Genomic DNA, 57,671 nt, shown 5'->3' with positions numbered 1-57,671 from the left:
CGGTGAGGTCGTCGTCGCGGGCGGAGGTGGCGGCGGCGTCGCGGAGGTGGGCGGCGGCGGTGGCGGCGGCTCGGACGTCTCGGGCTCCGGCGCGGGCTCCTCGACGATGCTCGGCGGCGGGGCCACGAAAACCGGTGGCGGCGGCGGGGCGACGGTCGTCGGCGCGGGTTCCGAGCGCGCGTTCGGTAGTGGCGCAACGGGTGTGTCGGTGTCGCCGCGTAGTAGCAACCCCGCCGCGACACCGCCTAGGACCAGGCCGAATACCGCGGCGGCCGCGATCAGGACGAGGGTGCGGCGGCTGCGTCGCGAGCGGGGTTGCGGTGTCTCGGGTTTCGCCGTCTCGGCTTCGGCCACGGTCTCGGCGGGCGGCTCGGCGCCGGGGTAGACCGCCGGTGCGGCCGCGGAGTACGCCGCGGGCATGGCGGCCGAATAGGCCTGCATGGTCGGGTCGTCGGTCGGCAGTGCGGGCAGCACGTCGGTGACGATCAGCGAGTTCTCGGAGTGCGTCGGGTCCGGCGGCGTGCTGCCCGCCGGGGTGGCCAGCACGGCGGCCAGGGCCGCGCGGGCGGCGTCGCGGGCGTAGCCGCGGCCGTCGACCGTTCCGTCCTCGGATTTCCCGGGATCGGGAAGGTCGCCCTCGCTCACCAGGACCACCGACCGCAGGCCGAGATAGTCCAGGGCGTCGCGCAGCGCGGTCACCTGCTGGGCGGGCCAGTCCGCGGGATGGGTGGCGTAGAACTCGGCGGGGCCGTTCAGATGATCGGCGGCCAGATTGATCAGGCAGAACAGCGCGGTCGCGACCAGATCGTCGGCGCGGTACGCCTCGCCGTCGTCGACCGAGATGCCCGCCGGGTCGCCCACGGCCGCGAAAAACCCGGTGATGGAATGGGAATGGCCCGACGGCGGGTCGCCGCCCAGGGCGGCGTCGCCGTCGTCGGACATGTGCAGCACCGAGTCGCGGACGATGTAGTGGGGCTCGAGCGAGTCGTCGCCCGCCTCGCCGACACCGGCGACGATAGCGGCAACGCATTCGTCCTCGGCGATGCGCAGGCCCACCCCTGTGGCCATTCTCGTTACCTCGCTTCGGTGTCCCGGTCGGTGCCGCACCGATGTCACACGAGCAGCGAACCGTGGCCCATGGCGCGGAGCATCGACAATAACTCCGATCGGGACCCGGCTCCGATCCGACGCCGGATCCGCGCGACATGATGCTCCACCGTCTTCGCCGAGATGTACAGCCGAGCGCCGATTTCCCGGTACGTCAAGCCCAGTAGCACCAGTTCGGCGACCTCGCGTTCGCGCTCGCTGAGCATGGCGTCGCTGCGCGGGGCCGGTTCGGGGCGCGGCTCGGCGGCGGGCTCGGGCGGGCGGATCGGCAATTGCGGCGGGCGGGACTCGGTGCGCACGGTGCGGGCGAGTTTCAGCAGGGCCGTCGCGATCGTCGAATCGTCGGCCGCCAGCGCGGCCTCGCTGGCCAGCCGGGCGGCATCCCAGACCATGCCGATGGCCGCCAGCCGGCGCACCGCGGCCGCCACTTCGTCCGGCGCCACCGACCCGCGCAGCGTCAGCACCCAGGTGCGGCCCGCGTCGGCCAGCGCCGCCGCGTGCGGATCGCCGGCCAGAGCCGTCGCCTTCAATTGCTGTGCGTGCGGCAGCAATTCGTCGGGGCGTTCGCGGGCGATGGCGGCCTGGATCGCGTACCAGTGGAAGGCGTTGGCCCAGGCGGGCGGATTGCCCAAGCGGTGCAACAGCTTTACCGCGCCGTCGACCAGCGCCGCCACCCGGCTCTCGTCCTGCAACCGGATCCCGGCCAGCCACAGCTCGCCGATCGGCAGCAGCGCCAGCAGGTCGACGCCGATGTCGTCGAACAGCGGGTGGGCCGCCTGCCAGGCCAGCGTCAGTGCGGTGTGGTCGCCGCCGCGCCGGGCCAACCCGACCAGAACGCCGTGTGCGAGCAGCCGATCACGCTCGCACAGCCGGTCGAGTTCCAGGGCTCCGGCGAGTTGCGCGGCCGATTGCTCGTCGCCGCCCAGCATCGACGTCCACGCGGACAGCACGAGCAGATGCTGATCACGGGCAGCCACCTCGGGACCCGGGCCGGCATCGGAGGTGATCACCGGCAACGGCGTAGTCGTGGCCGCGGCACCGTGCAGAGCATCGGCGGCCCGCCGCGGCTCCCCCATGCTCAAGCACAGCAGCGTGGCGATCGACACCGCCGTACACGGCAGCAACTCGGTGTCCGCAGCGGCCGAAAGTTCCGCACGCGCTGCCTGAATCAACGAGGACGCCGCCGCGAGCGAGGCGGTGCGCCCGGGGGCATATGCGCCACTGATCGCGGGTGCCGGTGCCCCTTCCCACGGTCGGCCGGGGGCCGGTGAGTTGTTGGTGGCGGGTGCCGGTGTCCGTTCCCGCGGACCGCCGGGTGCGGGTGCGTTGTTGGTGGCGGGTGCCGGTGTCCGTTCCCGCGGACCGCCGGGAGTGGGCGCGCCGTTGGTGGCAGGCGCTGGTGTCCGTTCGGGCGGTCGACCGGGTGCGGTTGTGCCGCTCGCCGAGGCTGCCGACACTCCATCGGACGGTTGGCGGGTGGTAGGCGCGCCGTTGGCGGCCGGGGCCGATATGTCTTCCGGCGCTTGGTTGCTGCCGAAGGCGGTTTGGTTGTTGGTGGCGGCTGCGGGCAGTCCTTCCCGCGGTCGGCCGGTGCCGGGAAGGGAAACGGCGTTGGTGGTGCGTGCCGGTGTTCCTCCCTGCGGTCGGTCGAGGGCGGGCGTGGTTGTCAGACGGGTGGCTCGGGCCGATGCCTGTTGTGGCGGAAGGCCTTTCGCATTGAACGTGCCGTCGGCGGTGGGGTCCTCCAGGCCGAGGGTGCGGGCGAGGGCGGTGGCGATCAGGCTTGCGCGGGCGGTGGTGCGGGTCGGGGGCCACAGGGCGGCGGAGGCGGACATGGCCTCGGCCGAGTCGATGTCGCCCGCCAGGTACAGCACGGTGGCCCCGACCGCCCAGTCGGTGCCGATCCGCTCCGGGCCGAGCCACGAGTACAGGTCTGCGGCGCGGTCGGCCAGGCCGCGCCGGGTCCATACCCCGGCGCAGACGCGGACGGCCGCGGCGAGTTCGGCGGCCGGGCCGTCGGAACGGTCCAGCATCGGCTCGGCCAGCCGCAGCGCGACATCGGTATTGCCGAGGCGGGCGGCGGCTTCGGCCCAGCGCAACTTCACCGCCGGTGCGGGTCGCCAACCGGTCCCGGTACCGCTGGCCGCTGCCGCCGTGTAATAGCGGACCGTCTCCGTTCCCGCGGCTTCCGCTGCGGTACAAAGGAATTCGGCCAATCTGGCATCGCGCACGCCGGACTCCGCGAGCAGCAGCGCGGTGTGGTCGCGCAGCAACCCGGCTTCCAGTCGGGCCTGTAGCAGTCGGCGCTGCACCATGAGGAAGCGCCGATCGCCCACCAGCGTGCGCAGCGGGGCGATGGCGAGGGCGAGCAGCAGATCGGCGTCGGTCACCAGTGCGCTGGCACGGGCTCGATCGATGAGGTCCAGGGCGACGGCGTCGCTGATGTCCAGCACCTCGGTGAGTTCGGCCGGATCGAGACCGGTCCCGGTGGCCGCGATGACGAACGCATCAAGCAGGTGCGGGTCCGTGTCGTCGAGAAGCGCTCTGGCCCAAGCCGTCACGGCCGCGTCGACCGCGCCGATGCCGCTGTCCAGCCGCGTGGCGCAGGCCGCCGACAGCGCCGCCACCACGCCGCCGTGGATACCGGCGGTCCGGCCGTGGATGTGCTGGGCCACCGGCCGGGGCACCATCATGCCCAATTCCCTTGCGAACGGGGCGATGTCGGAAACACCGAGCGGACGTAGGTCCACCACGCGGCCCCGGCGCGACACCGCATCGGTGAACGCGCGGAGCGCCGGGTCGTGCGGCCGCGGACGGGTGGCGATAACCATTGTGCAGCAACCGGATTCGACGGCGGCGCACAACTTCACCAACTCGCTGGGTTCGAGGGTGTGGGCGTCGTCGACCACCAGGGCCGGACGGGGGCCGGTGCCGCCGGTGGCCTCGGAGACGGTGTCGCAGGCGACGATGCCGCGCCCGCGCAGGCGGTTGCGGATCGCCGCCAGCAGCGTCGACTTGCCGGTGCCGGAGCGGCCGCGGACCAGGAAGACCAGCGGCTCCGGTCCGGCGGAGTCCAACTCGCGGAACATCTCTCGCACGCCGGGGAGTGACTCGTGCGCGATAGCTGTATTGCTTGTCACCGGAGCTCAACCACCTGTGCGTTCGATTATCCGGCCCGGCGCGTCCAACACCGTGCCGAGGGTGTCGCCGGTTTGATCGAGGGTGTCGCCCAGCGTGTTGCCGAGCCCGCCGGGCCGGGGCAGGTTCGGACCGGGCACAGGCGTCGGCGAGCCCGGGGCCGGTTGTGGCGCAGGGGAAGCCGGGGGTGGGGCGGGTGCCGCGGGACTTCCGGCCGGGTCGGCGGGTGCCGCCGGCGCGGGGGAGCCGGGTGCGGCTGGAGACCCGGGTGCGGCTGGAGACCCTGCCGGGGAGCCGGGCGCGGTCGGGGAGCCCGGTGTGGCAGGGGACCCGGGTGTGGCTGGGGTGCCAGGGGATGCAGCTACCGGCACGGCCGATCGGTCTGCTCCGGTCTCAGCGGCGGGAGCCACTCCGGAGTCGTGCGCAGCCGTCTGCGATTTCGCGCTCGAGGCCGGATTGGATGTCGTGGCGGGCGACGAGTCGACCGCGGCGGTGCCCAGCGTCAATGTGCCGGTGGCCAGCACGGCGACGGCTACCGCCGCGCCACCGATCAGGGCCATGCGCTGCCAGGTGCTGAAGCGTCCGTCGCGCGCGGGATCCACCGGCAGCTCCGGTAGTGGTGAGACGGCGCGGGGCTCGGGAGGCGAGTACTTCTCCTGCGCCGGAACGGGTTCGGTGCGCTCGGCCGGAAGCACCGGCGCGACATCTGTTTGCACGGACTCCGCGAGCAGGTCCGCCGCCAGCAGCGCCGCCCCCTGCGCGGCGGTGTGCGCGGGCTCGGCGACCGCGCTGACGGGGAGGCCGAATTCGGTGGAGAGCAACTCGGTGAGCAGCGGAATCGCTGCTCCGCCCCCGGTCAGGAGGATTCGGCTCGCGGTGCCGCCCGCTCGGGTCATCGCCTCGCGCACCAAGGCCAGGGAGTCTCGCAGCGGTTCGCGGAACAACTCTTCGACGTCGGCGCGGACCAGTCGGATATCGCGGCCGGGCAACCCCGGGAACTGAACAGCGACCGCCGTCGCGGTAATTTTTGACAGTTCTTCTTTCGCATTCCGGCAGCGACGGCGCAGGGCCGACAATTCCGTTTCGACCACCGGATCGAACGGGTCGAGGTCGTAATCTCCCAGGGCGTTTGCCAGGACGTAACGCAACACCAGTAGATCGAATTCGCTGCCCGCTGCCTCGTCGGAGCGAACCGGCTCGCCGAGCAGGCCCGCGGTGCCGACCACCGACACGGTGAGGCCGGTACTGCCCAAGTCGTAGACGACGACCGGGCTCGCGGCGGCGTGATCGCCCTCGTCGACCAGCCGCCGGACCGCGGCCACCGCCTCCGGGACGAGGGTCACCTCGTGTCGGCCGGCCGCGTCCAGCGCGGTCCGCTGTGCCGTCGCGACGTGCGGTTTCCACCAGGTCGGCAGGCCGACGACGGCGCGTTCCGGGGCGGTGTCGTCGATCGCCGCGCCGATGACACCGGCGACCAGATCCGCCGCGGCGATCGGCGAGCCGTCGCCGGTCAAGATGTCCACGGGGTCGCCCACCCGGGCCAGGAAGCCGTCGGAAACGCCCGGCGGCGCGCTCGGTCGGATCCGGACGGCGAAGTCGCCGGTGGTGCCGTGGCCACCCCTGGTCGTCACGGCGACCGTGTTCGACGACCCGACGGTGATGCCGAGCGTCAGGCCCTGAGTCATTCGATAACCCCTGTCGTTCGAAACGCAAGGTGAAACGTGTGTTCGAAAAGTTGCGTGGTCGTCGCGACCTGTTCCGTCTGTCGGTTGCTGGGGGTTCGTTGTTACTTCACCTGGAGGAGGTACGGGGAAATTCCCCTAATGCCGCGACGGCCCCCATCGCGAAGGCGCTGTGGACAAGGGGGTTTCGCCCCGTTACGCGGAAACGGCAGGTGTTCCTAGCGTGAAAAGCAATTCGACTGCCGCGGGCCGCTACCGGCCCGCTGATCCTGGAGACGACCCGCCATGAGCCCGAACGCGATTCTCGAATTCATCCTCAGCCTCCTACGCGACCACGAGGCCGCAGTCGGCTACTGCACCAACCCCACCCAAGCCCTCTCCGCAGCCGGCCTGGAAGCGGTAACCCCCGAGGACATCGCCGCCGTAGCCCCCATGGTTGCCGAATCAGCCCTGGTCACAGGCGGTTCACAACTGTCCGCCATCGTCGCCGCCGGAGCGTGCGGTGCGGGGAGTGCAGGCCTGGGCGGCACGGCGGGTGCCAGTGTGGGTGGTGGCGCGGACGTGGGTGTGGGCCTGGATGGTGCCGTGGATGGCGCGTTGGACGGGGGCTTGGGCGGTGCGGTAAGTGCTGGTGCCGGTGAAGCATTGGACGCGGGACTCGGCTTGAGCGGTGCTCTGGGCGCGGGTGTGGGTGGCATGGGTGCTGGTGTGGATGGCGCGTTGGACGGGGTTCTGGGTGGCGCGGTAGGTACCGCTGTCGGTGGGGCGGTGGATGCGGGCCTCGGCCTCGGTGGTGCTGTGGGCGCGAGCCTGGGTGGTGCGGTGGATGCTGGACTCGGTAGTGGCGTGGGTGCCGGTGTGGGTGGGGCGTTGGACGGGAGTTTGGGTGGTGCGGTAGGTGCCGGTGGCGGTGAGGCATTGGATGCGGGCCTCGGCCTCGGTGGTGCTGTGGGCGCGGGTGTGGGTGGCGCGGAAGCTGAGCTCGGTGGTGGTGTGGATGGCGCGTTGGACGGGGGTCTGGGTGGTGCGGTAGGTGGAGGTATCGGCGGGGCATTGGATGTGGGGCTCGGCGGTGCTCTGGGCGCGGGCGGTGCTGTGGGCGCGGGGCTGGGTGGTGCGGTGAATGCTGGTGTGGGCGGGGCGATTAATGCTGTGACCGCTGCCGAGGCGGCCTTGGGTGCCGGTGCGGCGCTCGGCACGGAGACGGGCGTGACGATCGGCTCCGGCCTCGATCTGGGACTGTCCGCGGAGTCCGCCGTACAGACCGGGTTGCAGGCCGCAGCAGACCTCGGCGCGGAATTGTCCGCCGGACTCGGTGCCGGTGCGGCCGCGAGCCTCGGCACAGCAGTGACCGGTGGTGCCGAAACCATCGCGAACCTGGGCCTACAGGGCGTCGTTGACGCGGCCACCCAGACGAACACCGGTCTAATGGTCGGCCTCGACACAGCCCTCACCACCGCAGGCACCCTCTCCGCCGAAGCAACCACCGGCTTGTCCACCGCCATAACGGATCTCACCGACACAGCCACAAACCTCACCACCTCCCTCGACTCCGCCACCACCAACCTGACCACCACCCTCGCCACGGGCCTGTCAGCCACAGCAGAGGTAGCCACGGACCTGAGTGCAGCGGCAGACGCTGGGCCGTCCAGCGCGGTAGGGGCCATCACCGACCTGAGCGCCGCGGCGAACGTGGGATTGTCGAGCGCGGTAGCGGCCGCCCCGAACCTGAGCGCCGCAGCCAACGCGGGTTTGTCCGGTGCGGTAGAGGCGGTCACGAACCTCGGTGCTGAAGCGGGCGCGGAATTGTCAGGCGCGACCGAGGTTTTCACCGATCTGGACGCCGCAGCGAACGCAGGGCTGTCGGGTGCGGTAGCGGACGCAACGGATCTGAGTGCTGAAATGGCTGCGGGATTGTCGGGCGCGACGGGCGTTTTCACCGATCTGGGTGCCGTAGCGAATCCGGGGTTGTCGGGTGCGGTAGCGGACGCGACGGATCTCGGTGCTGAAGCGGGTGCGGGATTGTCGGGCGTGGCCGGGGTTTTCACCGATCTGGACGCCGTAGCGGACGCGGAACTGTCGGGTGCGGTTGGGGGCGCGACGGAACTGCGTGCTGTGGCCGGTGCGGGACTGTCAGGTGCGGCGGACGTCGGTACCGGTTTGGGTGCCGTAGCGAATGTGGGCTTGGCGGGTGCTGCCGAAGCAATCGGTGATCTGGGCGATGCCGCAAGTGGTTTGGATGTCGCGTTGAACGTGGGTCCGGGATTGTCGGGTGCAGGAGGGGTTCTTACCGGGCTGGGTGCTGTGGCGGATGCGGGGCTGTCGGGTACGGCTGATGTCGGTGCTGGGCTGGGGGCTGTAGCGAATGTGGGCGTGGCGGGTGCTGCCGAAGCGATCGGCGATTTGGGGGGTGCCGCGAGTGGGCTAGATGCCGCGAGTGGGCTGGATGTCGCGTTGAACGCGGGGCTGGGAGGTGCCACGGATGTGTCTTCCGCCTTGGGCGGGACTGTTGGTGGGTTGGACGCCACTCTGGATTCCAGCTTGTCAGGGGCGGCCGCAGGACTCGGTGGCGCGGTGAATGCGTCTGTGGGCGTGGACTTTTCGGGTGCTACGGAGGTAGGCGCCGGGCTCACGGGTGCGCTTGGTGCCGCGGCAGCGGGCGCGACCGGCCTGGAGCTCGGGTTGGGCGAGGGGGTCGGAGCCGGGTTGGCGGGCGGCACCGGCCTGGCCTCGGGGCTCGATGGTGCGTTTGCGTCCGGTGGTGGCCTGAGCAGCGGGCTGGAGGGGGCGTTGTCGTCCGCGGCCGAATTGGATGGTGGGCTCGGCGGTGGTGCCGGAGTCGATGGGGTTGTTGGTGGTGCTGGGGACTGGGCCGCTGCGGGAGGGTCCGAAGGCTGGGGTGCTGCGGGAGGGTCCGATAGCTGGGCGACTGTGGAAGGGGCGGGTGGCAGGGCCGCTGTGGAAGGGGCGGGTGGCTGGGCATCTGCGGGAGGGTCCGATGGTTGGGCAACTTCGGGAGGAGCTGATGGTTGGGCGACTGTGGGCGGGGCCGGGGATTGGGCGGGGTTGGGGGTGGAGGGTGATGGCGGGTCGTCGGCGGCCGGGACCTGGTCGGGGGTGGATGTGTCGCAGGCGTTCGGTAACGGGGTGGGGGTCTCGTTCGGTGATATCGGGGTGAGTGGGATCGGTGGTGGGCTGGAGGACGGGCACGGTTCGGGTCTGTTCGGTGCGGGCGAGACCACCGTGGCGGCCGATTCGCACCTCGGCGGTGATATCGGCGGCGAGCTGACGCACTGATCGGATCGACCGGAGCGACAAGGGAAATGAGGACCGCGGTGGCAACCGAGCCGACCTCCGCCACGCCGGGACTGCCGCTGTCCACGGCGCTGGCCGAAACCGTCGCGGCCGCGCGGGTGGCCGGTCGCGGCGATCTGGTCGACCGGTTGCGGGCGCTGGCCGAGCGGGTGCGCGATCCGCGGCAACGGATCGTGGTCGCCGGGCTCGGCAATCAGGGCAAGAGCCGGTTCGTCAACGCCCTGTTGAACGCCGAACTCTGCCCGGTGGGCGACGACACGACCACCACCGTGCCCGTCCTGCTGTCGCACGGTCCGCAACCGGGCGCGGAACTCGTCGTGGCCGACGCGGACGGCGAGCGGCGTATTCCATGGCAGCTCGACGAGACCCGCGGTCCCACACCGCATTCCGCGCACGGCCCGGTCGCCCGGCTGGAGATTCGCGCGCCCAGCCCGCTGCTCGCCGACGGCATCGTGGTGATCGACACCCCGGCCATCGGCGGCCGCGCGGCCGGCGCCCTCGGACTGGTGTCGACGGCCGACGCCGTGCTGCTGCTGTCCGACGCATCGACCGAACTGACCGAACCGGAAGTGGAGTTCCTGCGGCAGGCGCAGCGACTGTGCCCGGCGGTGGCGCTGGTGCTGACCAAACTCGACCTGTATCCGCACTGGCGGCAGGTTCTCCACGCCGATCAGGCGCACCTCCGCCGACACGGGCTGGACCTGCCCGTGCTGCCGGTGTCGGCGCTGCTGCGCACGCACGCGCTGCGACTGCGCGATGAACAACTGGGCCGCGAGTCGGGCTTCGGCCCGCTGTACGACTTCCTGCGTGCGGTGGTCACGCGCGGCCGCACCGCCACCGGCCGCGCCGTGGCCCTCGACATCTCCTCTGCCGCAGAGCATCTCGCGCTGGCACTGGGCAGCGAACTGGTCGCCCTGCGCGATCCGGAGCGGGGCGCGGCCGCCATCCGCGAACTGCGGGCGGCCAAGACGCAGGCCGAGGAACTGCAACGCCGCACCGCCACCTGGCAGCAGACCCTCGGTGACGGCGTTACCGACCTGGCCGCCGAGATCGACCACGACCTGCGCGGCCGATTGCGCGGCATCGCCCGCACCGCGGAGGAGTGGATCGACGAGAACGATCCGGGCCGGCACTGGGATCGCATGGCGGAATGGCTCAGCACGACCGTGGACACCGCGATCGGCGACAATCTGGTGTGGACGCACCGGTGCGGTGTCCTGCTGGCCGAGCGGGTCGGCGAGCATTTCGCCGAGTTCGGCGGCGTCGACCTGCCGCACGTCCGCCCGGATCCCGGCTCCGGCGAGCCCGGCGCGGGGGTGGCGCTGTCGGATCTGGAACCGGAACTGGGCCTCGGGCACAAGCTGCTCGTCGGCCTACGCGGCTCCTATGGCGGGCTGGTGATGGTGGGCCTGGCCGGTACCGTCGCCGGTCTGGCCCTGGTCAATCCGCTGTCGTTGGGTGCGGGAATGCTGTTGGGCGGCAAGGCTTTCCGTGACGACAAGCGAGAGCGGCAGGTCCGGCGGCGGGCCGAGGCGAAGGCTGCGGTGCGCCGCTACCTCGACGATGTCGCCTTCGAGGCGGGCAAGCAGTCCCGCGATCGGCTGCACCGCATCCACCGGTTGCTGCGCGACCACTTCACCGGCATCGCGGAACGCAGCCTGCGGTCGCTCTCCGATTCGTTGCAGGCCGCACAGGACGCGGCCGGGGTGGAGACCGCTCGGCGCGCCGAACGCTGTGCCGAGTTGGAACGGCAATTGCGCGTCGTCGCCGAACTGCGCCGGTATGCCGACGCGATGCTGCCGCCCGCGGGCACCGGTTAGGCCGGACGCTCCGGTACGGTTGCCGCGTGAGTTTCGAGGTCACCGGTGGGATCGTGCCGGAGGCACGGCGGCTGATCGGGGCCGCGGCGCAGGCGTTCGCCCCACGGTCGCGGCCGGCCGAACTGCTGGACGAGTGTGCGCGGCGGCTGGATCAGCCGTTGCGCGTGGCGCTGGTGGGTCAGCTCAAGGCCGGGAAGTCGACGCTGCTGAACGCGCTGGCGGGGCAGGACATCGCCCCGACCGACGCGACCGAGTGCACCCGCACGGTGACCTGGTACCGGCACGGGTCCACGCCGCGGGTGACGGCGGTGGCCGCCGGTGGGGCCCGCGCCGACGTCGTGGTCCGCCGCGTCCCCGGCGTGGGCGGGCTCCCGGGAGCGCACGGCCTGACCTTCGACCTGTCGGCGCTGCGCTGGAGTCCGGGCGGCCCGCAGGAGGTCGACCATCTCGAGGTGGATTGGCCGTCGGCAGCGCTGGCCCGCACCACCATCATCGACACGCCCGGCACGTCGTCGTTGTCGCGCGACATCTCGCTGCGGACGACACGGCTGCTGACGCCGGACGATCCGGCCGGTGACCCGCTGCCCGCCGCCGATGCCGTCGTCTACCTGATGCGCCGCCTGGATTCCGCGGATCTCGACCTGCTCGAGCAGCTGGGAACCGCTGCGCGCCAGGGTGATTCCGAATTCACCGGACCGCTGGGTGTGGTCGGGGTGGTCTCGCGCGCCGACGAGATCGGTGCGGGCGGCATCGACGCGCTGCATTCCGCCCGGGAGGTGGCCGACCGCTTCGCTCGGGAGCTGGAGCGAACCGGATTGTGCCAGGCCGTGATTCCGGTGGCGGGCCTGCTCGCCTTCGCCGCGGCCACGCTGCGGCAGCGCGAATACGACGCGTTCGAGGCACTCGCCGCGGCTCCCGTGGCGGAGTTGAATGCCGCGCTGTTGTCGGCCGATCGCTTCGCCCGCCCCGACCTGCCGCTGCCGGTCGCGCCGGACCTGCGGGCGCATCTGTCCGCGCGCTTCGGCCTGTTCGGAATTCGCATGGCCGTCACGCTGATCCGGCTCGGCGTGCGCGACTCCGGCACGCTCGCAGCGGAATTGACCCGGCACAGTGGGCTCGACGAGTTGCGTTCGGTGCTGGCAGTGCAATTCGCCGATCGCGCCGACCAATTGCAGGCGCATTCGGCGCTGACGGCACTGGCCCGCGTCCTGACCGGCTATCCGGGAACGGCCGCCGACCGGCTGTTGCCGCGAGTGCGCACCCTGCTCGCCGACGTCCACGGATTCGCCGAGCTACGCCTGCTCGGACGGCTGCGCACCGACGAATTCCTGCTGTCCGCAGACGATCTCGCCGAACTACACCGTTTGATCGGGGGATCCGGCATCGCCGCACCCTCCCGCCTCGGCCTGCCGGATTCCGCCTCGGCGGCCGAACTGCGCACCGAAGCCCTTGCCGCCGTGCACAAGTGGCGCACCCGGTCCCGTCATCCGCTCGCCGACCGCGCCACCGCGAACGCCTGCGAGACCGGCGCTCGGAGCGCGGAGGGCCTGGTGGAGCAACTGGGCGCGCCCGAAACCACTCCCTTGCCCCGCATACGTCCGCAGGGCAATTCCGGGCGCTAGATCCGCACAGTTCCCCAGGCTCGACCGAATCTCTTGCTGCCGTGTACAAGTGCGAACGGCCCGAGCGTCGCCGGAAGCCGACGAGGAATACGGGACGGTGAAGTCCGGCTATTGGGGGCGCGCCGATGCAAGGGTCTGAGTGCGGTGGTGGTGCTCCCCGCGGTGGCCTTGGCGCTGGTTGAAGAAGCAGCCGTACAGGTCGACGCCTGCTGACCTTGGACGATGGGGCCGCAGGTTGAAGGTGCGGGGGCAGCGCCCGCAGGTTTGAGGGGTGTGGTGGTGCTTGCGGGTGAGGGTGTAGTCGTTGCTCGCGGAATGAGGGCGCGATGGTTCTTCCGGAGTGAGGTGGTGCTTGTGCGTGCGAGTGTGGTGCTCGCGGGGCGAGGGCACGGTGGTGCTTGCGGGTGAGGAAGGTGGTCGCGGGGTGACTGTGTGGTGGTGCTTGCGGGGTCAGGGTGTGGTGGTGGTGCTTGCGGGGTCTATGAGGATCTTGGCGTGGTGTTCGGGGTTGGCGAGGGCGGTGAAGGCGTTGTCTACGCCGTCCAGGCCGACCGTGCCGGTGATCAAGGGGGCCGGGTCTACCTTGCCGTCGGCGATCATGTGCAGGGTGTCGCGGAACTCGCCCGGGTCGTAGCCGAAGGCGAAGCGCAGCTCGATTTCCTTGTTGACGGCCATCGCGGGTTGGAACCGGTCGGATTCCATGCAGACGCCGACCACCACGACCCGCGTCATCGGCGGTGCGGCCGTGAGGATCTGGTCGATGATGCCCGGCACGCCGACGCATTCGAAGACCACCGGCCCGGCCGGCCCGGCATTCAGCGTGTGCGCCAGCCGAAACGCGTACCACCACGGCAGATTCGGGATCCGCCGCAGCCGCTCCATCGCGTCGAAGCCGAGATTCAGCACGTCGGTGACGCCGGTGATGCGGCCCTTCTTCGGCACCGCGGTCCATGGCGATTCGACCCCGGGATCGACCACCACATCCGCGCCGCAACGCACCGCCAGCTCTCGGCGACGTGGCGAGAAGTCGCTCGCGACAATGGTTTTCACCCCGGCCGCCCGCAGCATGCTGATCACCGCGAGACCGATCGGGCCGCAGCCGATCACGAACGCCGTCTGCCCCTTGCCGACCCGGCCCTTGCGCACCGCGTGCCAGGCCACCGCCATGGGCTCGGTGAGTGCGGCATGATCCGGTGACAGCCCGTTCGGCACCGCGAAGGTCATCGCCTCTTGCACGACGACCTGTTCCGCGTAACCGCCGGGAGCCTGCGCCGACAGGCCGGTCAGCTGGGGTTCGCGGCCGTTCCGCAAGATCGGCAGCGCCACCACCCGGGTGCCGGGCCGCCACCGCTTCCGGCAGCCGGGGCCGTATTCGACGACCTCCCCGCAGAATTCGTGCCCCAGCACCACCCGCTGATCCGACCGCATGAAGTTGTCGTATCCGGTGGTCGCGGCCAGCTCGGCGAGATCGTCGCAGTGCACCCGCGCGTGCAGGTCGGAGCCGCAGATCCCGCACCGCAGGACATTGATCAGCACCTGCCCCCGGCCGGGCCGCGGCCCCTCGATATCCGCGACCTCCAGCTTGCCTTCGGAACAGACGACCGCCTTCATACCCGCACGGTACCCCGGCCACCGGCACGCGTCCGGCGGTTCCGCCGAGCCACGACGCGGTCGGTGCGTCCGGTTTCCATGCCTTGGCGGACCGTACGCTGCCGCAGTCGCATCGGTTTCCGATCCACCTCATGCCGTGCGAGGCGTTTCCGGGCAGAGCGACGAATCCCGCACATACCAAGGCGAATCCCGCACATATCAACAGCGTCAGACCGAGCCTCGCCGTCGGTCTGACGCCTGGCGTCCAGCCCGCCGCCGGACCTGCTGGTGACGTAGCTCACCGCATCGAGCTGTCACAGCGCCCCGACGGCGGTGTCCAACCGGATGTAAGCACCTCACGAAAGGACCCCGGCGATGCCCACCATCGACGTTCTCGACTCGTTCATCGACTACCGCGACACCGGCGCCGGGGCGGCCCCGGTCGTGTTCCTGCACGGTAATCCGACCTCGTCGCACCTGTGGCGGGCGGTGATTCCGCATGTGAGCGATCGGACCCGGACGCTGGCGCCGGACCTGATCGGCATGGGTGATTCCGGAAAGCCCGACAGCGCATACCGTTTCGTCGACCATGCCCGCTACCTCGATGCCTGGTTCGATGCTCTGGGCCTGGATCGTGTGGTGATCGTGGGCCACGATTGGGGCGGGGCGCTCGGGATGCACTGGGCGGCACGTCATCCCGGTCGGGTGCGAGGGATCGCGGTGGTGGAGACCTTCCTGCGGCCGCTGCGCTGGGCCGAGTTGCCGCCGCTGGGCGCCGACCTGTTCCGCCGCTTCCGTTCGCCGGAGGGCGAGCGAATGGTGTTGCAGGAGAACATGTTCATCGAATTCAACCTGCCGCACTCCACCCGGAACCTCGATCCCGCGGCGCACGAGGTCTACCGCGGCTACTACCCGACACCGCGGTCGCGCCTGCCGATGCTGGTGTGGCCGCGGGAACTGCCGCTCGACGGCGAGCCCGCCGACGTGGTCGCGATCATCGAGAACTACGGCCGCTGGATGGCGGACTCACCCGAAATTCCCAAGCTGTTGATGGCTGTGGACAACGGCGTGGGCCTCGGTTCCCAGGAGTCCATCGATTGGGCCGCAGCGACTTTCGCCTCCGCCGAGGTCGCCGCCATCGGCCCGGCCGGACATCACGCCCCGGAGGACCAGCCGCACGCGATCGGATCCGCCGTGGCGGACTGGCTGGACAAGCACGCGCTACTCGGCACCGATGCCCCGGCCTGAGCATCCACAATCACGCTCGGGGCGGCAAATATTGCCGTCTCGAGCGAGATTGTGTCCGCTCAGGCCGGGGCCCATCCGCCTCCAGCCGGATGATCACCCGCCGGGAGCCGCGCCAACTTGGACATGCACGTCGTAGTGCGTGGTGGGCGACCATGCCAGAGACGAGGGGAGCGCTGATGACTGTCCTGAAAGTCCACGTGACAGAGAGCCCGCCGACTACGGATCCTCGGACGATACGGTCGGTCGGACAACCGGTTGCCCCCGGCTTCCGCCACAAACAGCCGGTTGCGCACCGAGAATCCACGGCGAACCATGTGGTGATGGCAGCGGATTCGGTGGCGGACTCCGACAGCGCGGCGGACTCCGACAGTGCGGTTCGCGCGGAAGGTGCGCTGGTGGCGCGGGCGGTTGCGGGGGAGGGGGAGGCGGTTACGGAAGTTGTTCGGGTGCTGCGGGATCCGTTGTATCGGCTGGCGCTGCGGATGGTGGGGCGGCCGGCGGATGCCGAGGACGCGGTGCAGGAGATCTTGTTGCGGGTGCTCGGCGCGCTCGGTACGTTCCGGGCGGAGGCGAGGTTGACCACCTGGGCCTATCGCATCGGCGTGAATTACCTGCTGAATCTGCGTCGCCGCAGTCCGCAGGAGGCGGCGCAGCTGTCGCTGGACGACTTCGGCGCCGGATTGCGCGACGGGCTGGCGGAGCAGGAGTATCGCGGGCCGGAGGCCACCGTGCTCATCAGGGAGGTCCGGCTCAGTTGCAGTCAGGGCATGCTGCAGTGCCTGTCCCGGGAGGAACGGGTCGCGTTCGTGCTCGGCGACGTGTTCGAGCTGAGTTCGGCCGAGGCCGCCTGGATTCTCGACACCACTGCGGCCGCCTACCGAAAGCGCTTGGAGCGAGCCAAGAAACGCCTCGGCAACTTCCTGAACTCGTCCTGCGGCCTCGCCAACCCGGCCGCCGCCTGCCGCTGTGCCCGGAGCGTGGACCGCGCGGTGACGCTCGGCCGCGTCGACCCGTCCCGCCCGGCACTCGCATACCACCCGGTGACCCCCGGTGGCCGCACCGCGGCCGCGGCCGAAGCCCAGATGATCCGTCTCCACGACGCGGCCGCCGTCCTCCGCGCCCACCCCGACTACGCCCTCCCGCAAGCACGCGCCGAAGCCATCGCCGGACTCCTCCGTTCCGGCCGCTTCCCACTGCTCGAGGACACCGACCTGCTCGAGGACACCGAACGCCGTCTCCAGGACTCGTCGAATGCACTTGGATCTGATCGCCCTCGTCGTCGCGGAGTATGACCCGGCCATCGACTTCTTCGTGAATTCCCTCGGTTTCGACCTGGTCGAGGACGTACCGTCGCTGACCAACGATGGTCGGCCGAAACGCTGGGTCGTCGTTCGTCCGCCCCACGCGCGGACCGGGATCCTGCTCGCCCGCGCGGACGGCGCCCGCCAACTCGCCGCCGTCGGAGAGCAGGCCGCGGGCCGCGTCGGATTCTTCCTTCGAGTCGAAGACTTCGACGAGGCGTACACGCGAATGACCGAAGCGAACGTCGAGTTCGTGACGCGGCCCCGCACCGAACCCTATGGCCGGGTCGCTGTCTTCCTCGACATCGCGGGCAATCGCTGGGACCTCCTGGGCCCCGTGTAGGCGCCGACGCCGGGGGTACGCCGACGCTGAGGAGGTGTGGATATGAGTCGACAGGACGACAGCGTCGTGCGGGCGTTGCTGGAGCGGGCGGGGACCAGTTACGCCGCGGAGGCCGGAATCAAGCCGGCGGACAAGCCCGCGCCGTTGTTTCAGTTGCTGGTATTGGCGAAGTTGCTGAGTGCCCGGATCTCGGCGGAGATCGCGATCGCCGCCGCCCGCGAGCTGAACCACTCCGGGTACGACACACCGCAGCGAGTCGCCGATGCCGAGTGGCAGGAACTGGTCGATGCGCTGGGCCGCGGGCACTACAAGCGCTACGACGAATCCACGGCGACCCGGCTGGGCGAGAACGCCAGGCTGATACTCGACAAGTACCGCGGCGACCTGCGCCGGCTGGCGGACGAAGCCGATCACGACCCGAAACGCTTGGCCGAACTGTTGCAGCAGTTCAAGGGCATCGGCCCGGTCGGCGCGGATATCTTCCTGCGCGAGATACAGGACGTCTGGACATGGGTGCGCCCGCACTTCGACGAGCGCGCCCGCAAGGGAGCCGAACAACTCCACCTGCCCACCGACCCCGAGGCCCTCGACCGCCTGGGGAAACGCGGTCGCGACGCCGAACTCGCCGCGGCCTTGGTCCGGGTCAGCCTCGACGACAAGCTGGCCGACGAGGTGCTCGCCGCCGCCCATTGATCGAGAACGGTCAACTTGCTGTCCCGCGGGCAACAGGGCGTCGCGGTTCACTCGGTGGCATTACTATCCGCATGTGATGTCGAAATCGTCCGGATCGTCGGGATACTCGGCCGAGACGGGACGACTCCGGGCCCGTGATGTCGATCGGGTGACTACGCGCGCCCGGCTGGACATCGCCTATGAGGAGGGGCAACTCGCCGCCGACGAATATCACGAGCGCTCCGAGCGTGCCGCAGCCGCGGAGACATTGGCGGACTTGCATCCCTTGGTCGCCGACTTGCAGGCGTCGCCGGAGAGCGCGGATCTCTCGCTGCCCGACCCGGCGTCCCTCCGGGTCCGCCCGCGGGCCGGGACATATCCGCCGACCGCCCGCGCCCGTGAGCAGGACCGCGCGGACGCCTGCCTGATCCTGGATGCCGCGCTGGGCGACGGTCAGCTGTCCGCAGACGATCATCGTGCCCTGACCGAATTGGCCGGGGCGGCAAAGACTCTGGGCGATCTCGGCGAGCTGACCGCGGATCTGCAACGCCCGGCCGACGCGCCGGCCGAACCGCGTCGGCCGCGGTCGTACCGCGGCTTGTTCGTCACGGGTGCGGCCGTGGCGGTCGTGGGTGCGGCGATCGGGGGATTCGTTGCGACGCATCGCTCGGCGGCCGAACCGGTCGTTACACGTGCCGTCGTCCCGGAGACGGTGCAGCCGCTGGTGATCCCGACGCCCTCCCCGGCCACCGCCGAAGGCTTCGCGTTGATCCGGGAGCAGTACAGGGCGAAGTTCGGCACCACCGTCGTCGACCAACTGACCCTGCACTCCGAGCACGCCTCGCTGGAGGCGGCGCCGCCGGGACAGCCGAATCGGCTGGCCCGATGGAACTACTGGGGTGGCTTCCTGCCCAGCGGAGAGCTGACAACGCGACCGGTGGACACTCCGACCTTCGATCTCGCCGCCGTCGACCAGGCCGTGTTCGCCAGGCTGGTGTCCGAGGCCGTCGAGCAGACTCGGGTCGACGGCGGGGCGGTGTCGCACATCAATCTCGGACCGGACTCGAGCTCGGACGCTCCGGAGATCACCGTGTATGTCCGCAACAAATTCGGCGAGAGCGGCTACCTCGAAGCCACCCCGGCCGGTGACAAGGTACGGGTTCACCCGTTCGACAGGTAGGTATGGACCGTGAGCGAGCCCGCGAGTGAATCATCGGACCGGCGTGCACCGAGCGTGACGCGGTGAACCCCACCCGGCACAGCGGATTGCGGGTCCGCGACGCGGATCGGGTGGACGCCTGTGCACTACTGGACACGGCCCGCGACGACGGTCAGCTCACGGCGGACGAGCACACCGGCCGGACGGCGGCGGCACTGCGGGCCAAGACATTCGGCGATCTCGACGCTCTGGTCGGCGACCTGCAGATCCCACGCAACCTGGTCCGGAGCGCCGTGGTGAATCCGCACCGGCGGCAGCGTTCGCGCCGATGGATTCCCGCGATCGCCGCCGTGGTCGCCGCGGCGGCGGTCGGTGCGCTCATCGGGGCGACGACCACCGACAGGCCCGGTTCCGGCTCGGATCTACCCGATCTGACCACCGCGCAGGGTGTCGAGTCGTTCCTCGCCGACTACCGCGCGCACTTCGGGGACCTGATGGTCGACGAACTGTCCTTGCATCCGACACACGCTTCCTTCGAACGCCGTGCCGAGGGTGGTACGGAGCGCTTCACCTACCGCGGGGAATTCGATGGTTCGTCGGTCACCGATCGCGATCCGCGCGTGCAGCCGTTCGATCTGGCCGCCATCGATCTCCCGTTGCTGGCGCGCTACCTCGCCGGCGCGCCACAGAGCGTCGGCGCGCCGGAGTCCATGATCACGCACCTCGCCATCGAGCGCTCCACGGAATTGAGCGACGACGGTCCGATCGTCGCCATCTACACCAAGGGATCCGGCAGCGGCGGCTACCTACAGATCACCCCGGCCGGTGAGGTGCTGCGGGTCTCGCGCGCGAATCGCTGAGCCCGAAAATTTCTTCCCTGTCCGGGAATGGATGCCGCCTGCCGCTCGTTGAGCAGGGCAATGCAAGGTTGAGTGAGGCTGACTCAAGTCCTCGGTTGACTCATGACGAATCGACAGGCAGGATTGAGCCGACCACGCTCAGCGTTGCTGGGACCGTGCTCCGTGCGTTGTGGGGGCGAGGGTCTCGTCCGCATCACACACCAGGACGTCAATTAGGAGGAACAACTATGGCTCGTGCGGTCGGTATCGACCTCGGGACCACGAACTCGGTCATCGCCGTTCTCGAAGGCGGTGAGCCGGTCGTCGTCGCCAACTCGGAGGGATCGCGCACCACCCCGTCGATCGTCGCCTTCGCCAAGAACGGCGAGGTGCTGGTCGGCCAGCCGGCGAAGAACCAGGCCGTCACGAACGTCGACCGCACCATCCGGTCCGTCAAGCGCCACATGGGCGAGGACTGGACCGTGGAGATCGACGACAAGAAGTACACCGCGCAGGAAATCTCGGCGCGCACGCTGATGAAGCTGAAGCGCGACGCCGAGTCCTACCTCGGTGAGGAGATCACCGACGCGGTCATCACCGTTCCCGCGTACTTCGAGGACGCGCAGCGCCAGGCCACCAAGGAGGCCGGCCAGATCGCGGGCCTGAACGTACTGCGCATCGTCAACGAGCCCACCGCCGCCGCGCTGGCGTACGGCCTGGACAAGGGCGAGAAGGAACAGACCATCCTGGTCTTCGACCTCGGTGGCGGCACCTTCGACGTGTCGCTGCTGGAGATCGGCGAGGGCGTCGTCGAGGTCCGCGCGACCTCCGGTGACAACCACCTCGGCGGCGACGACTGGGACAACCGGGTCGTCACCTGGCTGGTCGACAAGTTCAAGTCCAGCTCGGGCATCGACCTGACCAAGGACAAGATGGCCATGCAGCGGCTGCGTGAGGCCGCCGAGAAGGCCAAGATCGAACTGAGCTCCTCGCAGAGCACCTCGATCAACCTGCCCTACATCACCGTCGACGCGGAGAAGAACCCGCTGTTCCTCGACGAGCAGCTCTCGCGCGCCGAGTTCCAGAAGATCACCTCGGATCTGCTCGACCGCACCCGGCAGCCGTTCCAGTCGGTGATCAAGGACGCCGGCATCTCGGTCAAGGACATCGATCACGTTGTGCTGGTGGGTGGTTCGACCCGCATGCCCGCCGTCACCGATCTGGTGCGCGAGCTGACCGGCGGCAAGGAGCCCAACAAGGGCGTCAACCCGGACGAGGTCGTCGCCGTCGGCGCCGCCCTGCAGGCCGGTGTGCTCAAGGGTGAGGTCAAGGACGTCCTGCTGCTCGATGTGACCCCGCTGTCGCTGGGCATCGAGACCAAGGGCGGCGTGATGACCAAGCTCATCGAGCGCAACACCACCATCCCGACCAAGCGCTCGGAGACCTTCACCACCGCCGACGACAACCAGCCGTCGGTGCAGATCCAGGTCTTCCAGGGTGAGCGCGAGATCGCCTCGCACAACAAGCTGCTCGGCTCCTTCGAGCTGACCGGCATACCGCCGGCCCCGCGTGGCGTGCCGCAGATCGAGGTCACCTTCGACATCGACGCCAACGGCATCGTCCACGTCACCGCCAAGGACAAGGGCACCGGCAAGGAGAACACGATCAAGATCCAGGACGGCTCCGGCCTGTCCAAGGAGGAGATCGAGCGGATGGTGAAGGACGCCGAGGCGCACGCGGCCGAGGACAAGGCGCGTCGCGAGGAGGCGGAGACCCGCAACCAGGCGGAGTCGCTGGTGCACCAGACCGAGAAGTTCATCGCCGACAACGAGGACAAGGTCCCCGCGGAGGTGAAGTCGAAGGTCGAGGCCGCCATCGGCGAGGCCAAGGAGGCGCTGAAGGGCACCGACACCTCGGCCGTCAAGGCGGCGGTGGAGAAGCTGGCCACCGAGTCGCAGGCCCTGGGCCAGGCGATCTACGAGGCCTCGGCCGCCGAGTCGGCCGCGTCGAGCAACGGTGACGCGCCGTCCGATTCCGCCGCCGACGACACCGTCGTGGACGCCGAGGTCGTGGAAGAGCCGGAGAAGAAGTGACCACCGAGAACCCCGAACAGGAGCCGATCACCATCGTGGACAAGCGAAAGATCGATCCGTCGGAGTTCGAGGGTCACTCCGCAGGCTCCGCTCCGCGGTTCGAGGGTCGTTCCGCAAGCTCTGCTCCGCAGGGTGAGGGCGGGGACACCGCGGCCGAGGCCGCGGCCCCCGCCCCGGAATCCGCGGGAGCCGAGTCCGGCGACGGTGCGGCCCTCGCCGACACGATCAGTGCCGAACTGGCCGAACGCACATCCGATCTGCAGCGGCTGACCGCCGAGTACGCCAATTACCGGCGTCGCGTCGAACGTGACCGCAAGGCCACGATCGACACCGCGAAGGCGGCGGTGGTCACCGAACTGCTGGGCGTGCTCGACGATCTCGACCGCGCCCGCGCGCACGGCGACCTCGACTCCGGCCCGCTGAAGTCGGTGGCCGACAAGCTGGTCGACGCGCTGACCAAACAGGGCCTCGAGGAGTTCGGCGCGGAGGGCGAGCCGTTCGATCCGACGCTGCACGAGGCTGTGCAGCACGAGGGCGAGGGGCACAACCCGGTGATCGGCGTAGTGATGCGCAAGGGTTACCGCTTCGGTGATCGAGTTCTCCGGCACGCGCTGGTAGGAGTCACCGACGGGGTAGCGGATCTGGTGGAGACGCCGGACGTGCCGAACGTTGGCGACAATGCCGACGGCATCGCGTAAGAATCGGAAAGGAGGAGATGCCCGGTGAATCGGGAGTGGCTGGAAAAGGACTTCTACAAAGAGCTGGGTATTTCCTCCAGCGCGAGCCAGGACGACATCAAGAAGGCCTACCGCAAGCTGGCTCGTGACAACCACCCGGACAAGAATCCGGGCGACACCAAGGCCGAGGAGCGGTTCAAGGCCGTCAGCGAGGCGCACGCCGTGCTGGCGGATCCGGCGAAGCGCAAGGAGTACGACGAGGCCCGGCGGCTGTTTGCCAGTGGCGGTTTCGGCCGCGGCGGGTTCTCGCCGGGCGGTAGCGGAGCCTACGGTCCCGGCGGGTTCGCCACCGGCGAGTTCAACCTCGGCGACATCTTCGGTGGCGCGGCCGCCGCGGGTGGCGACGGCGGTCTGGGCGATCTGCTGGGCGGTCTGTTCAATCGTGGCGGCGGCGGTGCGCGCACCTCGTCGCGTCCGCGCCGCGGCAGCGACGTGGAAACCGAGACGACCCTGGGCTTCCGTGAGGCCGCCCAGGGGGTGACCGTTCCGCTGCGGATGACCAGCCCGTCGCCGTGCACCACGTGTCACGGCAGCGGCGCCAAGCCGGGCACCAGCCCGCGAGTGTGCCCGCACTGCAACGGAACCGGCGTGGTCAGCCGCAACCAGGGCGCGTTCGGATTCAGCGAGCCCTGCGACGACTGCCGCGGTACCGGGTCGATCATCGACGACCCGTGCTCGGACTGCCACGGCACCGGCATCCAGAACCGGACCCGCACCATCACGGTGCGGATCCCGCCGGGCGTCCGGGACGGTCAGCGCATCCGGCTGGCCGGTCAGGGCGAGGCGGGCCTGCGGGGCGCACCCGCTGGCGACCTGTTCGTCACGGTGCACGTCAGCCAGGACAAGGTCTTCGGCCGCAACGGCGACGACCTGACCCTGGTGCTGCCGGTCAGCTACACCGAACTGGTGCTGGGGACAACGGTTTCCGTGCCGACCCTGGAGGGCCGGGTCGGTGTGAAGGTGCCGCCGGGCACCGCCGACGGGCGCACCCTGCGGGTACGCGGGCGCGGCGTTCCCAAGCGGAGCGGCGGCGCGGGCGACCTGCTCGTCACGGTGAAGGTCGCGGTACCGCAGAAGCTGGACGACAATGCTACCGAGGCGCTGCGGCGCTACGCGGAAGCGGAGAAGACCAGCGGGTTCGACCCGCGTGCTGGATGGGCAGGTGCGTGATGAACGGAGATCCGAAGAAGGCTCACACCCATACCACCGAGTTCTTCATGATCTCGGTGGCCGCCCAACTGGCCGGTATGCACGCGCAGACACTACGCACGTACGACCGGCTGGGTCTGGTGACGCCGCAACGCACTTCGGGCGGCGGGCGGCGCTACTCGGCGCGGGATGTGGAGCTGCTGCGCGAGGTGCAGCGGTTGTCCCAGGACGAGGGTGTCAACCTGGCGGGCATCAAGCGGATCATCGAACTCACCAACCAGGTCGAGGGCCTGCAGGAGCGGGTCCGTGAGCTGACGGCGGAGGTGGAGCGGCTGCGCGCCGCCTACCGTACGGATCTCACTCCGCCGCAGCGCAGTACGGCTCTGGTGGTGTGGCAGCCGCGCAACAAGCGGCGGTAGGCCCGCGAAATAGTCTGTGGAACAGCGCCTCTGGGAGAACCCCCGGGGCGCTGTTCGTTATCCTCAGACCCCTTCGTAGCGAATGGCTTCCGCCGGGGTGCCCGTCTGGATCAACCGGTCGACGGTGGCCCGGACCATGCCCGGCGAGCCGCACACCAGCACCTGATGGTTGAGCAGCGGGCCCATGTCGCCCACGACCTCGGCGAGCGTGCCCTCCAGCATCTCGTCCACGTCGAAACCGACGTCCACGCGGCAGTCCTCGTACCACTGGTCGACCCAGTCCGGGTCGTAGGCGCTCTCCACCACGGGAATCACCGTGAGCCAGGGCGTTTCGCGGGTCAGCAGGAACAGCATGTCCGAGGCGTACAGGTCGCGGGGGAAGCGGCCGCCGATGAACAAGTGGGTGCGCGGCGGCTCGGGGCGGCGGGCCAGCTCCAGCAGCAGCGAGCGCAGCGGCGCCAAACCCGTTCCGCCGGCGATCATCACGACGTCGGTGGCCCAGTCGTCCACGGTCAGCCAGCCCGCCGGCGCGCCGAGACGCCACTGGTCGCCGGGGCGGGTGTCGGCGACGAGGGAGCCGCTGCACCAGCCGCCGGGCACGGTCCGGACGTGGAACTCCAGCTTGCCGTCCAGCGAGGGCGGCAGCGCGGGCGACAGCCGCCGCCGCAGGCCCGGATGTTGCGGCACTTGCACTTCCACCGATTGGCCGGCGGTGAACGGCACGTACTCGCCGATCAGCCGGATCACCGCGAGGTCGTGGCGCAGCCGGTGATGGCCCACCACCGTGGAGTTCCATTCCTGCGTGTCGAGATGGATCTCACCGGTCTCGTCGGGCCCGATGGTCACTGGGCTACCCCTCTTCGGTCGAACGGTTTCGCGTCATGCCGGGCCGGGATGACGGTGATTACACCGGATCCGACATGATCGCCCACTCCGGTGTGCCGACCGCCATCAGGGCGCGCTTGGTATCGGCGATCATCCGCGCCGACCCCGCGATCTGGATCTGCCGGTCCGCCCACGCGCCCATGCTGGCGACCACCGCGCCCAGATTACCGATCAGCCGCCGGTGCATCCCGAACGGCGGGTCGGCCGGCGGATACGGATGCCACCACGGGTTGGATTCGTTCTCGCACACCGGAACCACGGTCAGCCACGGATTGCTCAGCGACAGCTGCCACATGTTCTCGACGTCGTAGAGGTCGCATGGATACCGGCCGCCGATGAAGAAGTGCACCCGCGGATTCGTGCCGCGCCGCCCCATCTCGATCAGCTGGGCGCGCAACGGCGCGATCCCGGTGCCGGAGCCGATCATCAGCACGTCGCGCCCGCTGTTGCGTTCCACGTGCAGCCCGCCCAGCGGCCCCGCGATCAGCCACTTGTCCCCGACCTGCGTCTCGCTGACGATGCCGGGACTGACCCAGCCGGTGCGCACCTTGCGGACGTGGAATTCGATCTCGCCGTACGGATTCGTGGGGATGGCCGGCGACAGGTAGCGCCACATCTTGGGCCGCTGCGGAATCGAGATCGGCACGTACTGCCCGGCTTGGTACGGAATCGGGCTCTCCGACTGCAGTCGCACGATGGCCAGGTCGTCGAGGACGCGGCGGTGCCCGACGACGGTCGCCTCCCAGTACGGCTGCGACTTGTCGGAATTGGCGCCGATCGCCATCGAGGCCGAGATGAGGATGCTGATGTCGCGCCAGCCCTCTTCCAGCTGACGGGTCCAGACCGGCCCGTTGTAGGTGCGGAACGCGGCGACGAGGGCCCGGCCGGCCAGGTCGTAGTGCGCTGCCTCCACGCCGTACTTGCGATGGTCGCGCGCGAGTTGCTCGAGAAAGCGCTGTGCGCGGTCCCAATCCTCGAGATGGTCGAGAACGAATCCGATCGCGGTCATGAGCCGTTTGGCCTGCATGTCCATCGTCGGCGGGAAGAGTTCGCGCAACCGGGGGTTCTCGGCGAACAGGTGCCCGTAGAACGCGCTGATCAACCGATCGGGCCCGGTCGGCGCCTCGACCACCGACCGGAAGTTGGCGCGGACCAGCGCAGCCGTACGCGCATCCACGACGTCGAGCTTCCTTTCTGGGGGTAGATATCGGGGGAACCGCCTGGTACGGCGATCCTTCGCGTCAAGTATCCCCGAAAACACCGTGGTCGCATGATTATGAGCGGATTGCTTTACCCACAATCACAAACGACCAAACCCGCAACATCATGTTTTCCGGCATTCCACGCTCCCGGCGCGGGATGTTTGCGGGCCGGGTGGACGAGCGGCGTGATTGTTACCAGGTCAAAGTACTAGCACGGTTTTGCCGCGCGCGCCGCGCGCACCGAGCACGACCGGGGCATCGGTCAGCGGGCGGACCGCCTCGATCGGCACCACCACGTCGCCGGCGGCCACCAGCCGCAGCAGCCGCCCCAATTCGGGTGCGCCGCCGGTGGATTCGAAGTTGCCGCCGTGCAGGCCGCGCGCGTGCAGTTCGGCCTCGTCGGCGGACATGACGGTGCTGTACATGATGCCGCCGGGGCGCACGACGCGAGCGAGTTCGGCCAGCTCGGGGCCGGAGGAGACCAGGTCGAACAGCACATCGATGCCGTCGGGGTGGGTGAACAGCACCGAGTCGGCGACGGCCGCGCGGGTGTAGTCGACCACCTCCGTCGCGCCCAGCCGGATCATCCGGTCGGCGTCGGCGGGCCGCGCGGTGGCGATCACCTCCGTGCCCGCGGCATTGGCCAACTGCACCAGGAACGAGCCGACCCCGCCCGCGGCGCCGTTGATCAGCACCCGCTGCCCCGGGCCGAGTTCGGCGGCGTCCACCAGGTCCTGGGCGGTGAGGCCGGCCGTCGGCAGCGCGGCGGCCTGGATCGCGGTGAGCTGGCCGGGAATGGGCGTGGCCTGGCGCTCGGGCGCGGTGATGTATTCGGCGAAGGTGCCGTGCCCGACCGGCGGGACGAGGAACTTGCCGACCACGCGATCGCCCACGGCGAACGCGGTCACGCCGGGGCCCACCGCCGAGACCGTGCCCGCGCCGTCGATGCCCGGGATCATCGGAAAGTCGTAGGGGAGGCGGTCTTTCAGGATTCCGTCGACGAGCTTGCGGTCGTAGGGATTGACCCCCGCCGCCTCGACGCGAATCTGGATGTCGCCGGGGCCCGGGGCAGGTGTGGGCATCTCGGCCGGTTCCGGGCTGCCGCCGAATTCGGGGACCACCATCGCGCGCATCGCTGCTCCTTCGTCCGGGAACGGTTGTCGGGCGGCGGGTTGATGCGTCGAACAGGGCCATCGTAGGCAGATCGGAGCGGAAGTCGCCGCAATTCAGGGCAGTCGGTTTCCTCCGTGGCGGGACGCGGGGTCCGAGCGGGGTAGTCCTTGCGCAGAGCCGGGAAATTACGCAAACTTGAGCGGAACAGACTCAACCCCTGCGGCGTTGGACCTATCGAAACAGCGCGCACGACGCCCAGCGCTGAGCCGAAACGACAAGTAGGAAGGTGATTGTGGACTCGTTCAATCCCACCACCAAGACTCAGGCGGCGCTGACCGCCGCCCTGCAGGCGGCCTCGGCCGCGGGCAACCCGGAGATTCGTCCGGCGCACTTGCTGGTGGCGTTGCTGGATCAGACCGACGGCATCGCCGCCCCACTGCTCAAGGCTGTCGCGGTCGATTCGGCGACGGTACGACGCGAGGCCCAGGACATCGTCGACCGACTGCCCCGGGCGACCGGCGCCACCACCTCCCCACAGCTCGGCCGCGAGGCGCTGGCCGCGATCACCGCCGCGCAGAAGCTCGCCACCGAACTCGGTGACGAGTACGTCTCCACCGAGCACTTGATGGTCGGCCTGGCCGCCGGCGACTCCGACGTGTCGCAGTTGCTGCTGAAGTACGGCGCCACCGCCGACGCGCTGCGCGAGGCGTTCACCGCCGTGCGCGGCAACGCCCGCGTCACCTCGCCCGATCCGGAGGGCAGCTACCAGGCGCTGGAGAAGTACTCCACCGATCTCACCGCTGCCGCCCGCGAGGGCAAGCTCGACCCGGTCATCGGCCGCGACACCGAGATCCGCCGCGTCGTGCAGGTACTCAGCCGCCGCACCAAGAACAACCCGGTGCTGATCGGTGAGCCGGGCGTCGGCAAGACGGCGATCGTGGAGGGCCTGGCCCAGCGCATCATCGCCGGCGACGTGCCGGAGTCGTTGCGCGGCAAGCGACTGGTTTCTCTCGACCTGGGCGCGATGGTCGCCGGGGCGAAGTATCGCGGCGAATTCGAGGAGCGGCTGAAGGCCGTGCTCGAGGAGATCAAGCAGAGCGCCGGGCAGATCATCACATTCATCGACGAGCTGCACACCATCGTCGGCGCGGGCGCGACCGGCGAGTCCGCGATGGACGCGGGCAACATGATCAAGCCGATGCTGGCTCGCGGCGAGCTGCGGCTGGTCGGCGCGACCACGCTCGACGAATACCGCCGGCACATCGAGAAGGACGCCGCCCTGGAGCGGCGCTTTCAGCAGGTGCTGGTCGGTGAGCCGTCGGTCGGGGACACCATCGGTATCCTGCGCGGGCTCAAGGAGCGCTACGAGGTGCACCACGGCGTGCGCATCACCGACTCCGCGCTGGTCGCCGCGGCGACGCTGTCCGACCGCTACATCACCTCCCGGTTCCTGCCCGACAAGGCGATCGACCTGGTCGACGAGTCGGCCTCGCGGCTGCGCATGGAGATCGACTCGCGCCCCGTCGAGATCGACGAGGTCGAGCGGGCCGTGCGGCGGCTCGAGATCGAGGAGATGGCGCTGGCCAAGGAGACCGACGAGGCCTCCAAGCTGCGGCTCGAGAAGCTGCGCCAGGAACTGGCCGACGACCGGGAGAAGCTCAATCAGCTGATGGCCCGCTGGCAGAACGAGAAGCAGGCCATCGACTCGGTGCGGGTCATCAAGGAGGAACTCGAATCGCTCAAGGGCGAATCCGAGCGGGCCGAGCGCGACGGCGATCTGGGCAAGGCCGCCGAGTTGCGCTACGGCCGCATCCCGCAGCTGGAGAAGCAGCTGGACGAGGCCGAAAAGAAGGCCGGCACGGCCGCCGACGGTGAGGTCATGCTGCAGGAGGAGGTCGGGCCCAACGACATCGCCGAGGTGGTGTCGTCGTGGACCGGTATCCCCGTGGGCCGCATGCTCGAGGGCGAGACCCAGAAGCTGCTGCGGATGGAGGAGGAACTGCGCAAGCGCGTGGTCGGTCAGCGCGACGCGGTGGAGGCCGTGTCCGACGCGGTGCGCCGCGCCCGCGCCGGAGTCGCCGACCCGAACCGCCCGACCGGCTCGTTCATGTTCGTCGGCCCCACCGGTGTCGGCAAGACGGAGCTGGCGAAGGCGTTGGCGGACTTCCTGTTCGACGACGAACGCGCCATGATCCGCATCGACATGAGCGAGTACTCCGAGAAGCACTCGGTGGCTCGGCTGGTCGGCGCGCCGCCCGGCTACGTCGGCTACGACCAGGGCGGTCAGCTGACCGAGGCGGTGCGGCGGCGGCCGTACACGGTGGTGCTGTTCGACGAGATCGAGAAGGCGCACCCGGACGTGTTCGACATCCTGCTGCAGGTGCTCGACGAGGGCCGGTTGACCGACGGCCAGGGCCGCACGGTCGACTTCCGCAACACCATCCTCATCCTCACCTCCAACCTGGGTGCGGGCGGCGACAAGGATTTCGTGATGAATGCCGTGCGCTCGGCGTTCAAGCCGGAGTTCCTCAACCGCCTCGACGATGTGGTGATGTTCCAGTCGCTCGACGAGGAGCAGTTGGAGCACATCGTCGACATCCAGCTGGAGCAGCTGCAGAAGCGGCTGGCGCAGCGGCGGCTGAAGCTGGACGTCAGCGATTCGGCGCGGTTCTGGCTGGCCGTGCGCGGGTACGACCCCGCCTACGGCGCCCGCCCGCTGCGCCGGTTGATCCAGCAGTCCATCGGCGATTCGCTCGCCAAGGAATTGCTGGCCGGTGAGGTCCTCGACGGCGATCTGGTGAAGGTCGGCGTCTCCCCGGACGGGGACGGCCTCATCGTGGGGAAGTAGCAGCGGCTGTCCATACGGGCCGGGATCTCGTTGTGGATCCCGGCCAAAGCACGCCGGGATGACGAGGGGACCGTCTGGTATCCCCGATCTCCACCTACGCTGGGTGGCATGACGAATCCGAGTGACCCGTGGGCGCAGCGGCCGGATTCGCCCGACGCGCCGACCGAGAAACTGGGCTCGTCGGGCCGGTCCGAGGAGCAGACGTTGCACACGTCGGAGTACTCGGAGGCGTACGGCCAGGGCGTCGATCCGACGGTGCCGTACTCGAACGGCCCGTATCAGCAGACCGCGGCATACGAGACGGCCGAACCGTATTCCTACTTCGACCAACCGCCCGGCCCCAATGCCACCCGGGAGATACCGCCCTACGACAGTGCCTGGGGCGCTTACGAACCCGGGCCGGGGTACGGGCAGCAGCAGTGGGCAGGGGGCCCGCCGAACGCCCCCGGCCAACAGCTCGGTCCGACCGGTCTGCCGGTGGAACCGCCCCGCCGCAGGCGCACCGGACTGTGGATCGGGCTGACGGCCGCGATCTTCGTCCTGGTCGTGCTCGGCGGCATCGCCGCGGGCGCGTTCCTGGCGGGCAACGATTCGTCGTCCTCCAGCAGTGCCGCGGGCACGACCACCCGCCCGGTCCCGACCCGGCAGCCGGTGGTGCCGCCCGGCAGCTCCGGCGGTCCGCAGCAGAGCGTGCCGGGGCTGCCCGGCCTCGGCGACATCGACAACATCGGCGCGACCATGGGCGCGATCAGCACCAACGACGGCACCACGCTGACCATCGAATCGCTGCTCGGTTCGCTGGTCACCGTGCACACCGACGCCAAGACCCAGGTGATCACGGCCGGCTCGGGCAAGGTCGCCGATCTGCACCCCGGCGACATGGTGGTGGTGCAGGGCGACAAGGCCCCGGACGGCGCGATTCAGGCCAAGATCATCATCAGTACGTCGCTGACGCCGCCCCGCTGACACCCCGCTGTCGGGCGCGGCGAGGAGACACAGCGGCGGGCACCCACCGTGCCGGGCGCGCGGGAACTAGACTCGGTGGCGATGACGGCAGCAATCTGGTTCGGACTCGCGGCGATCGCACTGGTGGGTGCGATCGTGCTGCTGTATTTCGACCGCCTCCAGCGCCAGCGGACCGGTCATGTGCGGCAGGTCTGGGCAAAATCCCAGGGATACACCTATGTCTCGGTCGAGCCGTCGCTGGCGGCCAACTGGCGCCGCGGCGCGATGGCCAAACTCGGCTATCTGTCCGCGGTGGACGTGGTCTCCGGCAACCGCAAGGGCGAGAAATTCGTGCTGTTCGATCTGGAGGACGCGGCCACGCTGGTCGCGGTGCGCCGCCAGATCGGCTCCGATATCGACATCGACCTGCGGTTGAAGACGGCCGCGCCGCCGAAGGACCACGATCTGGAGTTGCTCGGCGCGATCGGCGATCGGGTGGTCTTCGCGACCAACCCGGACATCGCCCGCCACGCCGTCGACCAGCGCATGGTGGCGTTCATCGAATCCCTGCCGGATTCCGTGCAGCAGCTGTGGAGCGAGGGTAACTGGACCCTCGGCATGCTCTCGGTGGGCACGTCATCACGGGAGTGGGAGGCCGCCATCGACGCCGTGCTGCGGCTGTCGGGCCTGCTGCACGTGCTGCCGCCCGTGGCGGGCGGCGACAGCGGCCGCCGGGAAGCCGAACCGCGCGAACCGGATCCGCACGATCCGGGTCGTCCCCGGCCGGAACAGCCGCCGCAGGACCAGGATTCGCGTTTCGACGAGGGTTCGCAGTTCGCCGACCGCCGCACCTACGACGGGGAGCGGGACTTCGACGATCGCGAGTTCGTGGCGGACCGGCGCTACCGCGAGGACCGCGAGCCCGACGCCGACCGCGCCCCCGCCGACCGCCCTCCTGCCGACCGCGACGCCGACGACGATTCCCGCTTCGACGAGGGCCGGCGCTACGAGTACGCGGCAGGCGACTCCGACTTCGCCCCGCTGCTCGGCGATATCGCCGGCGAGACGGAACCCGAGCCGCCGCGCCGCCCGCAACTGGCCGTCGTGCCCGACCCGCGCAACCGTGTCCGCCGCGACTGGCCGCCCGCCGAGGAACTGCCGGACGACGACGAGAGCGATTCCCCCGCAGCCGATTTCGACGACGATTTCGTCGAGCAGCCCGAGCAGCCGGGCGGCCCGTTCCATCCCGGATTCCGCCCGTATCAGGGGCCCGCACCCCGATGACGGGGTGCGGGATGATGGCTGCATGACCGACACCTCTGCCGCCGCGCGCCTGCCCGGCGCCATCCGTCCCGTCGCCGTGGTCACCGGCCCCACCTCCGGTATCGGCCGGGGCTTTGCCGAGCGCTTGGCCGCGCTGGGCTACGACCTGGTGCTGGTGGCCCGCGACGAGCAGCGGCTCACCGCCCTGGCCGACGAGCTACACCGTCGCTTCGACACCCGATCGGAGGTCCTGGGCGCCGATCTGGCCGCGGCCGCCGACCGCGACCGCGTGGCGGAGCGCGTGGGCAAGGGCGTCGAATTCCTGGTCAACAACGCGGGTTTCGGCCTGAGCGGCGAGTTCTGGACGGTCGATCCGGAGCGGTTGCAGGCGCAACTGGATGTCAACGTCACCTCCGTGGTGCGGTTGACCCGCGCCGCGCTGCCGCCGATGATCGCGGCCGCGAAGGGGTCGGTGGTGAACGTCGCCAGCGTCGCCGGGCTGGTACCCGGCCGCGGCTCGACCTATTCGGCTTCCAAGGCCTACGTCATATCCTTCAGCGAGGGATTGGCCGGCGGACTGGCCGGAACCGGGGTCCGGGTGCAGGCCCTGTGTCCCGGATTCGTGCGCACCGAATTCCATCGGCGGGCAGGCATAGAAATGTCTTCGCTGCCGAAACCGATGTGGCTCAGTGTCGATCAGGTCGTGGCCGCTTCGCTGCGCGACCTGGCGAAGGACCGGGCGATCAGCGTGCCCGGTGTGCAGTACAAAGCGCTGACGGCGGTCGCCGGACTGATCCCGCGGTCCGTGCAGGTCCGCCTCAACCGAGGCATGTTCAACGCACGCGGAAGGACATAACGACGATGATCGAGTCCACCACGGACCGAGACAGATTGGCCGAGCTCGTGCGCGAGCTCGCCGTCGTGCACGGCAAAGTCATCCTGTCGTCGGGCAAGGAGGCCGACTACTACGTCGACCTGCGCCGGGCGACGTTGCAGCACCAGTCGGCGCCGTTGATCGGCAAGCTACTGCGGGAACTGGTGTCCGACTGGGATTTCGACGCCGTCGGCGGTCTCACCATGGGCGCCGACCCGGTGGCGCTGGCGATGCTGCACGCGCCCGGCCGTCCGCTGGACGCGTTCGTGGTGCGCAAGGCCGCCAAGACGCACGGCATGCAGCGCCAGATCGAGGGCCCGGAGGTGACGGGCAAGCGGGTGCTGGTCGTGGAGGACACCACGACCACCGGCAACTCCCCGCTCACCGCGGTGCGCGCGCTGCGCGACGCGGGTGCCACGGTGGTGGGCGTGGCCACCGTGGTCGACCGGGAGACCGGCGCGGACCAGGTGATCGCCGCCGAGGGATTGGAGTACCGCTCGATTCTCGGGTTGAAGGATCTGGCGCTCGGGTGAATATCGCAGTAAACAAGGGCCGCGAGAATGTCGCGATGCTCGGCATCGGCGCCTATCGGCCACGGCGGATCGTCAGTAACGCCGAGGTGTGCGAGGTTCTCGACTCCACCCCCGAATGGATCTTCGAACGTACCGGCATCCGCAACCGCCGCTGGATCTCCGGCGACGAGACGCTGCGGTCGATGGCCGCGGCCGCGGGCGAGCGCGCGATCGTCAACAGCGGCGTCGACCGCTCGAGGATCAACACGCTGGTGCTCGCCACCTCCAGCTGGTTGCAACTGACCCCGCACGGCGCTCCGGCCGTGGCGTACGACCTGGGGATGAACGGCATCCCGGCCTTCGACCTGACCTCCGGCTGCGGTGGCTTCGGCTACGGGGTCGGGGTGGCGGCGGATCTGATCCGGGCCGGTTCGGCCGAATACGTGCTGGTGATCGGCGCGGAGACGATGACCGTCGGCCTGGACCCGACCGACCGCGGTACCGCGATGATCTTCGGCGACGGCGCGGGCGCGGTCGTCATCGGGCCCAGCGAGGAGAACGGCATCTCGCCGACGGTGTGGGGCAGCGACGGCGAGAACGCCGGGGCGATCGCGCAGGACGTCGACTTTCTCGAGTTCATGAACAAGGCGCAGGCGCTGCAGGGCACCGATCCGGCCCTCGAGCCGGTGGGCCGGATGTCGCTGCGGATGGAGGGGCCGCGGGTGTTCCGCTGGGCCGCGGTCACGCTGCCGCGGGCGCTGTCCACCGCGCTCGAGCGGTCCGGGGTGGCCAAGGAGGACATCGAGGTGTTCGTGCCGCATCAGGCCAACGCGCGCATCAACGAGCTGATGAAGAAGAATCTCGGCCTCGCCGAGGACATTCCGATGGCGGGCGATATCGAGAACACGGGCAACACCTCGGCGGCCTCGATCCCGCTGGCGATCGAGGAGATGCTGGTGACCGGCAAGGCCAAGGGCGGTCAGCTGGCGCTGGTGCTCGGCTTCGGTGCGGGTCTGAGCTACGCCGGTCAAGTCGTGACGCTGCCGCCCAAGCCGCTGCAGCCGAGCTTCTGAGCGAGATGGTTCGGCCTTTCCGGGCGGCCTATGCCGCCGCTGCCGCCGCCACGGTGTTCGGCGCGCTCACCGGTCGGGACCGGTGGCAGTGGGCGACGAAGCCTTTGCTGATGCCGCTGCTGGCCGCCGACGTGCTGCACAGCGGGGACGTGGCGCCCGCCGAGCGCCGGGTGCTGCTGGGCGCGCTGGGCGCCGCGACGGTCGGTGACGTGCTGCTCATCGAGCCCGACGACGACCGCCGATTGGTCGCGGGCGCTTCGGCTTTCGCGGTGATGCAGACCGGTTACTCGGTGCTCTGGTGTCGTTCGGGCGCCCGGCCGCGGGCCGCCGTGGCGCTGCCGCGGCTGGCGGCGTGGCTCGGCGCGGGCGCGCTGCTGCGGGCGAAGGCCCCGAACCTCGCCGTGCCGCTCTCGGCATACGGGGCCACGCTGGGGACCGCGGCTGTGCTGGCCTCCGATCCGGCGCTAGCTCCGACGGCGAAAAGCATTGCCGGAACTAACCTTCCGGGCCGCGACCCGCGCAGCAGGCTGGGTGCGGGGGCGCTGCTGTTCACGGTGTCCGATGGCCTGATCGTGCTCCGCCGCCTGTTCGCCCGCACCGACCGCTCACGCCGCCTCACCGAGGGCGTCATCCTGGCGACCTACGCCGCGGCCCAGTATCTCCTCACCGACCCGCGTGCCCATGCACACCGGCCTACGCGGACACGAAACGGTGTTGGGCGGCAATGAATGCCATCTCGCGGCGATTTGTGTCCGCTTAGACCATCGGGGCGGCCCACCGAGGTGGCTCACCCGCGCAGCCGCAGCACCGCCAGGACTCGCCGGTGATGGGTGTCCGACGGCGGCAGCTCCAGTTTCAGGAAGATATTGCCGATGTGCTTCTCCACCGCGCGTTCGGTGACGGTCAGGGCCTGCGCGATGCCGGCGTTGGTGAGTCCCTGTGCCATGAGTTCCAGGACCTCGCGTTCGCGCGGGGTCAGCCGGGTCAGCGAATCCTGCTGGCGCGCAGCGCCCATCAACTGGCTCACCACCTCCGGGTCCAGCGCGGTGCCGCCGGTGGCGACCCGCTGCAGGGCGTCGACGAACTCGCGCACATCGGCCACCCGGTCCTTGAGCAGATATCCCACTCCGCTGGCGCCGCCCGCGAGAAGTTCGGTCGCGTAGCGGGTTTCGACCCATTGGGAGAACACCAGCACCCCGACATCGGGGAATTTGCGCCGTAGCTCGATCGCGGCCAGCAGCCCCTCGTCGGTGAACGACGGCGGCATCCGCACATCCACCACCGCCACGTCGGGCCGGTGCTCGGCGACCACTTCGCTCAATCGCACCGCGTCGCCGACCATGTCGACCACCTCGTGGCCGCGGTCGGTGAGCAGTCCGGCCAGGCCGTCGCGCAGGATCGCGCTGTCCTCGGCGATCACGATGCGCAGCGCCCGGCCGGTCTCGGTCATCGCGGTCCCTCGGTCGGCAACGTCACCGTGACGATGGTGGGGCCACCGGCCGGGCTGTCCACCGTGAGGGTGCCGTCGACGGCGCGCGCCCGCGCGGCCAGGCCCGAAAGCCCGCCGCTCACAACGGTTTCGCCGGTCGGCACCGCCGGTTGCCGGGCGCCGCCGTGCCCGTCGTCGCGGACCTCGACGGCGATGCTGTGCCCGCTCGGCAGCACCGACACCCAGGCGCGGGTGGCGCCCGAATGCTTCACCACGTTGGTGAGCAACTCGGCGACGGAGAAGTAGGCGATCGCCTCGATCGCCGGATTCGGCCGTTGCGGCAACCGCATCCGCAGTTCGACCGGCACGGCGCAGCGGGCCGTCAACGTCTCCAGGGCCGGTTCCAGACCCAGCTCCAGCGCCGGCGGATGGATGCCGCGCACCAGTTCTCGCAGTTCGGCGAGGGCCTCCTTGGAACCGGCGTGGGCGTCGGCGATCAGGTCGGCCGGGTCGCCACCGGCGGCGAGGCGTTCCTCGGCGCGGCCGAGCGCCATGGCGATGGTGACCAGCCGCGCCTGGGTGCCATCGTGCAGATCGCGTTCCAGCCGCCGCAGTGTCGCGGCCGAATCCGCCACCGCGACCCGGCGGCTCTCCTGCAACTCGACCATCCGGCGGTCGCGGGCGGTCGGGGTGAGCAGGGCCAGCGACAGCTGCTTGTGCAGCCACGCCACACCGCGCACCAGCCACGGCAGCAGGAAGCAGCCGAGCACACCGACCGCGGCCATGGCGAGCACCCGCGGCCAGGAGTCGACGTAGAAGTCGCCGAACTGGGCCAGCGAATGATGTTCGCGCCCTTGCTCGTCCACGTTCACCGGATGGAAGACGGCCCAGGGGAGGGGAGAGATCGCGGTGAACACCGTCATCGCGATGACGACCAGCACGACGTATCCGGCGAACAACCCCAGCGCCACCTCGGCGATCAGGAACACCAGCGCCCGCCACGACGTGCGGTCGGTGAAGGCGCTGCGCAGCCACCCGAGCGGGCCGGGCCGCGGCGCGAAGTCGGGCGGCGCGGGCATCGGCGTATCCAGCAGCGTCGCGCCGACGGCGCGGTAGACCCGGCCCCAGAGCCGCCCGGCCAGCAGCACCAGGGCCAGCAGCGGAATGCCGAGCAGGAAGATCGAGGTGTACAGCCCCGCGCCGAATCCGGCGAACAGCCAGACCACGGCGACGCCGCCGAGCACGCAGGCCACCACCAGGTAGGCGAAATCCTTCCAGGTCCGGGCCTCGAACGGGGCGCGTAGCAGCGCGCGGAACACCCGGCCGGCGGTCAGCGGCGGCCGATCGGGGCGCTCGAGCGCGAGGGTCGGTTCGGCGAAGGTCTCGGTCATGACTCCATGCTGGTCGCGGGCGTGGCGGGAATCGAGGGAGCGACCCACCGAATGCCCGGTGTGGGTAGCCCCACCGTAAGCCGTCCGGTCCGGTCGTCCGGGAGCACCGCCGCGACTACGATGACGCGGTGAGTTATCCCCCTCCGCCGCCGCAGTACGGCGGTTACGGCTACATGCCGTATCAGCCTCCCGAGCATCCGCAGGCCACCACGGTACTGATCCTGGGAATCGTCAGCCTGCTCTGCGGCCTGGTGGGACCGTTCGCGTGGGTGATGGGGCGGCGCGTGGTCAACGAGATCGACGCTTCCGGCGGCATGTACGGCGGGCGCACCAACGCGCAGGTCGGCTATGTGCTGGGCATCGTGTCAACCGTGCTGGTCGGGTTCGGTCTGCTGATGCTGGTGCTCTACTTCGTCATCATCGCGATCGCGATCGGCGCCTCGGCGTCGTGATCGGTCCGGCCGGTATGCGGTGACATCGTGGTGATACGGCACGATGACGATGTGCAGTGGCGGGCGGAGGACGCGGCGGATCAGCGGGGCATCGACGCGTCACAGGGCGAGCCGGGCCCCACCGAATGGGGCGAGCATCCGCACGGCGTCGGCTCCTGGTGGGAGGAATTCGGTACCGAGCCGCCGGACGATCCGCGCCTGGATCCGGAACTGCTCGCGCACGGCGACCGCCGCAATGTCGTGGACGCCTACCGCTATTGGACGCGCGAGGCGATCGTCGCCGACATCGACCGCCGCCGCCACCCCTTCCACGTCGCCATCGAGAATTTCGGGCACGACGCCAACATCGGCACGGTGGTGCGCACCGCCAACGCCTTTGCCGCGGCCGCCGTGCACATCGTCGGCCGCCGCCGCTGGAACCGCCGCGGCGCCATGGTCACCGACCGCTACCAGCACATCGTCCACCACCCCGACGTAGCGACCCTGCTCGATTTCGCCGCCCGCGAGGAACTCACCGTCGTAGCCGTGGACAACGTCCCCGGATCGATCCCCCTGGAAACCGCCCGCCTCCCCCGCAACTGCCTCCTCCTGTTCGGCCAGGAAGGCCCCGGCGTCACCGACCAAGCCAAACAAGCCGCCGTAATGACCGTCTCCATAGCCCAATTCGGCTCCACCCGCAGCATCAACGCCGGCGTAGCCGCAGGCATAGCCATGCACTCCTGGATAAGCCAACACGGAGACCTCACCCGAGCCTGGTAGGCGCCCGGCAATCCGGCCCCTCAGCCCTCATCGCGCTCTATCCGGTCGCGAATCGCCCCCACCGTACGGTCTTTCGGCGGCTCGTCGGGCCACAAAACACAGATGGCCAGAACCGTCAGCGGGATAGCGATGACAACGAACAACCCGAACGCCAAGCTCACGACGCCTCCGCAGCGGTCGTCTCGTCGATCCCGGAGTCAACATCGCTGTCCCGATCGGCATACGAACCGGAGTCATCCTGACCTGCTTCGTAGTCGTACTCGCGAAGTTCGAGCATCCCGCCTTCGAACATGAAAAGCCTTGTACGCCAGTTCATACCGACCTCCGAGAGTTTCTTATGGTGAGGCAGCTCAGATTCGGCAAGTCGTGCTGCGGATGATCTGAACGGCGACGACGAACGCACGAGCCTGAGTGCCACATCAGAAGCTACGAGCACGCTGTCGCCCCGGGCCAGAAGCTTGACAGAACTTGACACAGTTCCGTCTACCAGGCATGCGAACGTGAATGATCGTGGACCATAGGAAAGGACAGCGGCAAGCTTCGTCACAACGTAGGGGGTTACAACCATGAGTTTGAAGTTCCTCGGTAAAGGCGGTTCCGGTGTCGGCGAGTGCCCCAGCTTGCTGGTCGGCGCGTACCACTACGTCGTGCAAGGATGGGCGACCGATGACCCTGGCACGGTTGAGATTCCACACCTCCTACTCGGTTTCGCCGAGACGGACACGTTCATTGGTGCGCGGATGACCGATACGGGGCGAGGTACCTTCACCCTGTCCGGTCGGCCGATCAGCGAACCCGAGGTCCTGGAGCAACTGGACCTTGCTGATGGGGAGGCAGCGGTCGAGGTGCCCAAGCTGGCGAGGAGTTTCTACGGTGTTGCTGCTGCAAGCTGATCCGTACCCGGAATTGCTCCGGAGTTGTCGGCGCGAAGCATTCCACCTCGAGGTCCAGGACGTATACGGCGTCGCGGCCGAATCGGAGCCGTTTCGGCGTTTCCTCGCGGGCGAGGCTGCGGATTACGAATGGTTTCAGCCGTGGCGCTCGCTCATCGAGGAGACGACCGGTCGCGGTGTGGGCGTTCGCCGTGTGCGTGTGGTGACGGAGCCCCATACCGATTACCAGCGTTGGCTTCTCGAACTGACGGCGCAGAACGCCGATGCGGGCGAAGACATTCGCTATTTGCCCCGGCACTCGGCCGGAGTTCTGCAGGCCGAGGACTACTGGTTACTCGATGACGAACGGGTGGCCTTCCACGTCCGCGACGATCAGGGGCGCGGGCTCGGAGTCGCCGTTACATCCGACGTGTGGATAGTTACTCATTGCGTCGATGTGAAGCGGCGCCTGTGGGATTCGGCGATCCCGTACGCCGAATATGCGGCGGCCACTGCCCGATAGTGAGCAACTCGGTTCATGCAGCACGTGAGGCGCTTGGTAAACGTCTGCGTGAGATGCGTAAGGATGCGGGACTCAGCGGCCGCAGGCTCGCAACGATGGCGGGCTGGCACGAGTCCAAGGTGTCGAAAATCGAGACCGGAGATCGCAGCCCTACCGAAGCCGATCTCCGCGCCTACTGCACTCACACCGGTACGGAGGCGCAGCTTCCGGATCTTGTTGCGACACTGCGCAATGTCGAGGCGGCATACCTGGAGTGGCGGCGAACGCTGCACACCGGAACCAGACGCCGTCAGCACGCATCGGTGACATTGGCCGAACAGACGAAAATCATGCGCGTCTTCGAGCCGGTGATCATCCCCGGCATCTTGCAGATCGCCGAGTACGCCGAGGCGGTCCTCCGCAAAGGAGTCGAGTTCTACCGCATCCCCGACGACGTGGAACAGGGCATAGCCAAACGTATGGAGCGACAACGATTCCTGTATCGCGGAGATCATCGCTTCCATGTCCTGATTGCGGAGCAGGCGTTGGCGACCACGGTGGGCAGCGATACGGTCATGGTCGGTCAGCTGGATAGATTGCTGGCGGCAATGGGGCTGCCGCGCCTTCGGCTGGGCGTCATTCCCGCTCGCACCGAATTTCCCATGCAGCTCACGAACTTCACTATGTTCGATGATCGGATGGTGTTGGCCGAGGTCGTCACAGCGGAGTTGACTATCACGCAGCCGCGCGAGATCGCCTTGTACGGCAAGATGTTTGCTGAACTCTCCGAAAGAGCGCGATACGGCGTGGCAGCCCGGGAGATGATTGTGGCCGAATTGAATAGACGTGGATGATGTTTGTTGCCTTCGGGGGAGTTGATGCGCTTTGGCGGGAGCATTCGTCAGTCGGATGCGTCTCGTAGGGCGGCGGCGGTTTTGGAGTCCGGGCATTGCATGATCTGATCCGGCGTCCCCTCGCACAACACCCGGCCCCCATGTCTCCCCGGCCCCGGACCCAGGTCGATCACCCAGTCTGCGGAGCGGATGATGTCGAGGTTGTGTTCGATGACGACGAGGGTGTTTCCCTTGTCTACCAAGCGGTTCAGGACCGACAGCAGGGTCTCGATGTCGGAGAGGTGGAGGCCTGTGGTGGGCTCGTCGAGGATATAGAGGGCGTGGTCGGCGGGGCGGGTCAGTTCCTTGGCGATCTTCAGGCGTTGGCATTCGCCGCCGGAGAGGGTGGTGAGGGATTGGCCGAGGCGTAGGTAGCCGAGGCCGACCTCGTCGAGGTGGCGGAGGGGGCGGGCGATCACGGGCAGGCGTTCGATGGACTCCGCGACGGTGAGGCTGTCGACGTCGGCGATGGTGAGGCCGTCGACGGTGTAGCGGAGGACCTCGTTGGTGAAGCGGCGGCCGCCGCAGGTCTCGCAGACCACCTCCTGCCCGTCCATGAACGCCAGGTCGGTGTAGATCACACCGGCGCCCTGGCACGCCGGGCACCCACCGGCCGAATTCGCGCTGAACAGCGCCGCGGAAACGCCGTTGCGGCGCGCGAACAGTTTGCGGACGGCGGGCGCGAGGCCGGCGTAGGTGAGCGGTGTCGAGCGCCGGTTGGTGGTGACGGGCCGCTGGTCGACCACGGTGGCCGGATGCCGCTCCACCAACTCGCCGACCAGACTCGACTTCCCCGACCCCGCCACGCCGGTGAGCACGGTCAGCACGCCGGTCGGCAGATCCACCGACACATCGCGCAGATTGTTGCGGGTCGCGTCATCGATGCGGAGCTTGCCCGTGGGCACGCGCGGCGTCCGCCCGGTGAGCCGCGCCCCCAACCCGCGACCGGTCGGGGTGTCGGCAGCCCGCAGCGCCTCGTATCCGCCCTCGAACACGACCCGGCCGCCACCATCGCCCGCACCCGGACCGATCTCGACGATATGATCAGCCTCTCGCAGAACATCCGGATCGTGTTCCACCACCAGCACCGAATTGCCCTTGTCCCGCAACCGTTTCAGCAGCTCGGTCATGGATCGCACATCGTGCGGGTGCAGCCCGACGGTCGGTTCGTCGAATACGTACAGCATCTCGATCAGGCTGCTGCCGAGATGCCGGACCGTCTTGATGCGCTGAGACTCCCCGCCGGACAGCGTCGCCGTGGGCCGGGCCAGCGCCAGATAGCCGAGGCCGATCGAGGTCAGCGCTCCGAGTTTCTCGTGTAGCGCCGAGACCACCGGCGCCACAGCGGGATCCGACACCGTCGAGACGAGATCGGCCAGCTCCTCGATCTCCATCCGGCTCATCTCCACGATGGTCCGGCCCAGCACCCGCGCCTCCCGCGCGGCCGCGTTCAACCGCGCACCGTGACAGTCCGGGCAGCATGCCGACCGCGTAAACCGTTCCACCACAGCCTTTTTGTGGTCCGACAGCGTGTCGGAGGTGTGCAGGTAGATCCGCTCGAACCGCTCGACCACGCCCTCGTAGTCCTGCGGCGGCCGGGTACCGAGCGCCGCCGCGGCCGCGCCCCCGAACAGCAGTGCCTGTCGTTCCCGCTCGGACCACTCCCGCAGCGGCGTGGTCGGATCGAACGATCCGATGTCGGCGTACTGCCGATACCAGTACTGCCCATTGCCGAAACCCGGCAGCAGAATCGCGCCGTCCGCCAGCGACTTGTCCGTATCCAGCAGCCGGTCCACCGCGGTCGTCAGCGTCTCGCCCAGTCCGGCGCACGTCGGGCACATCCCGGCGGGGTCGTTGAACGAGAAGTGGTTCGACTCACCGACATACGGATCGCTCACCCGCGAGAACAGCAGCCGCAGATAGGTATACGCGTCGGTGATGGTGCCCACGGTGGATCGCGCGTTGCCGCCCAACCGTTTCTGATCGATCACCACCACCGGCGACAATCCCTCGATGAGATCCACCTCCGGCCGGCTCCAGCGCGGCAGGCGATTGCGGACGAACGGCGGATAGGTCTCGTTCACCTGATACCCGGCCTCCGCGGCGATGGTGTCGAAGACCAGCGACGACTTGCCGGACCCGGACACCCCGGCGAACACCACCAGCCGCCCGCGCGGCACGTCGAGATCGACCCGTCGCAGGTTGTTGGTCCGCGCTCCCCGAATACGAATGACAGCCATAACGCGACCGTAGAAGCAGATGTGGCCACTTATCGACCGCAACTGAGATCATCATGGCAGGACGTAGACCCGCGAGGCGAGATCGGAAAGGCGCGACATGGCCGACAACACCCGCCGCCTGCTCGACCTGCTCGCCTACCTGCAAACCGGACGCCGCTTCAGCGGCACCGAACTGGCCGACCGCCTGCAGGCCAGTCCACGCACGATCCGCCGCGATATGGAGCGCCTGCGGTCCTACGGCTACCCCGTCGTCACCCAACCGGGCCCGGGCGGTTTCTACCGCCTGTCCGCGGGAAACGCCCTGCCGCCCATGGTCTTCGATGACGAGGAGGCCGTCGCGACCGTCGTCGGCCTGGGCCTGCTCGCCGCGACGACGGCCGACGACGACGGCGCCACGGGCATGGCCGCGGCCGCCGACCGCGCCTTCGGCAAGATCGACCAATTCCTCCCGAAGCGGCTGCGGGCACCGGCCACCGCGCTGCGCGGCACGGTCGAGGCCACCGCCCAGTCCGCCCCGGCGATCGACGCCGACGTGCTGGCCACGCTCGCCACGGCGGCCGCTCGCCACGAGCAGGTCACCTTCACCTACACCACCCGCACCGGCACGATCGCCCGCCGCCGAGCCGAGCCCTACCGCCAGGTGCACCGGCTGCTGCGCTGGTATCTGCTGGCGTGGGATCTGGACCGCGCCGACTGGCGCACCTTCCGGATCGATCGCATCGGTGAGATCACCTCGGGCGGAAAGCGTTTCACCCCGCGCCCGCTGCCCGCCGAATCGGCCGCCGACTACCTGCGCGGCGCACTCACGGCGGGACGGTACCGGGCCGTGGTCACCGTCGCCGCCCCGGCGGACCGCGTGGCCGACATCCTGCGCTTCCAGGACTGCGACATCGAGACGCTGACCGGCGGCCGCTGCCGCGTCACCACGTGGGTCGACTCGTTCGAATGGCTGATCCTGAACCTCGCGTTCCTGGACGCCGACTTCGTCATCGAGCGTCCCGCCGAATTCCGCGACCGCTGCCGCACGCTCGCCGAGCGCTTGTCCCGCGCGGGCACCGGCCCGTAGCCACACCGGCATTTCCGCGGCATCCCTTGTGACGCCGGCACAGCAATGGGCAGGCACATCGCGCCCGAGAGTCGAATCCGTAACAAATCGGGCGCGAAATCCGCTGCCGGACTGGCACCATTGAGCCATGACTCCGCGCAGTGACGACGCGCCCACGCCGCGGCCCCAGCCGCCCCGCACTCGGCCCGGCACCGAACCCGACGCCGCGGTGTGGTCCGAGCGGGCCGACAAGGCCGAGTCCGCCATCCTCGCCCGGCATCTGCGCATGCTGTGGGTGGTTCCGGGTACGGAGCTGGGTGTGGTGGGCTGGCCGGCGACCGCCGCGGAGCGGGCCTTCGTCACCTGGCACTACTGGTGGCAGGCGCATCTCATCGATGTCGCGGTCGACGCGGCCAACCGCGAGCAGACCCCGGCCCGCACCGACCGCATCTCCGCCATCGCGCGCACCCACCGGATCCGCAACATCACCGGCTGGACCAACAACTACTACGACGACATGGCCTGGCTGGCAATCGCATTGGAGCGGGCCGAGCGTACCCAGGGCCGCACCGAGGTACGCGGCGGTCTGAGCGCTCTGCACAAGGAACTGCGCGACGGATTCCGGCCGGAGATCGGCGCGCTGCCGTGGCGCAAGGACTCCGATTTCTACAACGCGCCCGCCAACGGCCCGGCCGGTATCGTGCTGGCCCGCCTCGGCGACTACGACCTGGCCACCCGCATCGCGGACTTCCTCGACGAGCGGTTGCGCGACCCCGACACCGGGCTGATCTTCGACGGCATCCACCTACCGTCGGGAGATCTCGAACGCGTGGTGTACAGCTACTGCCAGGGCGTGGTGCTGGGGTTGGAGACCGAACTCGCCGTGCACTCCGACGAATCCGTGCACATCGAGCGCGTGCAGCGGCTGCTGAACGCGGTCGAGGAACACCTGACCAGCGGCGGCGTCGTGACCGGCGGCGGCGGAGGCGACGGCGGCCTGTTCAACGGCATCCTGATCCGGTACCTGGCGCACGTGGCGCTGATGCTGCCGGGCGAGGACACCGCCCAGCAGGCCGCGCGGCGGCGGGCCGCCACGATCGTCACCGCCTCGGCCCGCGCGGCGTGGGAGCACCGGCTCGATGTCGAGGGCGACCCGCTCTTCGGCCACGACTGGACCGTGCCCGCCACCCTGCCCACCGGTAGCTCGGGCGCCTCCTACTTCACCGCGGGCGGTTCGGTCACCTCGTCCGCGACGCCGGAGCGCGACCTGTCGGTGCAACTGTCGGGCTGGCTGCTGATGGAATCCGCCCACCTGGTGACAGGCGCGGGGTTCTAGGCCCGATCGTCCTCGCCGGTCGCGTAGCCGTGCACGGCGACGGCGGAGTCGCACTCCGGCACCGCGTCGAGATCGAAATCCTCGGCGGGGCGCGCCATCTCGATCCGGTACTGCCGGATGCCGAGCGCCGTGCCCACGATCAGGCCCGCGACCAGCGTCCCGATCACCGTCGGCATCAGCCACGACACGTGCTCGAGGAAACCACCGGCGTAGAAGCCGATCAGCAGCAGCACCGGCGCCCAGATCACCGCGCCGATCGAACTGGCCAGCGTGTAGCGGCGATGGTCCATACCTGCGGCCCCGGCGACGACCGGGCACAGCGTGCGCACCCAGGGAATCCACCGGGCCACCAGCACCGCCGTGAAGCCGTGTTTGTGCAGCAACTCGGTCACCCGGGCCAGATTCCGGGCATTGATATAGCGCCCGTCCTTGCGCGCGACCAGGTGATGACCGGTGCGGTTGCCGATGACATAGCCGACCTGGTTACCGGCGATCGCGGCGATCATGGTGCCGACCGCCAGCCCCCACACCTGGGCGTGCCCGCCGGCATGGGAGGCCAGCACGATTCCGGCGGTGAGCAGCATCGAGTCGCCCGGCAGGAACAGACCGATGATGAGTGCGCACTCGAGGAACACGAAGACGAGGACAACGGTCCAGACGAGTGCCGGTCCGGCGGACTGCAGCGGATCGAATCCGCCCAGTGCGAGGGGTAGCGGCGTGGTCGGCAAGGTCAGCGCGTGGGTTCGTTGGTCGGAACAGGGATCTCGGCGGTGGCATCGACACCCTCGGCGAGGGCGGGCTCGCGGTTCATCAGCTTGCGGCCGATGGAGATGATGGCCGGCAGGATCGATACCAGGACGATCAACAGGAAGATGGCCTCGACGTGGTCGCGGATGAACGCCACATTGCCGAGGAAGTAGCCCAGCACGGTGACGCCGCCACCCCAGGCGAGGCCGCCGATGATGTCGAAGGTCAGGAACTTGCTGTACGTCATCTTCGACACGCCCGCCAGCACCGGCATGAAGGTGCGCACGATCGGCACGAACCGCCCCAGGATGATCGTCTTCGGCCCGTGCTTCTCGAAGAACTCGTGGGTCTCGGTGACATAGCGCTGCTTGAAGAAGCGCCCGTCCTGCTTCTGGAACAGGGCCGGGCCGATGGCGCGGCCGATCCAATAGGCGCTCTGATCTCCGGCGATGGCGACCAGCGCGGTGGCCGGGACCAGCACCCAGATACTGACCGGGGGGTGCGGCTGCGCGGCGAGCAGGCCGCCGGTGAACAGCAGCGAATCGCCCGGGAGGATCGGGAACAGCAGACCGGTCTCGATGAAGACGATGACCAGGATGGCCGGTAGCACAGCATGCCGCAGCGCCGACTCCGTGAGCAGGTACATCGGGTCCAGCAACTCTTTGACGGAGAAGTTGCTCGCGACAGCGTCAGATATGGCCAGCAAGGTCACGGCCCCCACAGTACCGGCAGTATCGCTATCGCACCGAACCTCACGGGAACCTCACAGAAGGTTGCTGGTCGTCGCCTCGCGGCCGCCGCGACATCGGCGGATTTCGGCCGGGGGAGCCGGATCGCAGCCCGCCTTCCGCCCGGGCGACGGCGGAACTTAGGGTAGTGGGAACAGAGTTGTCGTTCGCACCACACACGGAGGTCCTGCAGTGCCCATCGCGACTCCGGAGGTCTACGCCGAGATGCTCGGTCGGGCCAAAGAGAACTCCTTCGCTTTCCCCGCGATCAACTGCACATCGTCGGAGACGATCAATGCGGCGATCCGCGGCTTCGCCGAGGCCGGCAGTGACGGCATCATCCAGTTCTCCACCGGCGGCGCCGAATTCGGCTCCGGCCAGGGTGTGAAGGACATGGTCGTGGGTGCGACCGCACTCGCCGAGTTCGCGCACGTGGTGGCCGCGCGCTACGACGTGACCATCGCGCTGCACACCGACCACTGCCCGAAGGACAAGCTCGACACCTTCGTGCGCCCGCTGATCGCCATCTCGCAGGAGCGGGTCAAGTCGGGGCAGCACCCGCTGTTCCAGTCGCACATGTGGGACGGCTCGGCGATCCCGATCGACGAGAACCTCGAGATCGCCAAGGAGCTGCTGAAGCAGACCGCGGCCGCGAACATCATCCTCGAGGTGGAGATCGGCGTCGTCGGCGGTGAAGAGGACGGCGTCGAGAACGCCATCAACGACAAGCTCTACACCTCGCCGGAGGATTTCGAGAAGACCATCGCGGCGCTGGGCGCGGGCGAGAACGGCAAGTACCTGCTGGCCGCGACCTTCGGCAACGTGCACGGCGTGTACAAGCCGGGCAACGTGAAGCTGCGCCCGGAGGTGCTGGCCGAGGGGCAGCAGGTCGCCGCGGCCAAGCTGGGCCTGGGCGAGGGCGCCAAGCCGTTCGACTTCGTCTTCCACGGCGGCTCGGGCTCGCTGAAGTCCGAGATCGCGGACGCCCTCGCGTACGGCGTGGTGAAGATGAACGTCGACACCGACACCCAGTACGCGTTCACCCGCCCGATCGCCGCGCACATGTTCTCCAACTACGACGGCGTGCTGAAGATCGACGGCGAGGTCGGCAACAAGAAGACCTACGACCCGCGCAGCTACCTGAAGAAGGCCGAGACCTCGATGGCCGAGCGCGTCATCGAGGCCTGCAACGATCTGAAGTCCGCGGGCAAGTCCGTCAGCGCGAAGTAAGCACTTCGGGCCCCCGAGCGTCCCCGTCGCTCCGGTGCTGAGAGGATGGAAGGTTCCGGTGCGCCGGGGCGGCAAGGGTTTCGGGTCGGTGCTATACCCAGGGTCGACGGGTGGGCACGCTGCGTGTTAGGTAGGGGTCCATGAGCTTGGATGTGCGCGTCCTGGGGCCGGTGCAGTTGCTGGTCGACGGTGTGCCGGTGCCCGTGGGCGGGCCGAAACCGCGCGCGCTGCTGGCGGCGCTCACGGTGAATCGCCGCCGGGCGGTGTCGTCGCAAGCGCTGGCCGACATGGTGTGGAACGAGCAGCCGCCGGATTCCTATCAGGCCAGCCTGCAGGTGTTCGTGTCGAATATCCGCAAGGCGCTGCGCAATTCGGGCGTGGAGCCCGCGACGGTGCTGCGCACCGAATCGTCGGGCTACCGGCTCGAGGTCCCCGACAACGGCTGCGATCTGGGCCGTTTCGAGCTGGCCCGGCGGGCGGGCACCGAGATGGCCGACGCGGGCAACCACGAGGCCGCGGCGCGGCGGTTCGCGACGGCGCTGGCCGAGTGGAGCGGCAAGGCGCTCGACGACCTGTCCGGGTTGTCGTTCGCCGAGAGCTTCGCCACCGCCATGGACGAGGAGCGCCTGCTGGTCGCCTCGGCCCGCATCGACGCCGAGATCGCCTGCGGCCGAGCGTCTTCGGTGGTCGGCGAGCTGGTGTCGATGACGAACGCGCATCCGCTGCGGGAACCGCTGTGGGCGCAGCTGATCACCGCGCTGTACCTGTCCGGCCGCCAGGCCGACGCGCTGGACGCCTGCCGCCGCGTGCGCACCGTGCTCGCCGACGAACTCGGCATCGATCCCGGCCCGGCGCTGGTGGAGCTGGAACAGCGGGTGCTGCGGCAGGAGCCGCTCAACACCCTCGCGATCGCGCAGGCCGAGCGGATGGCCAAGGCGATGACCGAGACCGTGACCGAGGTGCCGCGCAGCGCCCGCGGCGGGAAGCTGCGGCTGCCGGACGGCCGCACGGTCCCGATCGGCAAGGCCGGGTTGAAGATCGGCCGGATGACCGACAACGATCTGGTACTCGACGACCCCAAGGTGAGCCGGTATCACGCGCACATCCAGCCGAGCCGGGCCGGACTGCTGATCAAGGATCTGCATTCGGCCAACGGCATTTTCATCAACGAGCAAGCGGTGGACAGCGGCGCGATGCTCACCGACGGCGACGTGGTGCGGATCGGCGCCACGGTGCTGGTCTTCCGGGCCGACGCCGAATAACGCGGTCCGGACCCGCGGCGCGGGTGTGAAATGGCACGAATCGGCGCGGCCGGGCCGGTAGGGTCTGGCGCGGGTGAGAAGGCCGCGGATCGCGTTCGCGGCGTCCGAATTCGCGCAAGACACGGGTGTCGAGGGGTTGGACCATGGCCGTGCGGCTGCTGGCTGCCGTTGGAACGATCGTCCTGGGTGCCGGGGCGCTGCTGGGCGCGCCGCCCGCGGCCCGTGCCGACGCCGAGAGCGGTTCGGCCGCACCGGTTCCCGGGATCGGTCCGTGCGCGAGCGATCCGGCGCCCGCCCATGCCGGGCTGGTGCCGAAGACGCTCGAGGTGCCGGTGCCGTATCCGGTGGTCACAGTGGATCCGGGGCCTGGGCCCGCGGGTCCGCCCACCCGGACGCAACAGGAGCTGCCGCCGGACTCATGCGCCAACCCGTGTCCCGACCTCACCGACGCGCCGGAGCCGCCGCCCGGCCCGCTCGGTCGTCTCGGCGTACCCGAGTTGTTGTTGCGTCCGCAGCCGTTCTACTTCGCGCTGCCGCCCGGACCGTCACCCGATCCGATGCCGCCGCCCCCGCCGCGCGCCGAACCGCCGGTGGAGGCCGCGCCCCGGACCGCGCCGCCGCCCGCGCCGGGTGTGCGGGGCGTGCGCGAGGTCGCCAAGCTGACCGGTGCGCAGTCGGTGAACCGCACCGACAAGCGGTGGCAGGTGTACGGCACCGATCTCGGAATCATGTGGGAGAGCGGCCCGGACGAGGTCGCGATGGCCTTCGGCGACACCGTCGGCGTCGGCTTCCATCCGCCCGGCGGGATGGGCGGGGACTGGCGCAGCAATCTGCTCGGCTTCAGCAGCAACCGAGACCTGAGTCAGGGTGTGGTGCTGGACCGCATGGTCACCGACGGCCGCTGCCACGCGGCGGAGGTGCTGTCGAGCCGCAAGCAGGACAATATCGAGATCACCACCATTCCGACCTCCGGTTTCGCACTGCCGCAACCGGATTCGCCGACCGGATATCGGCAGTACCTGAGCTACATGTCGATTCGCACCTGGAACGGCGTCCCCGGCACCTTCTACACCAATTACGGCGGCATCGCCTACTCCGACGATCACGGCCAGACCTGGACCAAGGACCCGCACGCGCGCTGGGACAACATCTTCGGGCTGTCGAATTTCCAAGTGTCCGCGATGGTTCCGCACGGCGACTACGTGTACATGTTCGGCACCCCGAATACCCGGCTCGGCGCGGTGGGGCTCGCCCGGGTGCCGGTCGACCAGGTGCTCAACACGACGGCCTACCAGTACTGGCGGGACGGGAACTGGACCCCGGTCGGCGGCGCGGCCTCCGCTACGCCGATCGTCGACGGGCCCGCCGGTGAGCTGTCGGTCCGGTACGACCCCGGTCGCGAGGTCTGGCAGCTGAGCTATCTCGACACCGCGAAGGCCGCCATCGTTGTGCGCGAAGCGAATTCGCCCCAGGGCGCATGGTCGGACAGCACGCCGACGGTCTCGGTGAGCGCATACCCCGAGCTGTACGGCGGATTCATCCACCCGTGGTCCACCGGCTCGGACCTGTACTTCACCATCAGCACCTGGAGCGACTACAACGTCTACCTGATGCATGCCGAGCTGGAAGGGCAGGCCTAGCTCAAGCGAACCTGGGCGATCGCCCTTCCGAACAGCTTCTTGCCCGCGGAGGTTCCGCTGAGCAGGATCATGGCCGTGCGGCGCTCCGGGTCCAAAGACTTGACCTTGCCGGTGAATTCGATTTGGGCGGGGGACAACGGTTCCACCGGGACGAAGCCCGACAGGCGGACGCTGTATCTCTCGATCGCGGTCGGATCGCCCAGCCAGGAACTCAGGAACTGCCCGCCCAGGCCCATCGTCAGCAGACCGTGCGCGACGACGGTCGGCAGGCCCGCCAGCTCGGCGGCACGGTCGCTGAAATGGATCGGGTTGAAGTCGCCGGAGACACCGGCGTAGTTCACCAGATCGCCGCGGCTGACCCGCATGGTGAGGACGGGCAGCTGGTATCCGACGTCGAGATCATCGAAGCTCGGTTCGGTGTGAACCGGTGTGTCACGCCATGATTCGGCCAGCGTCGGCACCAGGGTGCCCTCCTCGGCCGGGATCGGCGCGAGCACCTCCGGATCGACGTTGTCCTCGTCGCGGCGCCGCATCACCACTCCCTCGACCAGCCGCACGATGTCCGGGTCGCCCGCGCCCAGCCGCGCCACGATGCTGGTGGTGGCTACCAGCACGACGGCGCCGGACGTATCGGTGAGAATGGCCTTGACGACGATGAAGTCGTTGCCGCGCACCCGGCGGATCGACTCGATCACCGCCTCACTGCGCAGCCGGTCGCCCGCCACGATGGGGCGGTGCGACTCGAAGACCTGGTCGGTCTGCAGCACCTGGGACAGGTCGTAGTCGGACAGCACCGTGTCGAGCAGGGCCTGGGTGATGATCATGCCGATCACCGAGCCGAAGGTCGGGGGCGCGACGATGCCGTCCCATCCGAGTTTTCCGGCGTCGGCGTCGTACCGGTGCGACGGATGGCTGTTCTGCACCGCGCGGGCGAATTCGCGGATCTTCTCCCGCCCGACGTCGTAGTGATCCCGGATCCGGAAATGCCGACCGGCCAAGGCCGTGGGTGCCGGCGCGTCGGGTGCCAGCGGCATATCCCTTGCTCCCTGCTCAACTCTTACTGCGTAAATGCTCGGACCGGCCGAAACCCCGGAATGTGGGCTGATGTGGGGCGGCCAGGTAACCGGGCCATGCTACCGGGGTGTCGGACCGGCGACCAGTTCTCTGTGACGTTCATCGCGCGCCCGTGCCGAAATGTCACAGGCGGCGGTGAACGTCACAGCGGCTCGATGCTCACCCGGCGTTCGGGCGATCGCACACCTTCCAGCCGTCGGGGGTCTGCTGGAGATCGAAGGTGCGGGCGGTGCGGCTGTTGGGGTCGGCGTCGGTGTACACGCCGGCCTGTGCCACCGCCTTGTCGCCGGTGATCTCCACGGAATCGACGCTGTCCACCCGCGGCACCTTCTTCTGGTCCACGGACAGCTTGTGCACGCCGGCGAACTGGTCCGGGGCGATGTTTTGATAGAAGTCGTGCAGCGGACCGCAGGTGGCCGCGCGCAATTCGGTCAGATCGCCGCTGTCGAGGGCGTCGGCGTACTCCGACACGGCGGCCTTCACCCGGCCCTCGGGCGAATTGTCGGTGCCGCTGCCGGACAGCCCCACGATGGCGGCGACCAGCACGACCACGAGCACGACCGCGGCCGCCCCGGCCGCGATCAGCCAGCGCTTGCGGTTGTCGCCCGGGCTCCCCGGGGCACTGGCGGGCGCGGCGGGCGGCACGTGCTGGGGCGGTGCGACCGGGCGCTGTTGCTGTGGCTGCGCTGGACGCGGCGGCAGCGGCTGGGCGGGCATGGTCGGCTGGATATCGGCCGGCGACGGGGCGCTGCCCTGCCTCGGCTTGGCCACCCGAGCGCCGGGACGGCCCTGCTCCGCGGGAGGCGACTGCCCCGGCCCCGAAGGTCCTTGCGGCACAGGGTTCTTCGGTCCCGATCCCGGCCGCGGGGTAGCGGGCGGCCGGGTAACCGGAGCCGGTCCGGCCCCGGACGACACCACCCGATCCCCCGAGTGCGCCGCACCGCCGGTCCGAATCTTCTCGGTCGCCTGATCACCCGGCTGCTGCACCGGCAACACCATCGTCTTGGCATCCGACGGATTGGAAATAGCCGGAATAGCAGTAGTCTCCGCCTCATCCCCACCCGGCTCCCCACCCGAAGCCGCGGTCCCCTTGCCCCCAGCCCCCTTCCCCCCACGGGCCTTGGGAATCGCCTCGGTCTCAGCCTCCGCACCCCCCACCCCAGCCGCAGCCGCCGTACGCTTGATCGAATCCGCTGTGGGCGAGGATGTTCCGGACGTGCCGGGTCCGGTTGCGCTGGAGCCGGATTCCCCCGACCCGGATGCCCGAGGGTCAACCGCGCTGGGACCGGCGGTGCCGGACCCGGCAGGCCCGCGGCCGGAGGACCCGGATCCGGTGGTATTTCGGTCGGATGTGCTGGTACCGGGCGTGCTTCCGGCCGTGCCGATACCGGCCGATCCGCGGCCGGGCGTGCCGGATTCGCCTGTGTTGCGGTCCGATTCGCTGGTCCCGATCCTGCTTGATTCGGACGTCCCGGGACCAGCCGACCCACGGCCGGACGTGCCGGAGCCGGTCGCGTCGCGGCCGGACGTGCCCGAACCTGTTGTGCCGCGGTCGGATCCGCTGGGCCCGGACGTGCCGGAGGCACCCGACCCGGACGCGTGCGGACCCGATGCGCTGGAGCCGGAGCTGCTCGGCCTCGATGTACCGGAGCCGTACGTGCTCGGCCCGGAACCACTCACTTCAGATCCGCGAGAACCGGGTGCACTGGAACTTGATGTGCCAGAGCCGGTCCTCCCGGGCCCGGACGCGCGCGGACCGGGGGCGCTGGGTTCGGGGCGGCCGAGGCCGGGTCTACCGGAGCCAGTCGTGCCCATGGGTGTGCTGGGGCCGGACGGGGCGGACCCGGTGGTGTTGGGCGCGGGTTCACGGGGATTGGGTGTGCTGGGGCCGCGCGAGGTGGAGCCAGTGGTGCTGGATCCGGATTCACGGGGACCCGAGGCGCTGGGTTCGGGTGTGCCCGGGCCGGGTTTGCCGGAGCCGGTCGCGCCGCGACCGGATGCGTCGGGGCCGTACGGGGCAGAGCCGGTGGTGCCGGACCCGGATGTGGGGCGAGCGGAGGGGGTGGGTCCGGACGTGCCAGGGCCCGTCGGGCTGTGGCCGGGGGCACCGGGGACCGACGTGCCGAAGCCGGGGGCGCCAGGGCCGGACGGACCGGAGCCGGGGGTACCGGGGCCGGACGGGGCGGAGCCGTGGGTACCGGGGCTGGACGGGGCGGAGCCGGGGGTACCGGGGCCGGATGCGCGGGGAATGGAGGTGGTGGGTTCCGAGGGGCCGGAGGCTGGTTCGCTGGAGCCGGAGGTACGTGGGGTGGTTGGGTTCGGTGCGGCGGTGGGCGGCGTGCCGGGCTTGTTGCGGTTGGCGGCGCCGACCGGTGGAATCGGTCGTCCAGCGGGGGGTGGGGTGGGGCGTGGGGAGGGCGAATTGCTCTGTACGGCAGGGTTATCGGGGCGGCCGGGCTGTTGCTGAGTCGGTGCCGTCTGCTCCTGCGCGGGTACCGGCTCGGTCCGGGCCGCTCCCGACTCGCGCTGGTCAGGCGTGCCGGACGACGGCGACCCGGACCCCGGCACTCCCGAGGCTCCTTGTCCGCCCGCAGGACTCGATCCCGCGCCGCGCGAAGCACCCTGCCCCGCACCGGCACTCGAACCGGTCGCCATCCGCTGCGGCAACCCGGTGACACCCTTGCCGCCCGGCCGCGGTGGGGCCGGGGAGGGGGCGACGCCGGGGCGGCCGGGGGCGGGGGACGGCCCGCCGGGCTTCGGCTCCTTGCGGATGGCTTCGGTTTCCGCGGTGGGGGAGGGCATCGGCGCGGCGGGGTCGGGCGTGTCGGAGGGGGTGCGGCCCGGTACTCGGTCGCGGGGGATGCGCTGGGTCTGTCCGTCGGACCCGGCCGGGCCGGGGGGCGGCACGGCAGGCGAAGAACGTTCGGCGCCGGGGGACCCCGGGTGTGCCTGCCGTTCGGGCTTCTGGTCGTTCGGGTCGGACACGCGCTACCCCTCGCTCAACGTCAACAGTGAACTCGATGGTCAGCCTAACGAGCATTTCGGGCGGCGGTGCACATTGCGGCACGACAGTCGGCGCCGGGCGGCGCGGCATGTGAATAATGTCCCCATGACCTCCTTCGGCGATCTGCTCGGACCGCAGCCGGTATTGCTCCCCGAACTCTCCGACGCGGAGGAGGCAATACTCGACGGTCAGGACCCGGTGCAGGTGGCGGCCGCGCACCCGACGGCGTCGATCGCCTGGGCATGCCTGGCCGAGGACGCGCTGTCCCGCGCCGAGGCCGAGGGCGCCGACATCGACGGCGCGAGCCCGGTCCGGCCCGACGTCATCGCCGCCTACGCGTTCGCCCGCACCGGCTACCACCGCGGCCTGGACCTGCTGCGCCGCAACGGCTGGAAGGGCTTCGGCCCGGTGCCGTGGAGCCACGAGCCCAACCGCGGCTTCCTCCGCAGCGTCGGCGCGCTGGCCCGCGCCGCCCGCGCCATCGGCGAGACCGACGAATACGCCCGCTGCCTGGACCTGCTCGAGGACTGCGATCCGCGGGCCGCGAGCGAACTCGGCCTGGACTGAGCGAAACCCGCCCATCGCATTGACCAACCCGTCGTCATCCATCCGGATCGGGGCCGTCCGCGACAGCGGTAAGCAGCGCCTGCGCAACGGCTCCCAGCGGTTGCGCAAATCCGCGCTGCCCATCGTGCAGTGCGCCGTCGCCGCCGCGCTGGCCTGGTTCCTCGCGCACCGCGTGATCGGCCACCCGCAGCCGTTCTTCGCGCCCATGGCGGCCGTCATCTCGATCGGGGTGTCCTTCGGCGCGCGACTGCGGCGCTCGGTGGAACTGGTGGCCGGTGTCGCGGTCGGCATCGGCATCGGCGACTTCTTCATCGCGCGGGTCGGCACCGGGCCGTGGCAGATCGCCCTCGTGGTGGCGTTCGCGATGGCGACGGCGATCTTCCTCGACGGCGGCGCGATCATCCCGATGCAGGCCGCGAGTTCCGCGGTGCTGGTGGCGACGCTGATGCCGCCGCACACCGGCGGCGGCGCGAACCGGATGATCGACGCCCTCGTCGGCGGACTCGTCGGCGTCGTGGTCGTGGCCGCCATCCCGTTGCATCCGGTGCGGCGCGCTCGCCAGCAGGCCGCCGACATCCTTGCGGTGGTCGGTAAGTCGCTCACCGAATGCGCCGACGGGCTGCACGAACAGAACGCCGACAAGGTGCGCCTCGCATTGGACTCCGTCCGCGGCACGCAACCGCAGATCGACGGGCTGCGCAGCGCCTTGGAAGGCGGCCGCGAGGTCAGCCGCATCTCGCCGCTGTACTGGAATTCGCGCCGGCGCTTGGAAACCATCCGGACCGCCGCCGACCCGCTCGACAACGCCGTCCGCAACACCCGCGTGCTGCTGCGCCGCGCGCTGACCCTGGTGCGCGACGACGAGATCCTCGACCCGCGGCTGATCGACGAGGTGGAAGACCTCGGCAAGGCGATCGATGTGGTGCGTCGCTACATGCTCGCCGATCCGGGCGAACAGCCCGATGCCGCGGAGGCCACGCGGGTGCTGCGCCGAGTCGCCAAGGCCGCCACCAAGGATCTGGTCGGCGGCGCGGGTCTGTCGGCACACGTGGTGTTCGCGCAACTGCGATCCATCGTGGTGGATCTGATGCAGGTCTGTGGAGTGAAGCGGCTGTCGGCGATCGCACTGCTGCCGCCGACGGTCGACAACCCTTACGTCACTCCTGAGGACTGAGCCGGTTAGCCGTCGAATCGCCCGCGCCCACAGGCGACCTCGACTACGCAGCCGTGCACGTGCATCCGGGCCGACCTGCGAGTGTCCGATTCGAGCTGTGCGACACCGGCTTTGATCTTCGGGTAGTGGACTACTCGTGTACCCGCCCCGCCTCGCTCGTAACGTCGTTCACGACCGCGTCGGCGAGGGGTCGGCGCGGTTGGAACTTCGCGACAGCGGTGGGCACAGCGGTCATATGGTGTGGTGGCCGGCCCGCACTCGAGCGAAGCGGGCCGCTCGATACTACCCGATAGGGGGGCCCGACCCGGGGGGGGAATTAGGGGGGGATAACGGGGGGTGTGGGGGGGTGGGGGGGCGCCCCCGGGGGGGGGTTTGGA

At 69.6% G+C, this 57,671-nt stretch carries 49 protein-coding genes and 1 pseudogene (1 of these 50 running past the window's edge); 34 read left to right on the top strand and 16 right to left on the bottom strand.

All coding sequences use genetic code 11. From position 1 onward, the window contains the following. The 3 genes in view from QH470_RS19270 to QH470_RS19260 are tightly spaced (at most 57 nt apart) and all read right to left on the bottom strand, a layout consistent with a single transcriptional unit that may run on beyond the window. Nucleotides 1-1,068 carry the 5' portion of a hypothetical protein gene (locus QH470_RS19270; RefSeq protein WP_280273777.1) on the bottom strand. 126 nt of this gene lie to the left of the window's left edge, so only the first 1,068 of its 1,194 coding nucleotides appear in the window; its start codon is at nucleotides 1,066-1,068; its stop codon lies beyond the left edge, outside the window. Between the two features lie 44 nt (nucleotides 1,069-1,112). Further along, nucleotides 1,113-4,196 carry a LuxR C-terminal-related transcriptional regulator gene (locus tag QH470_RS19265; protein ID WP_280273795.1) on the bottom strand — a complete coding sequence of 1,028 codons (3,084 nt, stop codon included), beginning with the start codon at nucleotides 4,194-4,196 and terminating at the stop codon, nucleotides 1,113-1,115. Nucleotides 4,197-4,253: 57 nt separating this feature from the next. Next, the gene (locus tag QH470_RS19260) at nucleotides 4,254-5,930 is read right to left on the bottom strand and encodes an Hsp70 family protein (protein ID WP_280273776.1); all 1,677 of its coding nucleotides are present in this window, start codon (nucleotides 5,928-5,930) and stop codon (nucleotides 4,254-4,256) included. A 282-nt stretch (nucleotides 5,931-6,212) separates the two neighbouring features. Here QH470_RS19260 and QH470_RS38265 point away from each other — a divergent pair. The 5 genes and pseudogenes from QH470_RS38265 to QH470_RS19240 all read left to right on the top strand — a co-directional run. After that, nucleotides 6,213-6,359 (top strand): annotated as a pseudogene (locus QH470_RS38265) (IniB N-terminal domain-containing protein); the annotation flags it as partial. Nucleotides 6,360-6,831: 472 nt separating this feature from the next. Continuing rightward, on the top strand, nucleotides 6,832-6,960 hold the full coding sequence (locus QH470_RS19255; RefSeq protein ID WP_280273775.1) for a hypothetical protein: 129 nt from the start codon (nucleotides 6,832-6,834) through the stop codon (nucleotides 6,958-6,960). Nucleotides 6,961-7,079: 119 nt separating this feature from the next. Next, nucleotides 7,080-9,224: a beta strand repeat-containing protein gene (locus tag QH470_RS19250; RefSeq protein WP_280273774.1), complete on the top strand. Its 2,145-nt coding sequence runs from the start codon at nucleotides 7,080-7,082 to the stop codon at nucleotides 9,222-9,224. 26 nt (nucleotides 9,225-9,250) lie between these two features. Beyond that, the gene (locus tag QH470_RS19245; protein ID WP_425302703.1) at nucleotides 9,251-11,062 is read left to right on the top strand and encodes a dynamin family protein; all 1,812 of its coding nucleotides are present in this window, start codon (nucleotides 9,251-9,253) and stop codon (nucleotides 11,060-11,062) included. Between the two features lie 26 nt (nucleotides 11,063-11,088). After that, nucleotides 11,089-12,684 carry a dynamin family protein gene (locus QH470_RS19240; RefSeq protein WP_425302702.1) on the top strand — a complete coding sequence of 532 codons (1,596 nt, stop codon included), beginning with the start codon at nucleotides 11,089-11,091 and terminating at the stop codon, nucleotides 12,682-12,684. A gap of 450 nt (nucleotides 12,685-13,134) precedes the next feature. On the opposite strand, the gene QH470_RS19235 is transcribed toward QH470_RS19240, so the two are convergent. Further along, on the bottom strand, nucleotides 13,135-14,295 hold the full coding sequence (locus QH470_RS19235; protein ID WP_280273772.1) for a zinc-binding dehydrogenase: 1,161 nt from the start codon (nucleotides 14,293-14,295) through the stop codon (nucleotides 13,135-13,137). 354 nt (nucleotides 14,296-14,649) lie between these two features. On the opposite strand from QH470_RS19235, the gene QH470_RS19230 reads away from it, so the two are divergent. The 10 genes from QH470_RS19230 (at nucleotide 14,650) to QH470_RS19185 (ending at nucleotide 24,234) form a co-directional block, all read left to right on the top strand. Beyond that, complete coding sequence (locus QH470_RS19230; RefSeq protein WP_280273771.1) at nucleotides 14,650-15,522, top strand: haloalkane dehalogenase; 873 nt, start codon at nucleotides 14,650-14,652, stop codon at nucleotides 15,520-15,522. A gap of 320 nt (nucleotides 15,523-15,842) precedes the next feature. Then, nucleotides 15,843-16,814: an RNA polymerase sigma factor gene (locus QH470_RS19225; RefSeq protein WP_280273770.1), complete on the top strand. Its 972-nt coding sequence runs from the start codon at nucleotides 15,843-15,845 to the stop codon at nucleotides 16,812-16,814. Beyond that, the gene (locus tag QH470_RS19220; RefSeq protein WP_280273769.1) at nucleotides 16,774-17,166 is read left to right on the top strand and encodes a VOC family protein; all 393 of its coding nucleotides are present in this window, start codon (nucleotides 16,774-16,776) and stop codon (nucleotides 17,164-17,166) included. Before QH470_RS19225 ends, QH470_RS19220 begins: the two co-directional genes overlap by 41 nt. A gap of 42 nt (nucleotides 17,167-17,208) precedes the next feature. After that, on the top strand, nucleotides 17,209-17,859 hold the full coding sequence (locus tag QH470_RS19215; RefSeq protein WP_280273768.1) for an HhH-GDP family DNA glycosylase: 651 nt from the start codon (nucleotides 17,209-17,211) through the stop codon (nucleotides 17,857-17,859). Nucleotides 17,860-17,935: 76 nt separating this feature from the next. Further along, the gene (locus QH470_RS19210) at nucleotides 17,936-19,018 is read left to right on the top strand and encodes a DUF1707 SHOCT-like domain-containing protein (RefSeq protein ID WP_280273793.1); all 1,083 of its coding nucleotides are present in this window, start codon (nucleotides 17,936-17,938) and stop codon (nucleotides 19,016-19,018) included. A 62-nt stretch (nucleotides 19,019-19,080) separates the two neighbouring features. Further along, complete coding sequence (locus tag QH470_RS19205; protein ID WP_280273767.1) at nucleotides 19,081-19,857, top strand: DUF1707 SHOCT-like domain-containing protein; 777 nt, start codon at nucleotides 19,081-19,083, stop codon at nucleotides 19,855-19,857. A gap of 227 nt (nucleotides 19,858-20,084) precedes the next feature. Next, entirely contained in the window at nucleotides 20,085-21,929 is a 1,845-nt protein-coding gene (gene dnaK / locus QH470_RS19200) for a molecular chaperone DnaK (RefSeq protein WP_280273766.1), read from the top strand. Continuing rightward, nucleotides 21,926-22,627, top strand: coding sequence for a nucleotide exchange factor GrpE (grpE, locus tag QH470_RS19195; RefSeq protein ID WP_280273765.1), 702 nt, complete (start codon nucleotides 21,926-21,928; stop codon nucleotides 22,625-22,627). Before dnaK ends, grpE begins: the two co-directional genes overlap by 4 nt. A gap of 24 nt (nucleotides 22,628-22,651) precedes the next feature. Further along, nucleotides 22,652-23,836 (top strand): molecular chaperone DnaJ, encoded by a 1,185-nt coding sequence (gene dnaJ / locus QH470_RS19190; RefSeq protein WP_280273764.1) that lies wholly within the window; start codon nucleotides 22,652-22,654, stop codon nucleotides 23,834-23,836. Further along, complete coding sequence (locus QH470_RS19185; RefSeq protein WP_280273763.1) at nucleotides 23,836-24,234, top strand: heat shock protein transcriptional repressor HspR; 399 nt, start codon at nucleotides 23,836-23,838, stop codon at nucleotides 24,232-24,234. Before dnaJ ends, QH470_RS19185 begins: the two co-directional genes overlap by 1 nt. A gap of 63 nt (nucleotides 24,235-24,297) precedes the next feature. Here QH470_RS19185 and QH470_RS19180 read toward each other — a convergent pair whose 3' ends face one another. The 3 genes from QH470_RS19180 to QH470_RS19170 all read right to left on the bottom strand — a co-directional run bounded on the left by QH470_RS19180 (nucleotide 24,298) and on the right by QH470_RS19170 (nucleotide 27,454). Then, nucleotides 24,298-25,080: an FAD-binding oxidoreductase gene (locus QH470_RS19180; protein WP_280273762.1), complete on the bottom strand. Its 783-nt coding sequence runs from the start codon at nucleotides 25,078-25,080 to the stop codon at nucleotides 24,298-24,300. A 58-nt stretch (nucleotides 25,081-25,138) separates the two neighbouring features. Further along, nucleotides 25,139-26,296, bottom strand: coding sequence for a globin domain-containing protein (locus tag QH470_RS19175; RefSeq protein ID WP_280273761.1), 1,158 nt, complete (start codon nucleotides 26,294-26,296; stop codon nucleotides 25,139-25,141). A 225-nt stretch (nucleotides 26,297-26,521) separates the two neighbouring features. Then, a complete protein-coding gene (locus QH470_RS19170; protein ID WP_280273760.1) occupies nucleotides 26,522-27,454 on the bottom strand; it encodes an NADP-dependent oxidoreductase in 933 nt (310 codons plus the stop codon). Nucleotides 27,455-27,726: 272 nt separating this feature from the next. Here QH470_RS19170 and clpB point away from each other — a divergent pair, with 272 nt between their 5' ends. The 7 genes from clpB to QH470_RS19135 all read left to right on the top strand — a co-directional run bounded on the left by clpB (nucleotide 27,727) and on the right by QH470_RS19135 (nucleotide 35,677). After that, nucleotides 27,727-30,282 carry an ATP-dependent chaperone ClpB gene (clpB, locus tag QH470_RS19165; RefSeq protein ID WP_280273759.1) on the top strand — a complete coding sequence of 852 codons (2,556 nt, stop codon included), beginning with the start codon at nucleotides 27,727-27,729 and terminating at the stop codon, nucleotides 30,280-30,282. Between the two features lie 108 nt (nucleotides 30,283-30,390). After that, nucleotides 30,391-31,248, top strand: coding sequence for a DUF5666 domain-containing protein (locus QH470_RS19160; protein WP_280273758.1), 858 nt, complete (start codon nucleotides 30,391-30,393; stop codon nucleotides 31,246-31,248). 81 nt (nucleotides 31,249-31,329) lie between these two features. Beyond that, a complete protein-coding gene (locus QH470_RS38130) occupies nucleotides 31,330-32,511 on the top strand; it encodes a type III secretion system chaperone family protein (protein ID WP_342213804.1) in 1,182 nt (393 codons plus the stop codon). A 22-nt stretch (nucleotides 32,512-32,533) separates the two neighbouring features. Next, on the top strand, nucleotides 32,534-33,346 hold the full coding sequence (locus QH470_RS19150) for an SDR family NAD(P)-dependent oxidoreductase (protein WP_280273757.1): 813 nt from the start codon (nucleotides 32,534-32,536) through the stop codon (nucleotides 33,344-33,346). A 5-nt stretch (nucleotides 33,347-33,351) separates the two neighbouring features. Then, entirely contained in the window at nucleotides 33,352-33,897 is a 546-nt protein-coding gene (gene pyrE, locus QH470_RS19145; RefSeq protein WP_195105407.1) for an orotate phosphoribosyltransferase, read from the top strand. 35 nt (nucleotides 33,898-33,932) lie between these two features. After that, nucleotides 33,933-34,949 carry a beta-ketoacyl-ACP synthase 3 gene (locus QH470_RS19140; protein ID WP_280273792.1) on the top strand — a complete coding sequence of 339 codons (1,017 nt, stop codon included), beginning with the start codon at nucleotides 33,933-33,935 and terminating at the stop codon, nucleotides 34,947-34,949. Between the two features lie 5 nt (nucleotides 34,950-34,954). Further along, a complete protein-coding gene (locus tag QH470_RS19135; protein WP_280273756.1) occupies nucleotides 34,955-35,677 on the top strand; it encodes a lysoplasmalogenase in 723 nt (240 codons plus the stop codon). Between the two features lie 59 nt (nucleotides 35,678-35,736). Here the strand turns inward: QH470_RS19135 and QH470_RS19130 are convergent, their stop codons facing one another. Both QH470_RS19130 and QH470_RS19125 read right to left on the bottom strand, forming a co-directional pair. Then, on the bottom strand, nucleotides 35,737-36,399 hold the full coding sequence (locus QH470_RS19130; RefSeq protein WP_280273755.1) for a LuxR C-terminal-related transcriptional regulator: 663 nt from the start codon (nucleotides 36,397-36,399) through the stop codon (nucleotides 35,737-35,739). Further along, nucleotides 36,396-37,769 (bottom strand): sensor histidine kinase, encoded by a 1,374-nt coding sequence (locus QH470_RS19125; RefSeq protein ID WP_280273754.1) that lies wholly within the window; start codon nucleotides 37,767-37,769, stop codon nucleotides 36,396-36,398. Before QH470_RS19125 ends, QH470_RS19130 begins: the two co-directional genes overlap by 4 nt. A gap of 128 nt (nucleotides 37,770-37,897) precedes the next feature. On the opposite strand from QH470_RS19125, the gene QH470_RS19120 reads away from it, so the two are divergent. Both QH470_RS19120 and QH470_RS19115 read left to right on the top strand, forming a co-directional pair. Further along, nucleotides 37,898-38,221, top strand: coding sequence for a DUF4190 domain-containing protein (locus tag QH470_RS19120; RefSeq protein WP_280273753.1), 324 nt, complete (start codon nucleotides 37,898-37,900; stop codon nucleotides 38,219-38,221). 90 nt (nucleotides 38,222-38,311) lie between these two features. Next, nucleotides 38,312-38,980, top strand: coding sequence for a TrmH family RNA methyltransferase (locus tag QH470_RS19115; protein WP_280273791.1), 669 nt, complete (start codon nucleotides 38,312-38,314; stop codon nucleotides 38,978-38,980). A 20-nt stretch (nucleotides 38,981-39,000) separates the two neighbouring features. On the opposite strand, the gene QH470_RS19110 is transcribed toward QH470_RS19115, so the two are convergent. Together QH470_RS19110 and QH470_RS19105 are read right to left on the bottom strand one after the other, a co-directional pair. Then, nucleotides 39,001-39,141: a hypothetical protein gene (locus QH470_RS19110; protein ID WP_280273752.1), complete on the bottom strand. Its 141-nt coding sequence runs from the start codon at nucleotides 39,139-39,141 to the stop codon at nucleotides 39,001-39,003. Further along, nucleotides 39,138-39,548, bottom strand: a complete 411-nt coding sequence (locus QH470_RS19105; protein ID WP_280273751.1) for a hypothetical protein — start codon at nucleotides 39,546-39,548, stop codon at nucleotides 39,138-39,140. The genes QH470_RS19110 and QH470_RS19105 overlap by 4 nt, the downstream gene beginning before the upstream one ends. Between QH470_RS19105 and QH470_RS19100 the strand changes: the two genes are divergently transcribed. From QH470_RS19100 to QH470_RS19090, 3 genes are read left to right on the top strand one after another with little or no spacing between them, the layout of a single operon-like run. Next, nucleotides 39,547-39,873 (top strand): hypothetical protein, encoded by a 327-nt coding sequence (locus QH470_RS19100; RefSeq protein WP_280273750.1) that lies wholly within the window; start codon nucleotides 39,547-39,549, stop codon nucleotides 39,871-39,873. The genes QH470_RS19105 and QH470_RS19100 overlap by 2 nt on opposite strands. Continuing rightward, nucleotides 39,854-40,375, top strand: coding sequence for a DUF6879 family protein (locus QH470_RS19095; protein ID WP_280273749.1), 522 nt, complete (start codon nucleotides 39,854-39,856; stop codon nucleotides 40,373-40,375). Before QH470_RS19100 ends, QH470_RS19095 begins: the two co-directional genes overlap by 20 nt. Then, on the top strand, nucleotides 40,375-41,208 hold the full coding sequence (locus tag QH470_RS19090) for a helix-turn-helix domain-containing protein (protein WP_280273748.1): 834 nt from the start codon (nucleotides 40,375-40,377) through the stop codon (nucleotides 41,206-41,208). Before QH470_RS19095 ends, QH470_RS19090 begins: the two co-directional genes overlap by 1 nt. 47 nt (nucleotides 41,209-41,255) lie before the next feature. Here the strand turns inward: QH470_RS19090 and QH470_RS19085 are convergent, their stop codons facing one another. Next, entirely contained in the window at nucleotides 41,256-43,487 is a 2,232-nt protein-coding gene (locus tag QH470_RS19085; protein WP_280273747.1) for an ATP-binding cassette domain-containing protein, read from the bottom strand. A 97-nt stretch (nucleotides 43,488-43,584) separates the two neighbouring features. Here QH470_RS19085 and QH470_RS19080 point away from each other — a divergent pair, with 97 nt between their 5' ends. Together QH470_RS19080 and QH470_RS19075 are read left to right on the top strand one after the other, a co-directional pair. Further along, nucleotides 43,585-44,553 carry a helix-turn-helix transcriptional regulator gene (locus tag QH470_RS19080; protein ID WP_280273746.1) on the top strand — a complete coding sequence of 323 codons (969 nt, stop codon included), beginning with the start codon at nucleotides 43,585-43,587 and terminating at the stop codon, nucleotides 44,551-44,553. Nucleotides 44,554-44,818: 265 nt separating this feature from the next. After that, entirely contained in the window at nucleotides 44,819-45,868 is a 1,050-nt protein-coding gene (locus QH470_RS19075) for a glycoside hydrolase family 76 protein (protein ID WP_280273790.1), read from the top strand. On the opposite strand, the gene QH470_RS19070 is transcribed toward QH470_RS19075, so the two are convergent. After that, on the bottom strand, nucleotides 45,865-46,596 hold the full coding sequence (locus tag QH470_RS19070; protein WP_280273745.1) for a DedA family protein: 732 nt from the start codon (nucleotides 46,594-46,596) through the stop codon (nucleotides 45,865-45,867). The genes QH470_RS19075 and QH470_RS19070 overlap by 4 nt on opposite strands. A gap of 2 nt (nucleotides 46,597-46,598) precedes the next feature. Then, nucleotides 46,599-47,312, bottom strand: a complete 714-nt coding sequence (locus tag QH470_RS19065; protein WP_425302704.1) for a DedA family protein — start codon at nucleotides 47,310-47,312, stop codon at nucleotides 46,599-46,601. Between the two features lie 223 nt (nucleotides 47,313-47,535). On the opposite strand from QH470_RS19065, the gene fbaA reads away from it, so the two are divergent. From fbaA to QH470_RS19050, 3 genes are all read left to right on the top strand, one after another. Further along, a complete protein-coding gene (fbaA, locus tag QH470_RS19060) occupies nucleotides 47,536-48,573 on the top strand; it encodes a class II fructose-bisphosphate aldolase (RefSeq protein ID WP_280273744.1) in 1,038 nt (345 codons plus the stop codon). 140 nt (nucleotides 48,574-48,713) lie between these two features. After that, nucleotides 48,714-49,835 (top strand): BTAD domain-containing putative transcriptional regulator, encoded by a 1,122-nt coding sequence (locus tag QH470_RS19055; RefSeq protein WP_280273743.1) that lies wholly within the window; start codon nucleotides 48,714-48,716, stop codon nucleotides 49,833-49,835. 143 nt (nucleotides 49,836-49,978) lie between these two features. Continuing rightward, nucleotides 49,979-51,475, top strand: a complete 1,497-nt coding sequence (locus QH470_RS19050; protein ID WP_280273742.1) for a glycoside hydrolase family 183 protein — start codon at nucleotides 49,979-49,981, stop codon at nucleotides 51,473-51,475. On the opposite strand, the gene QH470_RS19045 is transcribed toward QH470_RS19050, so the two are convergent. Beyond that, on the bottom strand, nucleotides 51,472-52,509 hold the full coding sequence (locus QH470_RS19045; RefSeq protein WP_280273741.1) for a fused (3R)-hydroxyacyl-ACP dehydratase subunits HadA/HadB: 1,038 nt from the start codon (nucleotides 52,507-52,509) through the stop codon (nucleotides 51,472-51,474). The genes QH470_RS19050 and QH470_RS19045 overlap by 4 nt on opposite strands. A gap of 199 nt (nucleotides 52,510-52,708) precedes the next feature. Beyond that, nucleotides 52,709-53,320 carry an Rv0361 family membrane protein gene (locus QH470_RS19040; protein WP_280273740.1) on the bottom strand — a complete coding sequence of 204 codons (612 nt, stop codon included), beginning with the start codon at nucleotides 53,318-53,320 and terminating at the stop codon, nucleotides 52,709-52,711. Between the two features lie 2,338 nt (nucleotides 53,321-55,658). Between QH470_RS19040 and QH470_RS19035 the strand changes: the two genes are divergently transcribed. Both QH470_RS19035 and QH470_RS19030 read left to right on the top strand, forming a co-directional pair. Beyond that, nucleotides 55,659-56,120 (top strand): DUF3151 domain-containing protein, encoded by a 462-nt coding sequence (locus tag QH470_RS19035; protein WP_280273739.1) that lies wholly within the window; start codon nucleotides 55,659-55,661, stop codon nucleotides 56,118-56,120. Between the two features lie 19 nt (nucleotides 56,121-56,139). After that, entirely contained in the window at nucleotides 56,140-57,294 is a 1,155-nt protein-coding gene (locus QH470_RS19030; protein WP_280273738.1) for an FUSC family protein, read from the top strand. The last annotated feature ends 377 nt before the right edge of the window (nucleotides 57,295-57,671 follow it).

Origin of the sequence: Nocardia wallacei (genome assembly GCF_029868745.1) — a bacterium.
Taxonomy (GTDB): domain Bacteria; phylum Actinomycetota; class Actinomycetes; order Mycobacteriales; family Mycobacteriaceae; genus Nocardia; species Nocardia wallacei_B.
The sequence above is the reverse complement of the archived record's forward strand: the minus strand, read 5'-3'. Positions and strand labels throughout refer to the sequence as shown.

Excerpts from the sequence above, each read along its gene's own strand:
- QH470_RS19265 (WP_280273795.1), bottom strand. The coding sequence starts at position 4,196 with ATGTTCCGCGAGTTGGACTCCGCCGGACCGGAGCCGCTGGTCTTCCTG.
- QH470_RS19260 (WP_280273776.1), bottom strand. The coding sequence starts at position 5,930 with ATGACTCAGGGCCTGACGCTCGGCATCACCGTCGGGTCGTCGAACACG.
- QH470_RS19245 (WP_425302703.1), top strand. The coding sequence starts at position 9,251 with ATGAGGACCGCGGTGGCAACCGAGCCGACCTCCGCCACGCCGGGACTG.
- QH470_RS19235 (WP_280273772.1), bottom strand. The coding sequence starts at position 14,295 with ATGAAGGCGGTCGTCTGTTCCGAAGGCAAGCTGGAGGTCGCGGATATC.
- QH470_RS19230 (WP_280273771.1), top strand. The coding sequence starts at position 14,650 with ATGCCCACCATCGACGTTCTCGACTCGTTCATCGACTACCGCGACACC.
- QH470_RS19225 (WP_280273770.1), top strand. The coding sequence starts at position 15,843 with ATGGCAGCGGATTCGGTGGCGGACTCCGACAGCGCGGCGGACTCCGAC.
- QH470_RS19220 (WP_280273769.1), top strand. The coding sequence starts at position 16,774 with ATGCACTTGGATCTGATCGCCCTCGTCGTCGCGGAGTATGACCCGGCC.
- QH470_RS19215 (WP_280273768.1), top strand. The coding sequence starts at position 17,209 with ATGAGTCGACAGGACGACAGCGTCGTGCGGGCGTTGCTGGAGCGGGCG.
- QH470_RS19210 (WP_280273793.1), top strand. The coding sequence starts at position 17,936 with ATGTCGAAATCGTCCGGATCGTCGGGATACTCGGCCGAGACGGGACGA.
- dnaK (WP_280273766.1), top strand. The coding sequence starts at position 20,085 with ATGGCTCGTGCGGTCGGTATCGACCTCGGGACCACGAACTCGGTCATC.
- QH470_RS19185 (WP_280273763.1), top strand. The coding sequence starts at position 23,836 with ATGAACGGAGATCCGAAGAAGGCTCACACCCATACCACCGAGTTCTTC.
- QH470_RS19170 (WP_280273760.1), bottom strand. The coding sequence starts at position 27,454 with ATGCGCGCGATGGTGGTCCCCGAATTCGGCGGCAGCCCGGAACCGGCC.
- QH470_RS19160 (WP_280273758.1), top strand. The coding sequence starts at position 30,391 with ATGACGAATCCGAGTGACCCGTGGGCGCAGCGGCCGGATTCGCCCGAC.
- QH470_RS38130 (WP_342213804.1), top strand. The coding sequence starts at position 31,330 with ATGACGGCAGCAATCTGGTTCGGACTCGCGGCGATCGCACTGGTGGGT.
- QH470_RS19150 (WP_280273757.1), top strand. The coding sequence starts at position 32,534 with ATGACCGACACCTCTGCCGCCGCGCGCCTGCCCGGCGCCATCCGTCCC.
- pyrE (WP_195105407.1), top strand. The coding sequence starts at position 33,352 with ATGATCGAGTCCACCACGGACCGAGACAGATTGGCCGAGCTCGTGCGC.
- QH470_RS19140 (WP_280273792.1), top strand. The coding sequence starts at position 33,933 with ATGCTCGGCATCGGCGCCTATCGGCCACGGCGGATCGTCAGTAACGCC.
- QH470_RS19135 (WP_280273756.1), top strand. The coding sequence starts at position 34,955 with ATGGTTCGGCCTTTCCGGGCGGCCTATGCCGCCGCTGCCGCCGCCACG.
- QH470_RS19130 (WP_280273755.1), bottom strand. The coding sequence starts at position 36,399 with ATGACCGAGACCGGCCGGGCGCTGCGCATCGTGATCGCCGAGGACAGC.
- QH470_RS19125 (WP_280273754.1), bottom strand. The coding sequence starts at position 37,769 with ATGACCGAGACCTTCGCCGAACCGACCCTCGCGCTCGAGCGCCCCGAT.
- QH470_RS19100 (WP_280273750.1), top strand. The coding sequence starts at position 39,547 with ATGAGTTTGAAGTTCCTCGGTAAAGGCGGTTCCGGTGTCGGCGAGTGC.
- QH470_RS19105 (WP_280273751.1), bottom strand. The coding sequence starts at position 39,548 with ATGGTTGTAACCCCCTACGTTGTGACGAAGCTTGCCGCTGTCCTTTCC.
- QH470_RS19085 (WP_280273747.1), bottom strand. The coding sequence starts at position 43,487 with ATGGCTGTCATTCGTATTCGGGGAGCGCGGACCAACAACCTGCGACGG.
- QH470_RS19080 (WP_280273746.1), top strand. The coding sequence starts at position 43,585 with ATGGCCGACAACACCCGCCGCCTGCTCGACCTGCTCGCCTACCTGCAA.
- QH470_RS19075 (WP_280273790.1), top strand. The coding sequence starts at position 44,819 with ATGCTGTGGGTGGTTCCGGGTACGGAGCTGGGTGTGGTGGGCTGGCCG.
- QH470_RS19055 (WP_280273743.1), top strand. The coding sequence starts at position 48,714 with ATGAGCTTGGATGTGCGCGTCCTGGGGCCGGTGCAGTTGCTGGTCGAC.
- QH470_RS19050 (WP_280273742.1), top strand. The coding sequence starts at position 49,979 with ATGGCCGTGCGGCTGCTGGCTGCCGTTGGAACGATCGTCCTGGGTGCC.
- QH470_RS19045 (WP_280273741.1), bottom strand. The coding sequence starts at position 52,509 with ATGCCGCTGGCACCCGACGCGCCGGCACCCACGGCCTTGGCCGGTCGG.
- QH470_RS19035 (WP_280273739.1), top strand. The coding sequence starts at position 55,659 with ATGACCTCCTTCGGCGATCTGCTCGGACCGCAGCCGGTATTGCTCCCC.